At 30.2% G+C, this 57,671-nt stretch carries 67 protein-coding genes (2 of these 67 cut by a window edge); 47 read left to right on the top strand and 20 right to left on the bottom strand.

What is annotated here, in order from left to right; translation table 11 throughout:
- The 4 genes from JHL18_RS15615 to JHL18_RS15600 all read left to right on the top strand — a co-directional run.
- Positions 1 to 652, top strand: partial view of an Rpn family recombination-promoting nuclease/putative transposase gene (locus JHL18_RS15615; protein WP_200270838.1) — the 3' portion only. It extends 176 nt beyond the left edge of the window; 652 of the gene's 828 nt are visible here — the last part of the coding sequence; its start codon lies beyond the left edge, outside the window; it ends in the stop codon at positions 650 to 652.
- Positions 653 to 1,098: 446 nt separating this feature from the next.
- Complete coding sequence (locus tag JHL18_RS15610) at positions 1,099 to 1,863, top strand: EFR1 family ferrodoxin (protein ID WP_200270836.1); 765 nt, start codon at positions 1,099 to 1,101, stop codon at positions 1,861 to 1,863.
- Between the two features lie 202 nt (positions 1,864 to 2,065).
- Positions 2,066 to 2,419 carry a nuclear transport factor 2 family protein gene (locus JHL18_RS15605; protein WP_200270834.1) on the top strand — a complete coding sequence of 118 codons (354 nt, stop codon included), beginning with the start codon at positions 2,066 to 2,068 and terminating at the stop codon, positions 2,417 to 2,419.
- Between the two features lie 33 nt (positions 2,420 to 2,452).
- Positions 2,453 to 3,283 (top strand): nitroreductase family protein, encoded by an 831-nt coding sequence (locus JHL18_RS15600; RefSeq protein ID WP_200270832.1) that lies wholly within the window; start codon positions 2,453 to 2,455, stop codon positions 3,281 to 3,283.
- Positions 3,284 to 3,416: 133 nt separating this feature from the next.
- On the opposite strand, the gene JHL18_RS15595 is transcribed toward JHL18_RS15600, so the two are convergent.
- Entirely contained in the window at positions 3,417 to 3,641 is a 225-nt protein-coding gene (locus tag JHL18_RS15595; protein WP_200270830.1) for a PF20097 family protein, read from the bottom strand.
- Between the two features lie 214 nt (positions 3,642 to 3,855).
- On the opposite strand from JHL18_RS15595, the gene JHL18_RS15590 reads away from it, so the two are divergent.
- Complete coding sequence (locus JHL18_RS15590) at positions 3,856 to 4,200, top strand: MGMT family protein (RefSeq protein WP_200270828.1); 345 nt, start codon at positions 3,856 to 3,858, stop codon at positions 4,198 to 4,200.
- A gap of 93 nt (positions 4,201 to 4,293) precedes the next feature.
- On the opposite strand, the gene JHL18_RS15585 is transcribed toward JHL18_RS15590, so the two are convergent.
- Both JHL18_RS15585 and JHL18_RS26615 read right to left on the bottom strand, forming a co-directional pair.
- Complete coding sequence (locus JHL18_RS15585) at positions 4,294 to 4,518, bottom strand: hypothetical protein (RefSeq protein WP_200270826.1); 225 nt, start codon at positions 4,516 to 4,518, stop codon at positions 4,294 to 4,296.
- A 345-nt stretch (positions 4,519 to 4,863) separates the two neighbouring features.
- Positions 4,864 to 4,941 carry a hypothetical protein gene (locus JHL18_RS26615; protein ID WP_420839229.1) on the bottom strand — a complete coding sequence of 26 codons (78 nt, stop codon included), beginning with the start codon at positions 4,939 to 4,941 and terminating at the stop codon, positions 4,864 to 4,866.
- Positions 4,942 to 5,542: 601 nt separating this feature from the next.
- Here JHL18_RS26615 and JHL18_RS15575 point away from each other — a divergent pair.
- From JHL18_RS15575 to ltrA, 3 genes are all read left to right on the top strand, one after another.
- Complete coding sequence (locus JHL18_RS15575) at positions 5,543 to 6,496, top strand: MBL fold metallo-hydrolase (RefSeq protein ID WP_200270822.1); 954 nt, start codon at positions 5,543 to 5,545, stop codon at positions 6,494 to 6,496.
- A gap of 1 nt (position 6,497) precedes the next feature.
- Complete coding sequence (locus JHL18_RS15570) at positions 6,498 to 9,902, top strand: hypothetical protein (protein WP_200270820.1); 3,405 nt, start codon at positions 6,498 to 6,500, stop codon at positions 9,900 to 9,902.
- 590 nt (positions 9,903 to 10,492) lie between these two features.
- Positions 10,493 to 11,794, top strand: a complete 1,302-nt coding sequence (ltrA, locus tag JHL18_RS15565; protein WP_200270818.1) for a group II intron reverse transcriptase/maturase — start codon at positions 10,493 to 10,495, stop codon at positions 11,792 to 11,794.
- A gap of 265 nt (positions 11,795 to 12,059) precedes the next feature.
- Here ltrA and JHL18_RS15560 read toward each other — a convergent pair whose 3' ends face one another.
- Positions 12,060 to 13,046: a phosphotransferase enzyme family protein gene (locus tag JHL18_RS15560; RefSeq protein ID WP_200270816.1), complete on the bottom strand. Its 987-nt coding sequence runs from the start codon at positions 13,044 to 13,046 to the stop codon at positions 12,060 to 12,062.
- Between the two features lie 625 nt (positions 13,047 to 13,671).
- On the opposite strand from JHL18_RS15560, the gene JHL18_RS15555 reads away from it, so the two are divergent.
- From JHL18_RS15555 to JHL18_RS15540, 4 genes are all read left to right on the top strand, one after another.
- On the top strand, positions 13,672 to 14,616 hold the full coding sequence (locus tag JHL18_RS15555; RefSeq protein WP_200270814.1) for an ABC transporter ATP-binding protein: 945 nt from the start codon (positions 13,672 to 13,674) through the stop codon (positions 14,614 to 14,616).
- On the top strand, positions 14,591 to 15,289 hold the full coding sequence (locus JHL18_RS15550; protein WP_200270812.1) for an ABC transporter permease: 699 nt from the start codon (positions 14,591 to 14,593) through the stop codon (positions 15,287 to 15,289). Before JHL18_RS15555 ends, JHL18_RS15550 begins: the two co-directional genes overlap by 26 nt.
- A gap of 12 nt (positions 15,290 to 15,301) precedes the next feature.
- Positions 15,302 to 15,889: a TetR family transcriptional regulator gene (locus JHL18_RS15545; protein ID WP_200270810.1), complete on the top strand. Its 588-nt coding sequence runs from the start codon at positions 15,302 to 15,304 to the stop codon at positions 15,887 to 15,889.
- 211 nt (positions 15,890 to 16,100) lie between these two features.
- Positions 16,101 to 16,670, top strand: a complete 570-nt coding sequence (locus JHL18_RS15540) for a dihydrofolate reductase family protein (protein WP_200270808.1) — start codon at positions 16,101 to 16,103, stop codon at positions 16,668 to 16,670.
- Between the two features lie 300 nt (positions 16,671 to 16,970).
- On the opposite strand, the gene JHL18_RS15535 is transcribed toward JHL18_RS15540, so the two are convergent.
- Positions 16,971 to 17,435 (bottom strand): hypothetical protein, encoded by a 465-nt coding sequence (locus tag JHL18_RS15535; protein ID WP_200270806.1) that lies wholly within the window; start codon positions 17,433 to 17,435, stop codon positions 16,971 to 16,973.
- 347 nt (positions 17,436 to 17,782) lie between these two features.
- Here JHL18_RS15535 and JHL18_RS15530 point away from each other — a divergent pair, with 347 nt between their 5' ends.
- The 5 genes from JHL18_RS15530 to JHL18_RS15510 all read left to right on the top strand — a co-directional run bounded on the left by JHL18_RS15530 (position 17,783) and on the right by JHL18_RS15510 (position 21,756).
- Positions 17,783 to 18,478, top strand: a complete 696-nt coding sequence (locus JHL18_RS15530; protein WP_200270804.1) for an aspartate/glutamate racemase family protein — start codon at positions 17,783 to 17,785, stop codon at positions 18,476 to 18,478.
- A gap of 113 nt (positions 18,479 to 18,591) precedes the next feature.
- A complete protein-coding gene (locus tag JHL18_RS15525; protein WP_200270802.1) occupies positions 18,592 to 19,452 on the top strand; it encodes an AraC family transcriptional regulator in 861 nt (286 codons plus the stop codon).
- A gap of 27 nt (positions 19,453 to 19,479) precedes the next feature.
- Positions 19,480 to 19,701: a hypothetical protein gene (locus tag JHL18_RS15520; RefSeq protein WP_200270800.1), complete on the top strand. Its 222-nt coding sequence runs from the start codon at positions 19,480 to 19,482 to the stop codon at positions 19,699 to 19,701.
- A gap of 138 nt (positions 19,702 to 19,839) precedes the next feature.
- Positions 19,840 to 20,724 carry a hypothetical protein gene (locus JHL18_RS15515; protein WP_200270798.1) on the top strand — a complete coding sequence of 295 codons (885 nt, stop codon included), beginning with the start codon at positions 19,840 to 19,842 and terminating at the stop codon, positions 20,722 to 20,724.
- A gap of 294 nt (positions 20,725 to 21,018) precedes the next feature.
- Complete coding sequence (locus tag JHL18_RS15510) at positions 21,019 to 21,756, top strand: GNAT family N-acetyltransferase (RefSeq protein WP_200270796.1); 738 nt, start codon at positions 21,019 to 21,021, stop codon at positions 21,754 to 21,756.
- Positions 21,757 to 21,991: 235 nt separating this feature from the next.
- On the opposite strand, the gene JHL18_RS15505 is transcribed toward JHL18_RS15510, so the two are convergent.
- The 7 genes from JHL18_RS15505 to JHL18_RS15475 form a co-directional block, all read right to left on the bottom strand.
- Positions 21,992 to 22,162: a hypothetical protein gene (locus tag JHL18_RS15505; RefSeq protein ID WP_200270794.1), complete on the bottom strand. Its 171-nt coding sequence runs from the start codon at positions 22,160 to 22,162 to the stop codon at positions 21,992 to 21,994.
- 74 nt (positions 22,163 to 22,236) lie between these two features.
- On the bottom strand, positions 22,237 to 22,431 hold the full coding sequence (locus JHL18_RS15500; RefSeq protein ID WP_200270792.1) for a helix-turn-helix domain-containing protein: 195 nt from the start codon (positions 22,429 to 22,431) through the stop codon (positions 22,237 to 22,239).
- A gap of 184 nt (positions 22,432 to 22,615) precedes the next feature.
- Positions 22,616 to 22,816 carry a hypothetical protein gene (locus tag JHL18_RS15495; protein WP_200270790.1) on the bottom strand — a complete coding sequence of 67 codons (201 nt, stop codon included), beginning with the start codon at positions 22,814 to 22,816 and terminating at the stop codon, positions 22,616 to 22,618.
- Positions 22,817 to 23,132: 316 nt separating this feature from the next.
- Positions 23,133 to 23,348 carry a DUF2922 domain-containing protein gene (locus tag JHL18_RS15490; RefSeq protein ID WP_200270788.1) on the bottom strand — a complete coding sequence of 72 codons (216 nt, stop codon included), beginning with the start codon at positions 23,346 to 23,348 and terminating at the stop codon, positions 23,133 to 23,135.
- A 46-nt stretch (positions 23,349 to 23,394) separates the two neighbouring features.
- Positions 23,395 to 23,619 (bottom strand): DUF1659 domain-containing protein, encoded by a 225-nt coding sequence (locus JHL18_RS15485; RefSeq protein WP_200267219.1) that lies wholly within the window; start codon positions 23,617 to 23,619, stop codon positions 23,395 to 23,397.
- Between the two features lie 149 nt (positions 23,620 to 23,768).
- Positions 23,769 to 23,957: a YvrJ family protein gene (locus tag JHL18_RS15480; RefSeq protein WP_200270786.1), complete on the bottom strand. Its 189-nt coding sequence runs from the start codon at positions 23,955 to 23,957 to the stop codon at positions 23,769 to 23,771.
- Between the two features lie 47 nt (positions 23,958 to 24,004).
- The gene (locus JHL18_RS15475) at positions 24,005 to 24,505 is read right to left on the bottom strand and encodes a hypothetical protein (protein ID WP_200270784.1); all 501 of its coding nucleotides are present in this window, start codon (positions 24,503 to 24,505) and stop codon (positions 24,005 to 24,007) included.
- Between the two features lie 378 nt (positions 24,506 to 24,883).
- On the opposite strand from JHL18_RS15475, the gene JHL18_RS15470 reads away from it, so the two are divergent.
- Both JHL18_RS15470 and JHL18_RS15465 read left to right on the top strand, forming a co-directional pair.
- On the top strand, positions 24,884 to 25,147 hold the full coding sequence (locus JHL18_RS15470; RefSeq protein WP_200270782.1) for a hypothetical protein: 264 nt from the start codon (positions 24,884 to 24,886) through the stop codon (positions 25,145 to 25,147).
- Positions 25,148 to 25,507: 360 nt separating this feature from the next.
- Positions 25,508 to 25,669 (top strand): DUF2922 domain-containing protein, encoded by a 162-nt coding sequence (locus JHL18_RS15465; RefSeq protein WP_338025473.1) that lies wholly within the window; start codon positions 25,508 to 25,510, stop codon positions 25,667 to 25,669.
- Between the two features lie 417 nt (positions 25,670 to 26,086).
- Here JHL18_RS15465 and JHL18_RS15460 read toward each other — a convergent pair whose 3' ends face one another.
- Positions 26,087 to 26,506 (bottom strand): hypothetical protein, encoded by a 420-nt coding sequence (locus JHL18_RS15460; protein WP_200270778.1) that lies wholly within the window; start codon positions 26,504 to 26,506, stop codon positions 26,087 to 26,089.
- A 237-nt stretch (positions 26,507 to 26,743) separates the two neighbouring features.
- Positions 26,744 to 27,466 carry a class I SAM-dependent methyltransferase gene (locus tag JHL18_RS15455; RefSeq protein WP_200270776.1) on the bottom strand — a complete coding sequence of 241 codons (723 nt, stop codon included), beginning with the start codon at positions 27,464 to 27,466 and terminating at the stop codon, positions 26,744 to 26,746.
- 625 nt (positions 27,467 to 28,091) lie between these two features.
- Between JHL18_RS15455 and JHL18_RS15450 the strand changes: the two genes are divergently transcribed.
- Complete coding sequence (locus tag JHL18_RS15450) at positions 28,092 to 28,505, top strand: hypothetical protein (protein ID WP_200270774.1); 414 nt, start codon at positions 28,092 to 28,094, stop codon at positions 28,503 to 28,505.
- A gap of 285 nt (positions 28,506 to 28,790) precedes the next feature.
- Here the strand turns inward: JHL18_RS15450 and JHL18_RS15445 are convergent, their stop codons facing one another.
- Positions 28,791 to 29,411 (bottom strand): hypothetical protein, encoded by a 621-nt coding sequence (locus JHL18_RS15445; protein ID WP_200270772.1) that lies wholly within the window; start codon positions 29,409 to 29,411, stop codon positions 28,791 to 28,793.
- A gap of 155 nt (positions 29,412 to 29,566) precedes the next feature.
- Positions 29,567 to 30,331: a MerR family transcriptional regulator gene (locus tag JHL18_RS15440; protein ID WP_200270770.1), complete on the bottom strand. Its 765-nt coding sequence runs from the start codon at positions 30,329 to 30,331 to the stop codon at positions 29,567 to 29,569.
- A gap of 309 nt (positions 30,332 to 30,640) precedes the next feature.
- Here JHL18_RS15440 and JHL18_RS15435 point away from each other — a divergent pair, with 309 nt between their 5' ends.
- Positions 30,641 to 31,111 (top strand): flavodoxin, encoded by a 471-nt coding sequence (locus JHL18_RS15435; RefSeq protein WP_200270768.1) that lies wholly within the window; start codon positions 30,641 to 30,643, stop codon positions 31,109 to 31,111.
- Positions 31,112 to 31,377: 266 nt separating this feature from the next.
- On the opposite strand, the gene JHL18_RS15430 is transcribed toward JHL18_RS15435, so the two are convergent.
- Complete coding sequence (locus JHL18_RS15430; protein WP_200270766.1) at positions 31,378 to 31,779, bottom strand: DUF6608 family protein; 402 nt, start codon at positions 31,777 to 31,779, stop codon at positions 31,378 to 31,380.
- A 233-nt stretch (positions 31,780 to 32,012) separates the two neighbouring features.
- On the opposite strand from JHL18_RS15430, the gene JHL18_RS15425 reads away from it, so the two are divergent.
- The 17 genes from JHL18_RS15425 to JHL18_RS15365 all read left to right on the top strand — a co-directional run bounded on the left by JHL18_RS15425 (position 32,013) and on the right by JHL18_RS15365 (position 45,746).
- A complete protein-coding gene (locus JHL18_RS15425; protein ID WP_200270764.1) occupies positions 32,013 to 33,821 on the top strand; it encodes an FtsX-like permease family protein in 1,809 nt (602 codons plus the stop codon).
- A 2-nt stretch (positions 33,822 to 33,823) separates the two neighbouring features.
- A complete protein-coding gene (locus JHL18_RS15420) occupies positions 33,824 to 34,468 on the top strand; it encodes an ABC transporter ATP-binding protein (RefSeq protein ID WP_200270762.1) in 645 nt (214 codons plus the stop codon).
- Positions 34,469 to 34,489: 21 nt separating this feature from the next.
- Entirely contained in the window at positions 34,490 to 35,827 is a 1,338-nt protein-coding gene (locus JHL18_RS15415) for a radical SAM/SPASM domain-containing protein (RefSeq protein WP_200270760.1), read from the top strand.
- A gap of 9 nt (positions 35,828 to 35,836) precedes the next feature.
- Positions 35,837 to 36,973, top strand: coding sequence for a zinc metalloprotease (locus JHL18_RS15410; protein WP_200270758.1), 1,137 nt, complete (start codon positions 35,837 to 35,839; stop codon positions 36,971 to 36,973).
- Between the two features lie 2 nt (positions 36,974 to 36,975).
- Positions 36,976 to 38,076, top strand: coding sequence for a hypothetical protein (locus JHL18_RS15405; protein ID WP_200270756.1), 1,101 nt, complete (start codon positions 36,976 to 36,978; stop codon positions 38,074 to 38,076).
- Positions 38,077 to 38,147: 71 nt separating this feature from the next.
- Positions 38,148 to 38,273, top strand: a complete 126-nt coding sequence (locus JHL18_RS26280) for a hypothetical protein (RefSeq protein WP_274600965.1) — start codon at positions 38,148 to 38,150, stop codon at positions 38,271 to 38,273.
- 68 nt (positions 38,274 to 38,341) lie between these two features.
- Positions 38,342 to 38,467 (top strand): hypothetical protein, encoded by a 126-nt coding sequence (locus tag JHL18_RS26275; RefSeq protein WP_274600964.1) that lies wholly within the window; start codon positions 38,342 to 38,344, stop codon positions 38,465 to 38,467.
- 59 nt (positions 38,468 to 38,526) lie between these two features.
- A complete protein-coding gene (locus JHL18_RS26270) occupies positions 38,527 to 38,652 on the top strand; it encodes a hypothetical protein (RefSeq protein WP_274600963.1) in 126 nt (41 codons plus the stop codon).
- A gap of 59 nt (positions 38,653 to 38,711) precedes the next feature.
- Positions 38,712 to 38,837, top strand: coding sequence for a hypothetical protein (locus JHL18_RS26265; protein ID WP_274600963.1), 126 nt, complete (start codon positions 38,712 to 38,714; stop codon positions 38,835 to 38,837).
- Between the two features lie 212 nt (positions 38,838 to 39,049).
- Positions 39,050 to 39,943, top strand: a complete 894-nt coding sequence (locus JHL18_RS15400) for a hypothetical protein (protein WP_200270754.1) — start codon at positions 39,050 to 39,052, stop codon at positions 39,941 to 39,943.
- A 48-nt stretch (positions 39,944 to 39,991) separates the two neighbouring features.
- Positions 39,992 to 40,267: an acyl carrier protein gene (locus JHL18_RS15395; RefSeq protein ID WP_200270752.1), complete on the top strand. Its 276-nt coding sequence runs from the start codon at positions 39,992 to 39,994 to the stop codon at positions 40,265 to 40,267.
- A gap of 8 nt (positions 40,268 to 40,275) precedes the next feature.
- A complete protein-coding gene (locus JHL18_RS15390; RefSeq protein WP_200270750.1) occupies positions 40,276 to 41,499 on the top strand; it encodes a beta-ketoacyl-[acyl-carrier-protein] synthase family protein in 1,224 nt (407 codons plus the stop codon).
- A gap of 2 nt (positions 41,500 to 41,501) precedes the next feature.
- Positions 41,502 to 41,930, top strand: coding sequence for an acyl-CoA thioesterase (locus JHL18_RS15385; protein WP_200270748.1), 429 nt, complete (start codon positions 41,502 to 41,504; stop codon positions 41,928 to 41,930).
- A gap of 5 nt (positions 41,931 to 41,935) precedes the next feature.
- Complete coding sequence (fabZ, locus tag JHL18_RS15380) at positions 41,936 to 42,364, top strand: 3-hydroxyacyl-ACP dehydratase FabZ (RefSeq protein WP_200270746.1); 429 nt, start codon at positions 41,936 to 41,938, stop codon at positions 42,362 to 42,364.
- A 12-nt stretch (positions 42,365 to 42,376) separates the two neighbouring features.
- Positions 42,377 to 43,510, top strand: coding sequence for a beta-ketoacyl-[acyl-carrier-protein] synthase family protein (locus tag JHL18_RS15375; RefSeq protein WP_200270744.1), 1,134 nt, complete (start codon positions 42,377 to 42,379; stop codon positions 43,508 to 43,510).
- Positions 43,503 to 44,255, top strand: a complete 753-nt coding sequence (fabG, locus tag JHL18_RS15370) for a 3-oxoacyl-[acyl-carrier-protein] reductase (RefSeq protein ID WP_200270742.1) — start codon at positions 43,503 to 43,505, stop codon at positions 44,253 to 44,255. The genes JHL18_RS15375 and fabG overlap by 8 nt, the downstream gene beginning before the upstream one ends.
- A gap of 36 nt (positions 44,256 to 44,291) precedes the next feature.
- Positions 44,292 to 45,746: a phytoene desaturase family protein gene (locus tag JHL18_RS15365; protein WP_200270740.1), complete on the top strand. Its 1,455-nt coding sequence runs from the start codon at positions 44,292 to 44,294 to the stop codon at positions 45,744 to 45,746.
- On the opposite strand, the gene JHL18_RS15360 is transcribed toward JHL18_RS15365, so the two are convergent.
- A complete protein-coding gene (locus JHL18_RS15360; protein ID WP_200270738.1) occupies positions 45,706 to 46,440 on the bottom strand; it encodes a 4'-phosphopantetheinyl transferase family protein in 735 nt (244 codons plus the stop codon). The two genes, JHL18_RS15365 and JHL18_RS15360, sit on opposite strands and share 41 nt — an antisense overlap.
- 150 nt (positions 46,441 to 46,590) lie before the next feature.
- On the opposite strand from JHL18_RS15360, the gene JHL18_RS15355 reads away from it, so the two are divergent.
- Complete coding sequence (locus tag JHL18_RS15355) at positions 46,591 to 48,633, top strand: acetyl-CoA carboxylase carboxyltransferase subunit alpha (RefSeq protein ID WP_200270736.1); 2,043 nt, start codon at positions 46,591 to 46,593, stop codon at positions 48,631 to 48,633.
- Positions 48,634 to 48,857: 224 nt separating this feature from the next.
- Here the strand turns inward: JHL18_RS15355 and JHL18_RS15350 are convergent, their stop codons facing one another.
- Together JHL18_RS15350 and JHL18_RS26610 are read right to left on the bottom strand one after the other, a co-directional pair.
- Positions 48,858 to 49,019: a hypothetical protein gene (locus tag JHL18_RS15350; protein ID WP_200270734.1), complete on the bottom strand. Its 162-nt coding sequence runs from the start codon at positions 49,017 to 49,019 to the stop codon at positions 48,858 to 48,860.
- On the bottom strand, positions 49,000 to 49,602 hold the full coding sequence (locus JHL18_RS26610; RefSeq protein ID WP_200270732.1) for an accessory gene regulator B family protein: 603 nt from the start codon (positions 49,600 to 49,602) through the stop codon (positions 49,000 to 49,002). The genes JHL18_RS15350 and JHL18_RS26610 overlap by 20 nt, the downstream gene beginning before the upstream one ends.
- 376 nt (positions 49,603 to 49,978) lie before the next feature.
- Here JHL18_RS26610 and JHL18_RS15340 point away from each other — a divergent pair, with 376 nt between their 5' ends.
- The 8 genes from JHL18_RS15340 to JHL18_RS15305 all read left to right on the top strand — a co-directional run.
- Positions 49,979 to 51,073: a sensor histidine kinase gene (locus JHL18_RS15340; RefSeq protein WP_207753034.1), complete on the top strand. Its 1,095-nt coding sequence runs from the start codon at positions 49,979 to 49,981 to the stop codon at positions 51,071 to 51,073.
- Positions 51,074 to 51,085: 12 nt separating this feature from the next.
- Positions 51,086 to 51,817 carry a LytR/AlgR family response regulator transcription factor gene (locus JHL18_RS15335; RefSeq protein WP_200270728.1) on the top strand — a complete coding sequence of 244 codons (732 nt, stop codon included), beginning with the start codon at positions 51,086 to 51,088 and terminating at the stop codon, positions 51,815 to 51,817.
- Positions 51,818 to 52,187: 370 nt separating this feature from the next.
- Positions 52,188 to 52,550 (top strand): C-GCAxxG-C-C family (seleno)protein, encoded by a 363-nt coding sequence (locus JHL18_RS15330; RefSeq protein ID WP_200270726.1) that lies wholly within the window; start codon positions 52,188 to 52,190, stop codon positions 52,548 to 52,550.
- A gap of 200 nt (positions 52,551 to 52,750) precedes the next feature.
- Positions 52,751 to 53,923 carry an ROK family protein gene (locus JHL18_RS15325; protein WP_200270724.1) on the top strand — a complete coding sequence of 391 codons (1,173 nt, stop codon included), beginning with the start codon at positions 52,751 to 52,753 and terminating at the stop codon, positions 53,921 to 53,923.
- Positions 53,924 to 54,058: 135 nt separating this feature from the next.
- Positions 54,059 to 54,892, top strand: coding sequence for a sulfite exporter TauE/SafE family protein (locus tag JHL18_RS15320; RefSeq protein WP_200270722.1), 834 nt, complete (start codon positions 54,059 to 54,061; stop codon positions 54,890 to 54,892).
- 26 nt (positions 54,893 to 54,918) lie between these two features.
- Complete coding sequence (locus tag JHL18_RS15315; RefSeq protein ID WP_200270720.1) at positions 54,919 to 55,281, top strand: DUF1634 domain-containing protein; 363 nt, start codon at positions 54,919 to 54,921, stop codon at positions 55,279 to 55,281.
- Between the two features lie 505 nt (positions 55,282 to 55,786).
- Positions 55,787 to 57,385: a hypothetical protein gene (locus tag JHL18_RS15310; RefSeq protein ID WP_200270718.1), complete on the top strand. Its 1,599-nt coding sequence runs from the start codon at positions 55,787 to 55,789 to the stop codon at positions 57,383 to 57,385.
- A gap of 14 nt (positions 57,386 to 57,399) precedes the next feature.
- Positions 57,400 to 57,671: the beginning of an ABC transporter ATP-binding protein gene (locus JHL18_RS15305; protein WP_200270716.1), read on the top strand. It continues 604 nt past the right edge of the window; only the first 272 of its 876 coding nucleotides appear in the window; its start codon is at positions 57,400 to 57,402; its stop codon lies beyond the right edge, outside the window.

Below are 57,671 nucleotides of genomic sequence, written 5' to 3'. Positions count from 1 at the left end.
TAAAACTGGAATAATTGACGTAAGAGCAAAGACTCTAAAGGGTGAGCATGTAGACATAGAGGTTCAGCTAACAAATCAAGGTAATATGGATAAAAGAACATTATTTTATTGGGGGAAGATGTATCTTGAGAATATAAAACAAGGTGAAGATTATGCAAATCTTGAAAAGGTCATAACTATAAATATTTTAGATTTCGAGTTTTTAGGTACAAATAGTTATCAATCTTCATTCCATCTTTGGGAAGATATAGAGAAAGAATACATGCTAACAGATGTTGTAGAAATACATTTCTTAGAACTACCTAAATTTAGAAATAAGGAAATTAAAGATTATAGAGAAAATGATATAGAAAGATGGCTAATGTTTTTAGAAAAAGATATATCAGAAGCTACATTAAAGGAGTTGATGAGTTTGGATACAGCAATAAAAAAAGCTGAACAGAAAATCGAGTACTTAAGTAGTGATGAAGAGGCTATGAGAATCTATTATGAGAGAGAAAGATCTCTTCATGAAAGAGCTAATATGATTAGTTCAGCGGAAGAAAGAAAAGCAATAGAAATAGCTAAAAACTTGTTAAACATGAAAATTCCATTGAATCAAATAATTTCAGCAACAGGACTAACTGAGGAAGAGATAAATAGAATAAAGTAAATTGATTTTTATCGTAAGATAGACTTTGAGTGAGATGTTTTTTTAGAAAGCATTTAACTTGAAGCTATCTTATTTTTTTATAAAATTTTAGATTTCATAAAAGCTTGGTCAATCTGAAATGAAAGAATATTTATAACACGCTTTTCCATCACGCAGCCATCAAATGCCATATTTATTTATTTTTGAAAATAGACGATAAATTTATGCCAAGTTACATACTTGATATGTTGTAAAGTAAAATAAAATATGATAAAATCGACATTACAAGTTACAAATTATAAAAAATGAAACTAGTAACGAGGGTTTGTGCTTAATGCAAAATGAGCAACAATAATAGAGATTTAGTACAGGTTTATTAAAAAAATGTAATAGGTGTGGCATTTGTCCACTGAGAGCCTGTACAAATCAATGTTTGAAAAAATATAGATACTCAAGGGGGATTTAAAATGGCAAAGAATATCATGTTCTATTTTTCTGGTACAGGAAACAGTCTCAAAGTGGCAAAAGATATCGCTGAGGCAATAGAAGACTGCGAGCTAATTTCAATGGGGAAATCGTACAAGTTAAGTGATACATATCAGCGAATTGGCTTTGTGTATCCTATTTACGCCGGCGGTATGCCGGGAGTGGTTGAGAGGTTTATAAAAGCACTTGATCTTTCTGTAAATAAAGACAGCTTTATTTTTGCTGTTTGTACAAGTGGAAGCGGGCAAGCTGGCGGTTTGACCAACATAAGTAAAATCCTTGAGGGTAAGGGTGGCAAACTGAGCTACGGTGCACCAATTAGATGTTTTTCTAATTATGTTGGGTTGTATGCCATGGGGGACAATGTTGATAGTAAAGCAAAGGCACAAAGTGAGGCAACAAAGCTGGTTGTTAAGGATATTCAAGGTTTCGCTATAAAGCCTCCTATTAAAAAAATTTCAATGTCAATACTTCATGGGCCATTTATAAAGTGGCTTTCAAAAAGGGATAAAGCCTTCAATGTAAGCGAAGCTTGCAACAGTTGCGCAACCTGCAGTAAGGTTTGTCCAGTTGAAAATATAAAAATGGAACAGGGTAAACCGGTATTTCAGCATCACTGCGAGCAGTGTATGGCTTGCATTCAATGGTGTCCTAAGAAAGCCATCAACGTTAAGAATAAAACACAAAACCGTGGCAGGTATCATCATCCAGAAGTAAAACTTACGGATATGATTAACAAAAAATAATAATGCCTATGTAAAAATGAGCTATTATGGTCCTTATCATATTGGCTCATTTTTTGTTTATGAATTAAGTAATCGGAAAAGGATTCTGTTGATTTTAATTGTTATAAGTTGACGTACTGTGGTCAAGTTATTCTTGTTATAGTAAAAATATAAATAATAAAAAATAGTCATTAAAATATGAAGATATAAAGGAGATATACAAATGAATGTAAAATTACAACAACCTATTGAAACCTATTTCGAAGCAACTAATAATCAAGATCCAAAGAAATTTATTTCGATTTTTGCTGAAGATGCCGTAGTATTGGATGATGGTGAGGAGTTAGTTGGACTAGAAAAAATTGAGGCTTGGGGGGAAAAGAGTCATTTTGATGCTAAACTAAAAGCAGAAGTTATAAAGGCTTTTAATGAAGATTCTACAACTGTTGTTACGGCAAAAGTGGATGGTGACTTTGATAAGACTGGACTTCCTGATCCTTTATTTTTTGATTTTCATTTCACTGTAGTAAATGGATTAGTGAGTAAATTAGAAATTTTACTTGTTCAAAGTTTATAATTTAAAAACAATTTGTATTAAGAGGATAATTAGATGAATAATGTTGATTTTATCAAAGTTGATTCTGAAAAGTGTACTAAATGTGGGCTGTGCGTAAAGATCTGTAGAGGAACCTTAGCTATGAGTGATGCAGGACCAATATTTGATAAGGATCTTTGTATTGAATGTGGTCATTGTGTGGCTGTTTGTCCAAATGGTGCTTTAGATAACATAAGGACTCCTTTAGAAAATCAGGTACAAATAAAAGAAGAGAAGCTAATTGATTCAGATACTGCCGAGACTTTTCTAAGGGCAAGAAGATCAATTCGTTCTTTTCAGAAAAAAGTTGTATCTCGTGATAAAGTTCATAAGCTTTTAGATATAGCAAGGTTCGCACCTACAGCCTGGAATTCTCAAGGAATAGCATATCATGTTATTGATGATAAGAGTACTTTGCATGAGATTTCTTCAGTTATAGCCGACTGGACAGAACAGTCTTTAGAAAATGGTCAGCTAAAGAAATCACCTTGGGTGCAGAATACAATCTCAACTATATCTCAATATCGTAAAGATAACAAAGATACTATATTAAGAGATGCGCCATGTTTAGTTATAGCAACTGCAAAAAGAGATCAAAAGGAGCTTGGTCGTGACAATACACACTTTTCATTAGCATATGTGCAATTATATGCTCAAACATTAGGTTTAGGAAGCTGCTGGTCAGGGCTATTTGAATATTGTGCTATGGAAGAATATGAACCTCTTTTGAGCATGCTAAATATCCCTAAGGATAGAGTAGTAACCGGTGCATTATTGATAGGATATCCACTATATAGCTTTAAAAGACTGGTAGATAGAAATCCTTTAGAGCTTACATGGCAGTAAAAATAATGCTTAGTGTTCAGGTTAACAATATAGAAAAGTTATAAATATATTATGTAGTTTAAAATGGATTCTTATTAGTTGATTAATAATAGGAATCCATTATTTTAAGTTTGATTTAAATAGTAGATATTGTTTAATAGTCCATTATTATCTTTCTACACTTTGCACAAACATGTGCTGGATGACTTACTTTAATTTCGTTAGAATCAACTATTACAATTCCACTATGTTTTTCAATTATATTATTGCTAACAGTATATTTTACTTCTTCATAATTAGGCAACCAAAACAACCCTCCACCTGCTCTTGCACGTATCTTTCCCAATTTCATTTCGTTACTACATATTGGACAATTCATGATTATTCCTCCTGTATTTTTTATATTTAATTTTAATAATCTCAGTTGGGTATTATAAATAATACTATATCAATTTTCAGGAAAAAATTACCTTAATGCTAAAAGATAAAGAGAATGAATTTATATTTATACCACAACAGGAGATTAAGTATTATAATGTGGTGTAAAGATATAACAATAATTCCAAGTTAGAAAGCACAGCACAGGTGAATATATGGAAAAGATTATGAATGAACGATTAATTTATGAAATACTTTCCGTTGTGGAAGAAATACCGGAAGGGAAAGTAGCCACCTATGGACAAATTGCAAGACTTATTGGCAGAGATAAAAATGCACGACTGGTGGGAAAGGTTCTTAGCTATGCTGAATATTATGGGAGATATCCATGTCATCGTGTGGTAAATCATGCTGGAAGGCTAGCACCAGGGTGGAAGGAACAACGATTTCTCTTATTAGAAGAAGGTGTATCCTTTAAGGATGAGAGTCATGTTAATATGAAGGAAAATCAGTGGGACTATTATAAGATCAATGAAAGGAATTATTTAAACTGGGTTTAGGATTAATTACGGTGAAACGAACCCTAAATAGCGGCGTCACTTGTAAGAAATTAACAGTGACATAGAGGAAAGGCCTTAATGATTCTATAGTCTTCATATTGCAACTGAAAACTGGATATAGTTATAAGGTTTTGAACTGGACAAAAATAATTGAGGATCGCCTACGTCAAAAGGCAAATCTCCTTGCTCTGTAATGTATTTGATGATTTGATCATCAAACTTAAGGTTCAATGATTTGATGTTCTTATCGCTGGTTATCGTAATTTCCTTTATGACAAGCTGTAAGAGCATCTTTTGTTGTTCAGGTGCCTTGCTCATCAGAATGGTTCTATAACTCTTCAGAACGTCTTTGATGAAGGCAAAGGTTAGTGGTGAATCATCATTGGATGACAACGTTGATTCGAGACTATGCTTACGTTCTTCGTGTGCTTCTATTTCAGCCGCAATTTCATTGAGCTTGTTGGTGAGGAGCTTCTTGAGGATGCGCGTAAGCTCCTCGCTTAACTGCCTGCTCTTATTGCGTCTGCTGGAATCGATTTTTTCGACTAAATCTTTTAAAACAGTGTCGTTACAGATTACTTTATTCAGCTTGCTAAAGATAATTTCCTCTACTTTATCAGCTCTTACTCCATTGGAATAGAAAATACTGCTGCCTTTATTTTGCTATGTTCCACAGTAGTAGTAACGAACAACATACTTGGTTCCATCCTTTCGAGTTCTGGATACACGTTCGGCAACCATGCATTGTCCACATTCTGGGCATCGCAACAGCCCAGTGAGTGGATAGCTACCAGCGAAGGAACGTTTAGGTTTACCTTCCTTAACACTATACATGTTCTGCACAGTGTTCCAAAGATCTCGAGAAATGGTGTCCTTATTGCATGGTAGAATAATATTGCAAAGATAAAATATTGAACTTAAAAGATTATCACTAAAGAATTCGTTGAAATTACATTTTTTGTAACTACATTACAATTATGTAGCTTATCAATATGAAATAGTAAGGAACGAATACTCAAAATAATGGAAATAAAAGTGTTACGGTTTGTAGAAAAATGTAATAATGAAGTGTATAATTTATTGAAGGAATTCAAGCAAAAACTAATCATAAAAAGGGTAGTTTTATGATGAATATAGATTATATGAAAAGGAGATTAATACCATGAAAGATATTGACGTAAAAATTCAAAATTGGAAGAAGCTTCTCTTAGATCTTGAGAAAAGAAACAGATTGATAATGATATAAAAAATGCTATTGGTATTATAAGAGGGTCTTTACTTTAAGTTTGTCTTTCTAATTTGTAGTAATCATCATAGTACGAAGGTAAATAAGGAGAATGATATGTTACAATTTAAAATTAAAAATTTAAGTGTAGAACAAGCGGATTGCTTTTTAATTTTGCTCGAAAATAGTGATGGTAATAGTTGTAACATTTTGGTAGATGGCAATAGAGAAGGGAAAAGTAGTACTAGTTTTCTAAGTATGAAAAAAGAGATAGAAAAATTGAGTAAGCTTGATTATATAATAGTTACACATGTAGACAATGATCATATTGGAGGAATATTAAGTTTGTTTCAAGAATATTCAACACATAAACTTAATAAGTTATTAGATACTACACTCATATATAATTATATTACCAGAGATAGAATAAGTTATAGCCAAGCAAAAAAATTTGAAGATTTAATTGAAGGCAGGCTTGTTATTCAAAGTTATAAGGAAACATATGAAAAAAAACATTGTCTGCTTAAAATATTAAATATTAGTGAGAGGTGTATAGCAACAACTATATTGACTAATAGGGACAAAAATGCTTATTTGACATTTATTTCACCAGATAAAGCAGGTATAGAAGCAGTTATAAAAGATTATAAAGATATAAAAAATAAAATTAAGACATCACCAAACAAAAGTTTGGTTAATAAGAATTCAATCTCATTTTTGTTAGAATTTGGTGGTTCGAGTGTTTTGTTTCTAGGGGATACATATTGGAAAGAGGTTCAGCCTATTGTAGGGAACATAAAGAATTTAGAAAATATAAATTTGATTAAGATACCACACCATGGAGCAAGTAAAAATAATGAAAACATAATTGAATGGTCGTTTAAAATGCATTGTAAAAAATTTATTATAACTGGTAAAGAAAATTGGGATAAAGAGCACCCAGATGAAATGATTATAGAAGAATTGAATAAAGTTTATGGCAATAATGTTAAAATATATTCAAAAATCAATTTGAAAATTGATGGCAATGTTATAAACAGCGAAGAAATTGATATGTTAGGTGGTGAATAGATTGAAAGCAAATATAGTATATATAAAAACGGAGGAAGATTCTGGAACAGGAGTGCTATATCCTTGTAGATATAATAATGACAATTTATACTATACAGAAAATTATCAAAGCTATATTATATTTACAAATTCACATGTTTTATCTAAATTTGAAGGTATAAATTATAAAAACTATAACATAAAATCAGAGATTTTACTGAAAATATATGATGCTAATGGAAGTAGAATAATTGATCAGGATATAAAGAAAGTTTTAGTTCACAACATACAGTTTGATAATAAAAATTATAATGATGTTGCTGCTTTATTGGTTTTTATTAATAATAGGGTGCATATATCAATAGAAAATCAAATACTAGACGAAGAACTAAAAAATAGAGATATACTTTATATGGAAGGATATCCTGGTGTAATGATTGAAGATAGTATAAACCAAAAGGTACAATTAGAAGGGATTGCAAAAGAAATTTTTCCTGAAAATAATAAAATGGGAATATATCAAATTACTGATGATTATCATTGGTATAATAATAAAAAGGATTTAAAACTTATGGAAGGTTTCTCAGGGAGTCCAGTATATGTTGAAAGAGGTGAAAAGTTTTATTTAGTCGGAATGAATCAATCGGTTTCTAATATAGATTGTGGTGAAAATCCATTTAAATTGGTTTACTACATAAAAATTAAACATATTATTGAGCGATTAAGAGAAACAAGCTGTATATTATATAAAAAAGAGAGTGACAGTTCATATACTATAGAATGGATATATGGAACAGAAGATAAAATAAAAAAATATCAGAATAATCCCTCATTACTTTTAGTAGGGAGCAGTGGTGCGGGTAAATCATCGTTTGCAAAAGATTTTGCGTATAGTAGTGATAAACTACAGGTGACTAATGACGGTCAAACGACAAGGACCAATATAATATACGAGTATAGTATTTTTTGCGATAATCCCACAATAACGGTAAGATTTTTATCAAGAAAAGAATATCTAAATAGTATAAAAACTTTAAATTATGATAAGGTAATGTTATATGTTTATATGAAAATTTTTAATTTAACAGAAAAAGATTACATTATAGATACATCAAATTACATAAAAGATTTTTATTATTTTTTAAAAGCTTGTCCGTTGCAGTCGTCCGGAGATATATTGAAAAGTATAGAGAACATTTTTTTACCGCAAGGTGAGGATATTAATATTAAAGTCAAAATGGCAGATATATATCTGGCAACAATTAAATATTTCTTAAAAAATGTAGGAATTGATAATGTTAAATATTTTTGCGATAGAACTAAAATTGAAAGTTTAAAAAGCTCTTATAAAGAAGATATTATTAACTCCAAACAAAAAATAGATGATGAAGGTTTATTTGATTTATTTAAAAAAAGATTAGTTGTTGCATGGGATTCATATGAAAGAGATATAAATAAGGAGGTAATAGAAGTATTATTTAAATATTGCAATGATAAATATTCATTTGATAACTTCCAAGTGGAAGTTTTTGATATTTTACAGAAGGATAGCTATGATAGATTTCCGAATTTTGATTTTTTAGATAAAAACTTTTTAGACATATTATTTAGAGCTGAAGGATTTTTTGATATATCAGAAGTAAGTTATCTGTTTTCGGACAATATAAATGAAAATGTTATATTTGATAGAGTTATAGAAAATTTCACAGGTATTAAAATCAATACACTAGAAGTTTTAGAGAGAACTATTGAAGACATATATAATTTTGTATATGAGATGGTTTTTGAAAAAATAAAAAATAATTATATTATTACTGAAAAAAATATTAATGGTAGACGAATAATTTATTGTGATATAAGTCTAGAGGATATTGAAAGTGAAGGATTACAAAAACTCACTTATTTTTTGCAAGTTAGCAATGGTAGATCGTTAACTGGTTTTGTTAATTCAATAAAAATAAAAGATAGAATATCTAATGAATATGCATTATTATTAAGTGAACTTAAAATAGGCAAAATTACACTTTTAGACACATGTGGACTTGATCATGTTGAACGAAGTAGTAATATTAAAGAAGTTTTACAGAATAACATAGCAAGTTATGAACGTGCTGAGAATATAAGATTTGAAGATTTCAATATCTTGTATTTAAAAAAATTAGATTCTGGAAAACCTGATGAGCTTAGAAATATTCTTCCTATTGTGTTTGAAGTAATACCACAATCGCCTTTTTATTGTATTTTTACAGGAATTGATATTTATTATAAAAGTGATACCAGTAAGATACAACAACTTGATTGGAATAAATCAAATATAAATGATTGTCCTAAAGCTATTCAGTATATTTTATCTGATAAGGGAGAAGCAGAATTAATCAGTAATATAAAAGGTAGTAACTCAAGAAAAAATAACTTATACTTAGTATTAAAAAATAATTTTGTACCATATTGTGGGATTAAAGAGTTGGTTGAGTCAAATTTTGGTTACTATGACAATAATTATTCTTATATTCGCAAGATGTTAGTATCAATAATTCGAAAGGAATATAGTAGTTTAGGAATTGTTGATGCTAATGATACCGAAGACATTTTAAATAAAAATAGGCTTAAAATTGAAAGGATGATACTAAGAATATTTCAAAAAGCATCTGTATATTATTGGGATTATAACAATGTTCATAATGCAACTGCTACTGCAAACTTTATAAGAATTAGAGATCAAGAACAACTTGGTTTTTCTAGGACGTTTAACCATATATGGAGTCATTTGTTCTATAGTGCATATAATGATGTCGTTACAAAAGATAATGAAGATTTTCTAGAATTATTCCCGAAAAATAAAGAAGTAATTGAATCTACGTTAATAAATATGATCACTAGTTTTTTAGGAAAGACAGTGTATCTTTATTATTTTGAAATAATTGATGATACAGAAGGAACAAATATTGGTTTAGATGAGAATAAAAAAGAAGAAACTGAAGAAGTTTCAAAAATAAAGAAAAATTCAAAGAGTCGAATGTTCAGAGATATTATAGAAGAAATGTATGATGAACTAGATGATGACGGAAATAGAATATATGAATATAATATCTTTAAAAAAGATTTAACAAGTAATGAATATAACGAGTACAAAGTAAGGAAAAAAGTGTTAGAAGATGTTTATAATTTTACAAAAGGATATTCCTTAAGTGGAAAAATAAAAAATAAAGTTATAGATTTATTTATTGAAGCTTTTATGAGTCAATTAAATAAGGATAATCATGCAAAAGCAAATAGTCTAGTAGAAGTTGATTTGAATTTTTCAAAAGCATTAAATGACTTGGAAAAAGGATTTATTGAGAAGTATAGTGTAAGTAATTATGAATCAGGTAAAGAAATGTTTAATTATATTATGAGCTATCGCTTTAAAAATAACTTAATTACCTAAATAATAAAATTATGCACATAAAGAGTAAACGATATTAAGGGACTAAGCTTAGTACCTAATTCTTTTGTTATGACGCCGTTATAATGGCTACAGTGAACCGGTGCGGCTGAGCAAGGTTGTGTAATTTAAGTGGTGAAAACCCACTCTGAAAAGATATAGTCAAATCATTCAGTAGCGAGTCATGGAGATAAATAGGTAACTATTTATTTTAAGCGTTGACAGTTAGGTAGTAGGCTTGAATGTGAATGAGCCTCGTAATAAGTATTAATTTGGGAAGGCTGACGGTGTCGGTTCTCTGGAAAGCAATATTATAGTAAGCGATAAAGACGAGTTTACTACAACTTCCTCGGGGTCAAAGAGCCAAGCATGCTATACAATGATTACACAGCAACTCAGGAGACCCTATCAACTTTCAAAAAAAAGAGAGTATAATAAATAACCGATAAAAAGGGAGGATATTAAAAGGTTGATAGGGAGTCGGATAATCTCATAGTACCAATGATAGTGGGTAACGCCAAAGGAGGGAAGGAGATTACATATTATTGTCTTAACTAAGGAAACATTAACTACGCGCAGGAGTAGATGAATTAATGGAAACAAAATTACTTAAGATAGCAGAAATTGCTAGACTAAATCCAAAAGAAAAATTTACATCATTATACCACTATATCAATAAAGAAATGCTTTTGAAATGTCATAAGCAATTGTTAGGAAATAAAGCTACAGGTATAGATGATGTAACAAAACAAGAATATTCTAAAGAACTAGATAATAACATAGAAAATTTAGTTGCAATATTGAAAAATCAAAGTTATAAACCGCAAGCTGTAAAGCGAGTTTTTATACCCAAAGAAGAAGGGAAAACTAGACCTTTAGGCATTCCTTCTTATGAGGATAAGCTAGTACAAATGGCTTTAAATAAAATATTACAATCTATATATGAAGCTGACTTTAAGGATTTCTCGTATGGATTTAGACCTAAAAGAAATTGCCATAGTGCCATAAAAGCACTGAATAAGGTAATTGAAAATGGGAGAATAAATTATGTAGTTGATGCTGATATTAAGGGATTTTTCAACAATGTAAATCATGATTGGATGATTAAATTATTAGAAGTAAGAATAGGTGACTCCAATATAATAAGACTTGTTAAAAAGTTCCTTAAAGCTGGATTGATGGATAATGGTGTTCTAATGGAAACAGAAATTGGAACACCTCAAGGGTCAATAGTGTCTCCAACACTAGCTAACATATATTTGTATTACTCTTTAGATTTATGGTTTGAGAAAATAATCAAAAGAGATTTTAAAGGTCAAGCTGAAATAACGAGATATGCAGATGATTTTGTTTGCTGCTTTCAGTACGAAAGCGAAGCGAGACAATTCTGCAGATTATTAGTGGACAGGTTAAATAAGTTTAATCTTGAGGTTGAAAAGACTAAATCAAAACTAATATTATTTGGTAGATTTGCAGTAGAAACAAGGAAACGGATGGGTTTTAATAATGCCGAAACATTTGATTTTCTTGGTTTTACACATTATTGTGCAAAGAGTAAAAGAGGATACTTTAGAGTAAAGAGGAAAACAAGCAAAAAGAAATTTAGAGTAAAAGTTAAAGAGTTTAAGCAATGGATTAAGTCCGTAAGGAATAAATTTGGTATAGGAGAGATATTTAATTTAACAAAACAAAAGCTTATGGGACATTATCACTACTATGGAATTACAGACAACTCATATATGATAGGTCAGTTCTGCCTAGAAATAAAGAAAGCACTTTTTAAGTGGCTGAACCGTAGAAGCCAAAGGCGAAGTTTTGATTTAGAAAAATTCAAAATGTATTTGAAATACAATTCCTTACCAAAACCTAAAATCTATGTAAATGTATATAGATAGCAAGTTCTGTAAAATGATATGAAGAGCCGTATGCCTTAATTGGGCACGTACGGATGTCCGTGAGGGCTTTCTCTACTCGACTATCATAAGTAACGGAGGCTTTTACCAAAATTAGATGTTGCTTGTTATTAATTGATATTGTTAAACTTACAAATGATGTAGGTTTATAAAAAATAAAAATTAACCCCATGCTAATATAAAAATATTGCCGTGGGGTTTTGTTAGACTTTAATTAAGTTAAGTGTGAAGGTGTAAACTTTTGTTATTAGAGTGAATAGAATACTTCCGTGCCTTCTAAGAAATCTCTGCAAAGAGTATCACATATTTTTAATGCACTAGTTTTAATCCAGGAATTCCTCTCATTATCTCTCATAAATAAAACATAACTTATGAAAGTATCCATAAATATTTGTCCTTCTATATATTTTAGGTCCTCAAAAGAAAAAGAAGCTTTAGATGAATACCCTTGTAAAAAGGTTTGTCTTAATTCACTAGGGAAAATAGTTGCAGCACTGCCTAAATCGAATAAATAGTATCCAAATCCACAAAATCCTAAATCTATTAAACATGGGTTATCATTGTTAACTACGATATTTCCCAGCTGTAAGTCTGCATGAATGATACCGAATGTATCTTCTCTTAAATTGAGCTCATTAATTTGATTCTTAACTAAAATCAACACTCTTTTAATAATGTCATAATGCTCCATACTAAATAGATTAACTTCAACACAATATTTTAGTTCCTCAATAGCAGTATCAATTCTATCAACGTCATATATTGGTCTTATGAAGTCTTTTGACGGTTTAAAATCTTTTAAACATTTATGAAATAATGCAAGATTCTGTCCAAGTGTAAAAGTGATTTCCTTAATATTATCCTCCTTAAGAGTGAGAGTACAACCCTCAATCCACTCTAAAATTGTGGCATAACAAGGATGGTTAAAATTATCCAATTTGTATTCAGTTATATGCTCTCCGAGATTATTGGATATAGGCTTCTGTGCATAAAGTAAGCCTTTATGGTTAAGTTCTTGTAGAATCTTAATTTCAGATTTTATACCTTCCAATGTATGTTGTAGCCCAAATAGACCTTCAGTGCTAGGTTTATGTATACGCAGTAAATAATTCTTATTGTTTACTCCATCAGTTATTTTAAAAGTAATATTTTCATTATGTCTGATAAATTGAATTACCGGAGCGGAAATAGAGTATGATGTAAGAATTTCTTTAGCTATAATATTATAATCCATATTTTTTCTCCTTTTCTTATAAGTTAAAATACTAGATAACGACTTAATCCCTGACCACGATAATCTTGGTCTGTCATAACTGTGCCAATCTGAGCATAATGTTTCTTTGTACCATCTATATCAAAATCTATTAAGTTAGCAAAAACATTGGCTATAACCTTTTCATGATAGACTAAAGAATAAGGGATATATTCTTCTCCCCAAAAACCATTGTCATCACCATCCTAAGGTCATTCTCATTACTTATTAATAATAACATCTATATCTTTTTAAAGACAACCTCATACTTAAGTCATAAACAAAAATGCGCCACCTAAAATAAATTAGGTAGCACCTTCTATGTTATCGCATCTTCTCTTTTCTGGAATAATCCGAAGTAGATTTTTCTGTAATGATAGTGAGTATATATTACAATATAGAAGGTGCTGTTGCAAAACTAACTATTTTATTTTTGCAACAGCACCTTTTTGTGACATTCTAAAGACATGCATAAATATAAACAACATATTTCCTTAGGACATAAAATAATAAATTCATGTTGCATATTTAAAAATCCAGTGCTATACTCTTCACATAAGGTACGAGCGTACCTTATATATAGAGCATGAAAGTGGGGTAGTTACATTTGGCAATAATTCAAACTAAAGATTTAACAAAGTGTTATGGCTTAAAAAACAGTGTTTCTAATGTTAACCTGACAGCTAATGAAGGTGAAATATACGGCTTTTTAGGGTTAAACGGTGCTGGAAAGACAACAACAATGCGCATGCTGCTAAAAATGATTCGACCTACATCAGGCGAAATTTATTATTCAGGAAAATCAATTTCAAAGCTTTCTTCTGAGTTTTGGAATCAGGTGGGGTACTTGATTGAAACACCACATGCTTATCCAAACTTTACTGTTGAAGAAAATCTCATATTATATGCAAAGCAAAGACTCATCCCTAATTCGGAAATTAAGAGACGAATTGATGACATATCACAGCAGCTTTTGTTAGATACATACCTAAAGGTTAAGGTAAAAGATCTTTCCTTAGGAAACAATCAAAAAGTTGGACTTGCAAAGGCACTTATTCATAAACCAAAGATTCTTTTGCTAGACGAGCCCACAAACGGGCTAGATCCAGAGGGACTTGTGACTGTACGACAATCTTTATTAACAATGGCTAAAAACGGAACTACTATTTTTATTTCAAGCCATCTACTAGATGAGATGGAAAAACTGGTTGATCGTATCGGGATACTGGCTAGTGGACGCTTACTTAGGGAATTAAGTTTTTCTGAATTTGAAGGATGCAGGCAATCCAAATTATATATAAAAGTGGACGAGTCGGTTAAAAACCTTACTGATTACCTTACTACAAAACATTTGCAGTGTACTTCAGTAAGTGAGTCAGAAATACTTGTTTCAGGTGTACCAATTAATAAGTATTCTGATTTATTGCATCAATTAGAGCAACAGAAATTAAATCCTATGATTTTTCAGCCTGTAAAGGAAAACTTAGAAGAATTCTTTCTTAAAACAATTAAGGAGATGCATACTTATGAAACAGCTATGGTCAATGATTAAAATAGAACTTTATAAAATAATGAAAGGTCATATTCCAATCTATATTTTGACCTTCTATACTTTTTTAATATTCATTCATATGCAGGATAAAACCTGGGAAGCATTTTTAAGTGGTAGTTTTTTTATGTATTCAACTGTAATTGGGCTTATAGGCTTCAGTATTTTAAGCACTTGGGTATTTGGAAGGGAATATGAGGATCAAACTTATAAAGATCTATTAGCCTTGCCAATTCCCCGTACAAGTTTAGTTACTGCAAAGTTTTTAGCTATAGAATTGACCTTTGTAGCTATAACTGTTATAGCGCTCATGGTGACTTTTGTGTTAGGGTATTGTTTTAATTTATCAGATTTTAATGCATATTTGGTTGGAAATATTGTAAAACGATTGGTCATCGCAACCTTTTATAATATAGGTCTAAGCTTCCTATTCCCATTCATTGCGAGCATGGTACGTGGTGTACTTGCGCCTGTTAGTATTTCTTTTGTGGCTCTAATTATGGCTGTTGTTTTTGGATCAAAGTCTGTAGGCCCATATATTCCATGGGCGATTCCAGGAATATATTTAAGTAATCCTCAGCTAATTACCTTAGTCAGCAGAATGTCAATTTCTATTATAGTTTTGATTGGAGTTTATGGTACTATATTATGGTGGAATTATGTTGACCAAAAATAGGAGGAAAACAAAGTGAACGATAATGTTAGTAGACGCCGAGGCGTTACGCTGGAAAATGCTATTTTAGATGAGGCTTGGTTACTGTTTCAAGAAAAGGGATATGGTAAATTGACTATGGATGATGTAGCTAGTGCTTCAAAGACCAATAAAAATGCCATTTATAGGCGCTGGCCACAAAAATGTTATCTTATTTTTGCTGCTATAAGCAGGCATTCACCATCCATAAGTTTTGAGATAGGAGATCATGTTTCATTGAAGGAAGACTTAATAGCGCTATTTAAAAGCTTAAATCCAATTTTTCAGCTCATAAAACCTGATGACCTGCGAGACTTGATTTCAGATATGTTTTCCAATGCTGTAGCTCACGATTTATTTAACGGTATAAATAATGAAAATGCTATTCGTAAATCCATTGAGACTATTATAACCAGGGCTAGTCAGCGCAATGAGATTTCGCTTTCTATAGATACTATTTCTGAAAAAGCCTTAAATCTACCGTCGCTCCTTATTATCAACGAGATTATACAACATGGTATGATCACAGAAGAAAGTGCTAAGGATATTATAGATAATATTTTGATGCCTATATTTACAGCTTAAACGTAAGCAGTCTTCAAGTATTGTTGAAGTGGCTCTATGACTAGCTTTAATAAAATTAATAGTTTTCAGGATAATATCATAACCTAAATAAATCATAAAGATAATTACTTGATATCTTTAGATTTTATTGATACTATAAGAGTCTTGCTTGAAGAAGAGGATGATAAAAGGTAGATAAAATAAAAAACATTTTTAGTGGAGGCTGAATGTCATGTTGAATAATGGAAATAATAGAAGAATAATTTTAGATTTAGCGGTGACATTAGATGGATTCATCGAGGGACCAAATGGTGAAGTAGATTGGTGTATTATGGATCCTGACATGGGGTTTAGTGATTTCCTAAATGATATTGATACAATTTTATATGGACGCAGAAGCTATGAACTATGGGGACAATATGTTCCAGCAGATGGAATATCAGATGCTGAAAAAGAAATTTGGAAGTTAGTTCATAGTAAGAAAAAATATGTGTTTTCAAAAACATCTACTAATGAGTATCCAGGGGCGAAGCTAATAAGTTGCAACATAATGGAAGAAGTGAAAAAAATAAAGAGTGAGCCAGGTAAAGAAATTTGGCTTTATGGAGGGGCAAGTCTTATAACCACCTTTTTAAACCTAGGGCTTGTTGATGAATATAGATTGTCTATTCATCCTGTCATTTTAGGACAGGGAAAACCTCTGTTTAGTGATATAAAGCAGACATTAGATCTAAAGCTTATTAATACTAAAAGATTTTCTTCAGGTGTTGTTCGGCACTGCTATCATCCTGCAGGAAATTAATATACGAATAGCTAGTAACTATCGAGATTATGGCACTCAACATTATGAGTGCCATAATTCATTTGTTTAAATCCGTTACTTTGTATTAAATAAGTCTACGTTATACCTGTTGTGGTGAACCATACCATAAGTAAATTACATGAAATTTATTAAACAGCTCCAAGATTATTTAAGGATATGAAATAAGGAAACTCTTTATAAAGCTGAACCAGTTCCAAGTAGAATGTATCTTCTACAATCCAATTACCATTAATAATTTATAGAAGCATAACTTGGTTTTAATAGATAGAACTGGATTATCTATACATTAGACATAAATACTGTACAGACAACTAAATCTTCAATCTTCGAGCCATCATTTAGTGCGTTATTAACGGCATTAAATTCAGAACTATGAGCTAAAATGTTTAGTATACTATCTCGGTCAAGAGTTGTATAGATTGATTTTAGATAGATACTTATTTGCTTATATAATTTGTTATCAGCATATAAGAAATCCTTTTCTTCCCCATTACTATAAACTACTTTGTAAACCTCAGCATTTACATTTTTTACCTCAGGGAACATAGTATTAAATAATATTGAAGGGAAAAACCAGTAAAGTTGTTCCGCAACTTCTTGTGAGTGACCTGCTATTTTTAATAATTCTTCATCTATATCAACATCTTTTAACTGAAAGACATGCAATGCATTTGATAACATAGCAGAGTTATCTAAAACCTTCTTTTCTTTTGTACTTTTTTTTATAATATCAAATAATCCCATCGAATCTAATCTCTCCTAACAAATAAATATTTCTTTACTACTGAGACCTTATTACTTGTAATTATAGCATATTAAACTAATTTACCTGGAGAATTATATAGTTAATTGAAGGGAAATATTATCTTCTATACCCCATCATTGAATTTTTAAAGTATATCGCTAAAAATGAACACGGTCTATATTATTGTTTTGACACACTGTTTATTTTTTGTTAGCATTATATCCAAAACAGAGGATTAAATATTATAATATGGTGCAGAAATATAACAATATCTCCATCATAGGTGAGTGTATAGAGAAGATTGTGAATGGACAGAATTAATTAAATTAAAAAGGGGATGTTTTAATTGAAAACAATTGGGCTAATAGGTGGAATGAGCTGGGAGTCATCGCTTGAATATTATAAAATTATCAATGAAACCGTTAAATCAAAATTAGGAGGTCTTCACTCTTCTAAATGTATAATGTATTCTGTAGATTTTGAAGAAATAGAATTATTACAACATCAAGGAAGATGGGAAGAATTAAGTGATATTATGGTTAATATTTCTAAAGAGCTTAAGAAGGCTGGTGCTGATTTTATCTTAATATGTACGAATACAATGCATAAGATGGCAGATGATATAGAAAATAAGGCTGGAATAAAAGTTTTACATATAGCTGAGGTAACAGGTAAAAAAATAGTTGAAAAGGGTTTAAAAAAAGTTGGATTACTTGGAACTAAATTTACTATGGAACAGGATTTTTATAAAAAAGTATTAGAGGATAAGTTTAACATTGAGGTAGTTGTTCCAAATGAAGCTGATAGAGAGGTTATTCATGAAGTTATTTATAAGGAACTATGCAAAGGAATAATAAGTGAGGAGTCAAAAGAAAAATATAAAAAAGTAATTAATAGCTTATTACTGAATGGTGCAGAAGGAATAGTATTAGGTTGTACAGAAATACCTTTATTGATAAAACAGGAAGATGTTAGTGTTCCGGTTTTTGACACCACAACAATACACGCTATAGCTGCTGTTGAATTTGCATTAGATAAATAGTAACTAAAGAGATAGAGGTTATGCTTTATCATTGATACGATAAAAGTAGTACAGAAAATATCGAGTAGAAATATCTAAAAATATTTATTATAAAAGCAGAGGTGAGGAAAAGAATGTTACAGGAATTTAATAAGGTAATGGAGTATATAGAGGATAATTTGACTGAGGATATTGAAGTAGAAAAAATAGCTCAAATTGCTAGGGCATCTGAGTATCATTTTCGTAAAATGTTTTCTTATATTTCAGGCATGTCTTTAAGTGAATATATCAAAAACCGAAGACTAGCAAATGCTAATGTTGATCTGATAAATGGAGAAAAGGTAACTGATGTAGCCTTTAAATATGGATATCAGTCAGTAGATGGATTTACTAGGGCCTTTAAAGCATGGACAGGGATTCTACCTTCAGAAGTTATTAAAACCAAAGTACAAAAATCTTTTCCTAAGTTCTCATTTTATTTAAATATTAGAGGAGGAGTTTCTATGGAATTTAGAATCGAAGAGAAAAAAGCATTTAATATTATTGGAGTGAGCAAAAGAGTTCCAATACAATTTGAAGGGGTGAATAATGTTATTTTAGAACTTGCTAAGAGTATTACAGAGCAGCAAAGGGCTGAAATGCATGAGTTCAAGGATATGTACCCTCATAGAGTGGTAAATGCTTCATACGATTTTGATGATGGAGTATTGGAAGAAAAGGGCGAATTAGCCCATATGATAGGGTTTGTTTCAGAAAAAACTAATAAGTTTGAGGATTTAGAAGAAATTAATGTTCCTGCATTGACATGGGCTATATTCCCAAATGAAGGACTATTTCCAATGACCCTTCAAAGTACTTGGGCACAAATATATTCAGAGTGGCTACCTTCATCAGAATATGAGCTAGTAAAGGCTCCTTCAATATCCTTTACTGAACATGATAAAGGAACTGAAAGCAAATATAGTGAAATTTGGATTGCAGTAAGGAAGAAATAAATAACCTTCAAGTTTATATTTTAGGTTATGTTAAAGAATAGTGTTGATAATATATCATATTTAAAGGGAACTTGCAAAAAGTTCCCTTATCTCGTGAATTTAGAAAATTATGAAATTTACTGTTATTTAGACCAATCTTGTATAATTGATACTTTCTTTTCAGTAGCATTTAGTTCAATCTCACATCCTATAGGTAAGGTCAACATTGGATGGGTATTACAGCAGTCAAAATCTGCAATGAAAGGCTAAAGTATGAAGTCTCTACCTTAGTTACTTTTTGTAATACTGAATTTCCGTATTACACCCATTAAAGGTAGGAACACATCTATTTCAAGTTTTTATGAAATATACTATAGTATAAAGTTCATTAAATTAGGATGTGATTAATTGAAACAGAATATCAAAATGATTATGGGAGGGCAGTTTAATCTACAACTTATTGAAATTGATAGAAGAGGGACTAGGGATGAGCAGACAAATGTTGAAAAGTATTTCCGTCCATCAAATCGTCCTATTATCAATAATAGAAGTTTTAAATGGGACTTCTTTGATGGTACTTATGATACTTTACCAGAGGATCTTCTAAAAACTCCTGAAGATACAATTATTAATTATTTTAGTATCCTTAGGCAGGCTGCAAACCCTGAAGATGGGAAAGGTGCAGGGTGCGGCACCTTAGGTTATGCAAGGGGGCCTTATCCTGTTGCCTATAAGTTTTTATCATCTGAATATCAGAAAAGATTGAGTTACAATCAGTATCTTAAATCCTTTGAGAATATACTCCATATAAACTTAATAAAACTAAAAAGAATTCCTACAGATGAAAAACATCCAAATAGCATGAAATACTTTGTAGAAATTGAAACTATAGAAGGCTCAGAAAAGGATGTAGCCTATTTTGCCTACTATTATGGATATGTATATATTATGAAAGAAGGAAACCAATATAAAATATCGGATTTAGAGTTTTATGGTGAAAATTATTTATGTGCACCTTATCATGGATGGAGCTATGATGCAGAGTTTGTAGTAGATATTAAATATGGTGAATGGTGTAAGTTAGTTAAGGAGAGGTATAAAGCGCAGCAAGATGGATTTGTAAAAAGAATTTATTTTAAAGGCACAGATGGAAATGATTATCTAATAGAATTTTTCCAATTAACTAATGATACAGATATAGAAATAGCACAATATAAGAAAAATGTAAATGAAAAATGGGAATTGATAAAACTTGACCCTAAAAAGTGTTTGGAAAAAAATAATACAAATTAGGCCGAACTTTTCTTGTGAGACAAACTAAAAGCAATCTTCGAAGATTGCTTTTTCATTTGTCTTAAAACTTAAGTTAAAACCTCTAAAAGTTTAAATTTTGAATTTTACTATGGAATCATACACAATATGTCACTTGAAAAATATGTTATAATAGTAGAAAAATAGAGAAAAATTTTTAGTATACTAAAAATAGTAATTTGTCCTGTAAATTAATTTATTCTTTAGGAAATTATATTTTATATAGAAGTACAGATATTTTAGCAGATTTTTTATGTTAAGAAAGGGTTAATACTAATGGAAAAATCATTTATTGATATGACAATTAAGACATATTTGGCAGAACAATTTTTTTGTAAAGTGGCAGAGCTGGAAAAAGAACAGAATTTTTTTACCATAAATAGTAGGAGTGAGCTACCATATATTAAAATTATGACATATAACAAATGCGTAGTTATATGTACTTCTGAAGCTTTGCATTTAAAGGTCAAGGAAGCATTAACAGATAAAAACCGTGATGAGATATTTGAGTTTCCTTTTATTTATGGTCAGACAATCCACTTTATTCCGGATGTAAAAAAGGTTCAGAGGCTACCACTTCCTAAGGATTATTCTTATGAACTACTTAAAGGTAGCGATATTCAGAAACTTAAGTATATCAAAGGTTTTGATAATTCACTGTCATTTGATGATAATGCACATACCAGAGCAGATATTATCTTCCTTGCAAAAAAAGATAATGAAATTATTGGAGTGGCAGGTGCCAGTGCAGAAACAAACAGCTTATGGGAAGTAGGTGTGGATGTGAAGCCTGAATATCGAAGAGGTGGTATCGGAGCAGCACTAGTGGCTAATCTAACAGTGGATATAATGGAGCTAGGAGTTGTTCCTTTTTATTCAGCTTCTGTAACTAATATTGGATCACAGATAGTAGCAAGCCGCAGTGGATATATGCCAGGATGGGTAGACACCTACGGAAATACTCTTGATGGCAGTTCTGTCTATAATGATTTGATAAAAAATTTGGTGTTATAAAAATCCAAAGTTAATTAAATAAGAATCATAAATAAATAAATAAATTTAAGCGTCCGCCTAGATAGAGAAATCCTTCTAGGCGTTTTTGGTTATTTGATAATAGATTGTCTAATTTTTGAAAAGTAGGATTGACTCATATTAACAATCTTATTTAAGGTAATGAAATTGTTAATCAAAACAGGGGTGCTTTAGAAATAAGCAGATTAAGATTTTTGAAGTGTATTAACATGGTTGACTACGTATTATTTGACTTTCTAACTTCTCTATATATGTCCTCTAAAACGAATAAAGCAGGGCTTAAAACTCCTACGAGTCCAAATAAATACATAAATATTTCACCACCGATCATCCCGCCTATATTAAGACCTATATATCCTGTTATTAGTGAAGCAATTATTAAAATCATACTTTACCTCCTAGTTAATTCTTTTAGAAATAGATAACATTTCTTTAATAAAGAAAGTCAACTCAGACCAATTTTCAGGTGACAAAGTCATAGGAAACATCGTAAGCAGTGCTTATAAGCTTGAATGTTTCAGGAGTAGGCTTAACTGGAGAACCATTTCTTGGATCAACTCCTTTTTCAAGCGTACTTAAATATGAATGACTTATTCCGATAAGTTTTGCTGCGTCTCTAAGGCTAAGGTTAAGCTCACTTCTTCTAAGTCTTAGCATTCTATCTAAATTTCCCGTAAATTAAAAACCTCAATATAATTGTAAGGCCAAGTTTACACAATTTGAATATCTATTCTGCTGAAAAGATACAAAGCAAGAATACTTAAGAACATAATTTTAAGAAAAGTGAGGTGATTATTTAATGAAAAGGAATAAGATAAAGATAGATGAGCAATTTCGCCTATTATTTTATGTTTGACTTTCTTATTATCATAATAATATTAAATACTATTAATACAAAAGAAACTAATGCAAGAACTGTATAAACTACCTTTAATGGAAAAATCATTGATTTCCTAAGTAAGAAGTATATAAGTCCCATAATAAAAGTAAAAAAAATAGCCATAGCTAAAGATATATAATTCATTTTTATGTCTTTATTCATAATCAACTCTCCATTATATATAATTTGTTATATCCTTCATTCTAATGAAATTACTTGTAATTATATCATTTAGTATTAAGTAATTCTATATGATTTAAGATTATTCGAGGATTCTGATATTATTTCTTAGCAGCAATATTGAATGTTAAAGGCGTATTGTTTATTTAAATGACAGTTCAATATTCTTACAAAACTTAGTTTTACGGAGCCTTAAAATAGATTATCCCCTGTCTACTTGACAGGGGGTAATTTTTTCTTAAATATAATTGTGATTGACGTTCTCTTAAGTTAGCTAAACCTTTTATGAAACTTCTGATTAAAGATCAAACTTAGTAGTCTGTCTCTGAGTAATCTGAGCGCCATACTTTGAAACTAAAGAAGCACCTTTATTTTCAAATATATCCTTAGCTATGATGGTGTCCATAAGACTATTTACTTCATCTTTGCTTACACCAGCTTTAGCACCTGATATGGTTAGGTTTGACTTGTCCCCAGCAGCATTGACGAAGGTTAATGTTAGAGTATATTCCATGATTTTTCTCCTTTCTTTCAATTAAATTTGGTGGTTAAGATTTCTGCTATGCATTTACTATTTTTGATGCTTCATTTAAGTAGTAGTCTCTGGTGTCAGCACTTAAGACATTTTTGATTGCTTCAGCTACAGCGTATACATTTTCAGGTGTCGCTGATTTCTTAACTCCTGAGAAAGACTTCTTTCTGTAGATTTTTGCACCTAGCTTGTCTGTGCCACTTTCAACTTCTATTGCAAATGAAGTTGAGTCTAAAACTTTGTTTACTGCCATAATGTTTTCCTCCTTTTAAAGTTTAGTTGTAAAGCAAAAGCTTTAAGTTTTTTTGCTTTCACTTAAGATATATGCCGAAGTGAAAAAGTTTTGGGAAATTATAATATTTTTTTTCTGTAGAGTAGTTATAGATTTTTTGATTAATGTTTTTAAGCACTTTTGTTTTCATTTGAATAATCAATAACCACACCAAGTTTAGTTGAGATTATAGTATTGAGTTTATTGATTGAAGACGTTAACCCAACAATTTGTTTCTCAAGCCTTATAAGTAGATACGCACTTATAGCAACTGGAAATCCAGTGTTGGCAATTACATTTACTAAATCAGTAACCTCCATATTTAAATCACCACCTTTCATAAGGGATATATGCCGCTAGTGAAAAATTAAAGGAAATTACCACCTTCTTTGAAGATATATTCATGATATTTTTTTACTGCTGCATCAATTATAGTGCTGAGATAAGCATTAGGATCAGGATGTGCTGCTTTAATTTCATTTAGAAGCCTTGCCGTAGATACTCTAAACTTAAAACTACGAGTTATTGTGAAAGCCTCTCCATCAATAGGAGGGGTTATGCCGTTAGGTTGAGACTTAAGGGTTCTGTTATCAATAAGAGAATTTTTAAGATTGGACTTTTTGGCAATGTTTTTATCCTGGTTGTTATTTGTGAGATTTAACACGATTTTGTTATTAGCTTTGTCTTCACTTATAGAAGAAGGAGCTTCATTAATTAATGGAGCAGCAGAAGTTTCTTCACAAAAACTAAAGGTAGCAACTGGAGTACCTACTATCTCTGTTTCTATAAAGCCATTCATGTCCATCTCTTCTTCATAAGCCAAATCATCCTTGTCTATAGTGAAAGCTTTTGATTTTCTTCTAGCCATTTGTATGTCCTCCAAATTTTTTTCTAAATTATGTATCACTTCGTGATAATATTGCTGAATTATATTTTAGTTGGTCTGGTCTTTAAATATTTGAGACTAATCTATCTATAAATTCTTATATGCCTCAGCTGTATAAATTTAAGGGGGGAAATTAGTTTGAAATAGTGAAAAGACTGTGCAAACCCGCATGAATACTATATATTTACATAAATTTTTAATTTTTTAATTTTTTGATTTTATAATTAAATGATTTTATGACTATATGAATTTTTGATTTTATATTTATATAAATAAACCCTAAAAATCACGCTTAGAGGCATATATCTTAATTAGAAGAATGAAAATGCTTTATTAATTGTGAAAGAGAGGAATAGTTTTATGGTTAAGGATTCGTTATTAATTAATTCAGAAGAGGGCGGAAGCCTTGATAAAATGCAGATAGCATTAGCGATAAGAAACTCAACCTACGGGCAGGAGCTTGGCTGCTCACTGTTAGAAAATGAGGTGATAAAAGATTGTGAAGGCTGTTCCCTAAAGTATATCTGCCACAAGCTTGATGAACTTGCTGAAGACTATACTGCAAAGACAACAAAGGTCATAAACAGCTTTAGCTTTGAAGATGAATTTGGGCAAGCTGACTAAAGGTTTAATAAGAAGAAAAAGAATAGCTATATTTTTCACATCCTCCAATAAACAAAGAACATCAAATTTTAAGGAAAGGGGTGAAGATAATTGGTAACAAAGTACTTATAGATAAACTACTTCATATTAGAATTTATCCAAATAAAGCTTCGTAGAACCATCGAAAGCTTTATTTGGAGTTTAATGACTGAAGTAGTTTATCAGTTCAGAGGAATAGATAATCCAGTTCTATGTAATAAAACTAAATAATAATTCTGATAACTATAAATGGTAATAGGATTATCAAATATAGATTCTATTTGGAACTGGTTTATCTATAGTTCTTACCTTTAAGAATGAAAGCGGAGATAAAATCAATCTATCTCAAAAGGTATTAAGGATAAGTTAACAGCTGAAGAAATATCAAAGGCTATGGATGTCATAATAAGCAAAGATGCCTTCTATAGTTCTGGCGGCAAACTTATTCAGAAGTCTGGAGCTCAGATTATAACTAAGAATGTTGATGATTATAAGGTGGGGTAGAGAGGGAAAGCAACCTGAGAGTGAATGCACTTTATCGAGGAGATTAAGTGGTTCAGATCAGGTTGCTTTTTTATGTATGGGGCATATTTTTCTTGAATTACGAAGTGAAATTTAATTTTGAATAATGAAGTGTTTTAATTAATTACTAGTTTTTTAGTTATTTGACGTTAAATAAGAAAGTTACGACTTACTTCTTTTATTAGGATACCTACTAGCAAAAATAAATATAATTGTTCCAATTAACAAAGCAAGGCCTTTTAACTTTCTATTTTCAATAGATAAAAAAAGAGTCATAGTAATTAGAAGTATAATAGGTGATAATTTTTTTAAATCTATTTTTTTATCTAATTCTCTCACTTTTAATTTATCCTTTCTTTATAATTTTTTCATAATGTACGTACTAATTGGCAACATATCTTAATTAAAATATGTTCCATTCCATGATTTTATATCTATTGTCTCATCTTCATTAAGTAATGGCAAATCCTTATCTGTGATAATAGAGCTTCTCACCCATGAATCATTCTTCTTTACAATTACAATAGCTATTTTTTCTTCCACTATATCTCTTATATGGTCAATTGCTATTTTAAAATCCTCTTCATCTGTTTCTGAATAACCAAAATGCGTATGATACCAATCAAATCCAACTGTTATTTCTTCATCACAGGTTGATATCCACAAAACGTTGTCATTATTTGAAGGGGAGGGTATTTCTATTATTAAGTAAGCCTCATTAAGTCCAGAATATTCTCTAATCTGTTGGTATTGTTCAAATTCAGGGAATGTTGAATATAATATTTTAGAGAAAATCATTGAATATTCATCTAGTTGCATTTTTCACCTCATAGAATTAAATTATTAAAATATAAATGCTTTTATTATAAAATGTTCAATGTTTTGTTTATTTGTTGGTGTTTTTAACGATACTTGAACATTTCCTTCACATTTATTAAACGAAATACAATGGTCATACTTATCATTTCTGGTTGCCTCGAAAAAATAATCTTCCTTAAAAATACACCTAATTTTTTCTGTTTTTAAATTTTAATCTCGATAATACCAATTGGAATATTACGTTGTACGCTTAAGAATAACATGATGAAAAAATGCGATATTTCTAAATTCAGGTATTTCCTCTGTTGTACATTCAAGATTATACATGCTTGAAATCCAATCAGATTCATTTTTTAGTTCATTTCTTTGCAAACCAAAAAACATTCGCACACCGTATATTTTATATATTTTAAATGAACCTTCACAGTACTTTTCTAACTCATAATTATCGTATTCGTTTATTGTTCCAAAGTTTTCCGATACAGCATTTCCATTATTAATTAATTCTAATGCCTCGTTAATTTTATACTCAAACACTGCTTTTTGCATTATTTTACCCGCTTTATTGTGCTTAACAATGGATGCAAATCCATCGAGCTTTAACACACGGCTGAACTCACAAAGCAACTCTGCTCTGTTATCCAAATATTCAAAAACATTGTGACATATAATCACATCATAGGACTTGCTTGGTAATTTCCTAAGCTCATCTATCCCACCAACAATTTGGCTATACTCATTATTACAAAATCTATGTTTAATCATTTCCTCATTCGGTTCAATTGCAGTTACATCATTGTTCTTTGCAAAATAGTCAGCAGTAATCCCAAATCCACTTCCAAAATCAAGTATTCTCTTACCTTCGCAGTCTATGTTATGCCATACTAACTTATAAAACAATTTTCCCCACGGTGCATTTACCGTATCAAGATACCCATGAACATTTATATTTCCACTCATGTATTAATCCTCCCATAAAGCATTTTTTTACCAGAGTGATAATTTACTATTTGTGTAATAGACAAAGTTATTCTGAATTTTATTATAACATATTTTGTAAGTAAACTAATGATTATGATCCGGTATCTTGGGCTATAAAAATAGCCTTAGACAAGTGATACATCACTTAAAAAATTAAGACTAAGCTTTTCTTATTTATATTATATCAGATTAAAAAAAACAAACCTGTACGCAGTACAATAAATAGACTCAAGGTTATGAAAAAGTGGTAAAAGGTGGGTGACTTGTGAACAGAAAAGTAGAGTAGGATCACTAATATATGATTGTATTGGCTGTTACAATTATTAACAGGATGGAGTTTGACATTTCTTTGGAAATGTGGATATAATAGTAACACCTGCATAACATGTCCACATTATGGGTATAAAAATATTAAATGTGGCTTTGGTGAAGATGATGAAAATGGTATGGTGACTTATGGATTAAGTTATATAGATGTACCACTCATATTGAAATTTATTATTATTAAATTCTCTAACCAAAAGCCGTGAGAGTTTTAAAAATAGATTTCGGTTAGGAGTGGTATGTCTTTAAGACTGTACTAAGAAACAGGAGGATGATGTAAATGAAAATGAAGAAACTGGGGACAATTAGTATTTGCGTGGCTCTGCTATTAACAGTATTTACTGGGTGTAGCTCAAGCTCCAAATCTACAAGCACTAGCACTGCTAGTACTACCGCTAAAAAGGAAATACCTGATTTGAAGGGTGATTGGAAACAAGACAATAGCAAATCTGCCGACAGTTATCAAACTGCAACAATAAGCGGTGATACCATTGAAATTTACTGGGTAAGTGATAAAGGTAATACAAAATCACTTTATTGGGCTGGTTCTTTTGAAGCTCCAACAACAGCTGACGAACCATATTCTTGGACTTCAAAAAATGACCATACTAAAACTAAAAGTTCTTTGATGGCTTCCAATGATGATACTAAAAAAATTACATACCAAAATGGCGAATTAAGCTACGAAGCTTAAGCTATGGGAACAACTACAACGGTTAAAATGAAAAAGTAATAATAACGACGACAAAAGGTGAGGAGACTTTCGTATGTAACCTCACCAAATAAGTATACTGATATAGTTAAAATGCAATTTATTGAAATTAATTGCGCGTTTTATAGGAATATTAAAATTATAAGAACACTTGTTATTTTAAAATAGCAGGTGTTTTCTTTTTTATTATAATTGAGTGAAAAAGTGTGGTGAATTTATGGCCGAAATAGAGTTTATAAATGCATGAAATATTATATATTATTAACGCTATAGTTTACCGCAGGCCTTGAGAACCTTGTATATACGCTCATCTGATCTTGTATCATAGCCTTCAGCTCCTGTGTAGAATAAAGATCCTTTTTTATTATCCAAAGTTAAATATATATTAGGACCACCTTTGTAGAAACCACCTATATATATTTTCTCTCCATTAACTACTAGTACAAAAGCTCTGTTATTATATCCAAGTTTTTTTGCTTCATTTGAATAGTTCCTAATATGTTTTTTTAGTTCAAAGGTATGATTATTCCAGTCGTATGATTTTATATCATCTTCTGTGAGAAAAGGCTTGTAACTAAGTGTGGTGCCTTCTAAAGTGTTTCCTCCCATAGATTGGACCTCATATATAGCAAACTTGTAATTCTTATTTGGCAAGTAAATCATATCATAACAGAGGTATCCAACTAATAATGCACCTAGAAATAAATAGCAAACCCTCTTTTTTGCTTTGCTCATATTTCTCCAGCTAGCATATATTCTGCTAAGCTTGCCATTAAGCATATTATCGATTTTTCTTATTAATTTATAAAGAATATACAGAGTGATAATTAATGTAATAGGTCCAATAAAATATATCACTGGATATATGATTTGAAATAGTGCTTCCATGTAAACATGTCCCCTTTTTATATGTATCATTCATATTTTTCTTAATATTTCACATAAAGATACCGCATTATTAAAATGAGTATGCGGTATCTTTAAAATACTTATATTTAATTCTATAAAGAACTTTAAAAACAAAGAAAAAGCATGCCTTATCGCTAACCCCTAGCATTACAATAATACATAATTGCATTATAAACAAAGTCACTCAAATCTTCATCAGTGAATTGTGCAAAATAGTTTTTCCATCTCTTATCTGATTTATAGTTAATAGCAATACATTTCAATATTTCTGTATCACATGTCATAGTTTGTTCTAGGTAACTTTTCCATTCTGCGATTAATTTCTGAACCTCGTCAGAGGAAGGCTGGTTATGAATTTGGTTTGATAGCTTTTTGAATACTTTTTCCATATTGGATGCAAATTCATATGATAGCTTTTCTTTTTCCTCGGCAGATAGCTTTTCTAGGTTTTTCTCATATTCCTTGTATTTTTTGGTTTCACCATATACCACTTTGGCTTCATTTTTATATTGTTCTTGTAATGGTAAAATTGGCGAGTTATTAAAGATATTCAAATTGAATATGTCAGCTCCTGATACATAATCCTCTAATGCATTAATAACTGTAACTAGACGATTCTGTTTTGCTAATAAGGTTTGATGATGCAGCTTTAAGATTTGTCTTTGTTCTTCTTTTGATAGCTTCATAATATCTGCTATTTCTTTTAAAGATAAATCCATTTCTTTTAAAAATAAAATGGTTTGAAGTCTTTCTATGTCTTCTCTGCTATAAGATCTGTAGCCATTATCCTCTAAACGGGTTGGTCTTAATAAATTTATTTTATCGTAGAAGTGTAAGGTTCTTGCAGTTACACCTGTTATCCTTACGATATCTTTAACTGTGAAAAATTGTGTTTTCATTTCTAAAATCCTTTAATCCTTCAAGAATAATTTAAGATAGGTAAAATTTTATCCAAAGCTCAGTGCTTTATTTATCTATCTAGTTTCCTCATTTTTGTATTATATAATACTCTGTATGCTTATGCCACATAATTTTTACCATAATAAAATTCACTTGACTATGACCTTTGGTCATAGTGTAATATGAAATTCGTAATGTGAAGTTATAGGGTATTCATGGAAGACTTGATTATGTTATTTATAATTTAATATGTTATAAATTATTTTAAACAACGGACAAATTGAAATTTAAGAAAGGAAATAAAACATATGAACAAGACACTTATTGTATATTATTCGCTTTTTAAAAATACAGAAAATTTAGCATTAGAAATTGCAGTGCAGACTGAGGGTGACTTAAGAGAATTAATTCCTGAAAAAAATTATTCTTTTGATTATAATACAGCCGCTAAAGAGGTAAGAAATCAAATCTCTAGAGGATTTTGCCCAAAGCTCATATCTGCAAATGATTCAATAGCAGCTTATGACACGATATTTATTGGTTCACCTAACTGGTTTAAAACCATAGCTCCGCCAGTTTTGAGTTTTCTAAGAAGCCATGATTTTAAAGGGAAAAAGATAATTCCGTTTTGTACTCATGGAGGAGGTGGATTTTGCCAAATTGAAAATGATATAGCAAAAGAATGCTCAAAAGCTACTCTTTTACCTGGAATTGCTGTGAATGGTGGTGCTATGCCTGAAGAGGTTACAAATTGGCTAAAGTCTCTTGGATATAAGTAGTAGGAAGTAATACCATAGGTTAGACCTTTGGCTTTAAAGAGATTATAATCATACTCACAAAAAAAATACCCCATAAGGTAGACTTTTCAAAAAGTATCTACTCTATAGGGTATTTTTTATTTACCGCAATTAAGCTTAAGGCTATTTCTTTAGTTAAATAGTCACGCTACGAAGCTTCTTTTGCAGTATTTTATAGGACATATAAAAGTCTATATCTATTTTTAATATAAACATAATTACATCAAAGTATAAAAATATATGAGGATTTATGTTTCATTAGGACTAGATGCTCTTTTTATATGTCTTAATGTCTTAATAATAAATTGGACAATAACTACTGATAAGAAAATAAAAGTCCAGTTTAGAAAAGCATCTCTATATGCATTTTTAGACAGCTCACCGATAAAGCCGATACACCAAACTGTGAGAAAGATACATATAATCGAAGTTACGTACTGAACAAATAATTTTAGCCATGAGTTTTTTATATTTAAATATCTAAAGATTCCATAAAAACAAACCCCGATGAAAGTGAATATAGCTCTAATTAAGATGTGTCCATTTGTATCACTTGTTGCACCGTTTAATAGCTGCCAGGATGAACTAACTAGGGTTACTAAAGTAAAAATAACAGTAAATAGTAAAAAAGAATTAATTAATTTTTTCAATAATACAATACCTCCAAGTAAATATAGCTATATTATCTACACAGTTTCAAAATTTATACAATAATGCCATAAAAAATGTGTAAAATTTTGAGTTCTATTGAGTTTTTTACAATTAAATATTCATTTTTTACTAGTTCAATTAATTAGTGGGAAAGGGTTGTATCATTAAATCATGGAAGTGAGGCAAAAGAAATTAACAGAGAGGCTAATAAAGTAAATAGGAGGAGGTTTTTATGATTTCATTTGCACTAGATAGTTTAAAGTTTAATAAAAAGAAATATTCGATTGTGGCGTTGTTAAGTACCGTTGGTTTTAGCTTTATATATTTTATATTACAGGTGCTCGGTCATTTAATGAAAGAAGATGTAGCTTCAGATGACAATAGTTTTATAGTTTTGATGGTAGCTTTTGTAGCAGTATTCATTGTATGTGTGTATATGAGTATTTCTGTTGTTATTCATATTTTTTACAAGATGAGAAAAAATGAGCTGTATATCTTAAAAACTTTAGGAGCCAGCAAAAAGAAAATAAGAAGAATGTACAAAGGAGAACTCATCATTCTAGGTTTAATAATTAGCATCATCAGCTTCTTTGTTGGACTAGTTATTACAAATACATTCTTAAATTATTATAATATGAAAACATCAATGAACTTAGGGATGGTGGCAATATTCTTTGTAATAAGTAATTTTATTTTTGTTACTATCGGATCAATTCAATTTAAAAAAGTCTTTAAGGAACTTACTCCAAAAATTAAAAATAAGAAAAAAAAGAAAGCAAATTATATGCTTCAAGCAATAGTAGGGATAATCTTTATAGTTACATCACTATTTATGACACATCAAGAGATTACTGTTATAACAATGTTTATCGGTATTGGAATATTGATAAATCCGGTTTTATTCCTAATCATTAGTATATTGAGAGTATTGTTTGATCTTTTGAAGATTCCACATTTAAGTATTTCTTTAAAGCAGGTACTCTTTAACTTTAAAAAGATTATATCCCTCACTAAAAATATTGCACTATCCATAGCTTTGATTGTTATGATGTTTACTTTGTATCATTCTTTGAGAAGCAGTGGAGTACAGTATTCGTCAGAAAATATGAAGTTTGATTCATTAATACAGGTAGAAAATCCAGTTCAGGATTTTACAATAAATAAAGATAAGATTTTTAATGGTTTAACATTAAATGGAGAGCTTAATAAAAACAATAAAAAAGTTTTGATTGCAGGAATTAATGAGGATTATTTAAAGTATGAGAACTTAGATTTTGCTAATGGAAGCATTTCAGAATTAAAGAAGGATGGAACGGAGTTACCTTGTATAATTCCAGAACTTTTAAGAATAAATAACGGTTTTAAGATTGGAGATGTAATACAAGCTAAGGTCTTAGACAAAACCTTAAAGATTAAAATAGTAGGCAGCATATATACGTATAATCTTTCTGAAATTTATGTATCTAAAGACACTTTAAGTGAAGCCATGTTTAACACAGTTAATATATCAAATGTGTTTTATGTAAAGGGCGATGAAGCAGTTGTTAAAAATCAACTATCGAAGTTAGGTGCATCAAAGCCAGAGGTTATAGAAAGAGATACTCTAATTCAAGAATATAAAGCAGGAATTCTAAATGGGACAGAGATGGTCAAAACCTTTCTATATGTGTATTTAGCAATAAGTGTTTTCTTAATCATAAATATGTTTTTAATGTCTGTAGAAGAAAAGAGCAGATATAACGGTGCATTTATAACCCTAGGCCTTAGAAAATCTAAAGTGATTTTAATGAGTATTATTGAAGGCATTGTAACTGTGATACTAGGTTCATTACTTGGAATAATCATTGGAGGTATCTTAATTAAAGGGCTGCCTATGTTTACCTTAGCTTCTTATGGCGTAAGAGTAGATATATATATTCCTAATCAATTCTTGATGACAGTTATATTGGTTACTCAATTAATAACTATAGTAAGTATTTTAATTTTAAGTATATTCACAACAAATGGTAAGACTTTAAAGCTAGTTGGTAAGGAGGAATAGTAATGAGTATAGAGTTGAAAGGTATTAGTCATTCATATGATGCAAAAAATTATATATTAAAAGACTTTAATTTGACTATAGATAAGGGTGAAATTGTAGCTATAATAGGATCCTCTGGAAGTGGTAAAAGTACTCTTCTAAATATAGTTGGAGGAATAAATGTTCCAAGCAGCGGAGAGATCTTACTTGATGGAGTTAATATAAACAATTTAAAAGCCAAAGATGTGGAAAGCTTTAAATTATCGAAGATAGGATATATATTTCAAAATTATAACTTGATTCCATTTTTAAATGTTATGGATAATATCCTATTACCAGTAAATCTACTAAAAAAGAAGTTAGATAGTTATAAGGAAGAAGCAATTAATCTTTTGAAGGAATTGAATCTGGAAAGTAAAGCAAATGCAAATATATTAGAGCTTTCCGGTGGAGAACAACAAAGGGTAGCTATCGCAAGAGCATTAATCTTGAATCCGTCTATAATTTTAGCTGATGAGCCAACAGGAAGTTTAGATAGAGATAATACAACAAATTTTATGAAATTACTTAAAGAAATATCTATAAAAAGATCTATAAGTGTTATGCTGGTAACCCATGACTTAAAGGTTACAGAATATGCTACTAGGGTAATTGATATTTCAAAATAAGAAGAGAGAGAGGTACTAAAAATGAGAGATTTCTTTATTGTAGAAGAAAAAGAATATGATGTCTTATATCATGTAAATTCAAATAAAGTTTTTAGGATCAATAAATCGAATTCGCAGTATACAGACGAGGATTTGTACAAGGTTATAGATGTATCCAGAGAAAATAACATTAAGGAAATGAAGGGCGCAGCTGGTAAAAAGAAGATTTCACTTAACCTTATGTCTTCAAGAACTTGTAATCTTGGTTGCAAATATTGTTTTGCAGGTGAAGGGGAGTACGGCTGTAATAATATAAAACCTAAAACCATATCAAGAGGGATATATGAGGATCTAACAAATTACTTGTTAGAAAATTATAAAGAAGGCATTGATACAATAAGTTTCTTTGGTGGAGAACCTTTAATAGATTATAAAAACATTAAGGAAGTAATTCCATATATGGAGAAAGCTTTTAATGAGAACAATATTCCAATACCTAGAATCTGTCTTAGTACTAATTCGGTGTTACTAACAGATGAAGTAATGGACTTTTGTGTGGAGCACAATATTGAATTAGGCTTAAGTCTCGATGGACCAAAAGCATTAAATGATCTTGGTAGAACCACTAAAGCAAAATCTAATTATAGTGCTTATGATAGGGTTTATGAGACAACTCTAAAGTTAATAGAAAGAGGAATTCCGTATAAAATGCAAATGACCCTTAATAAAAATCACTTAGATAACTATAAAAAAGGTTGCATTAAGGAATGGATGGATTCACTAAACGAAATAACCAATACAGATATTACAGTTTGTCCCGTGACAACAGATATTGAAGGGTTTGCTATATCTAGTGAAGAGGATTATGAAAAGTTAGATAGTATGGCAAGAGAATTTGTTCACTATTATTTTGATGAATATTATAAGGGAAATACTTCGAAGTCAGCTGCCATATTTATAACTCCTATGCTATTTATAGTAAATAAACAAATAGCTAGAGGTTGTGCAGCAGGAGAAAAGATGGTTTTAGTTGATACTGATGGAAGTGTTTATCCTTGTCAGATGTATTGTAATGATGAAAAGTATAAGCTCGGTGATGTTGTAAATGGTTTTTCTAGATATGAAGCAAACAACAATACCTGTAATAGGGTTAATAATGAAGAATGCCAAAATTGTATTGGTAGAAATCTGTGTACTATATGGTGCAAGGGTTTACAGTTATTGACCAACGGAAAGGAAAACTCAGTACTAAAAGAAAGATGCGTCTTCCAAAGAGCAATCATAGAAGAAAACTTAAAGATTTTATCTAGGCTTAGTGAGGGAGATAAAAAAGAACTTAAGGAAGTATGTAAAACTATATACTACTCCTTCCAGTCTTAGGTAGTTATCATGGAGAAATATTCTGTTATAGAGGATTTAACCTTTACTTCAAATACAAACGGCAATCACTATATTGTAAGTGATATACTGGGAGTCTATCTTAAGGTATCAAGTGAAATCTTAGAGATCTCAGAGAAAATAACTAAATTTATTAAATCTGAAAATTTAAACGGTGAAGTAGATGTTAAAAAGATATTTAAGGGAAATAGTTATGAAAAAACTATAGATTTTCTAAAGAAATATAGCTTGGTTTATGAAAAAGGAAATACTCCTGTAAGAAAAAGTACTTTAGAAACAGAGCTTATAGGGCATAAGGTTAAGGAAATTCAATTTGAAAAATATAATAGAAGCAAGATTTTGGTAGCTTTATTACTAGTTATGCTTTTAGCTAATATTCCAATATTTCTTAAGAATGCTGAATCCATGATATATTCCAATATAATAAAAGATTTTATGGGGGAATATAGTAAGTTCAATATGTTAAACCCTATAAGTATAGCTTCAATAATTATAGTTATGTTACTTAGTATATTAATTCATGAATCAGCTCATATATTATTTGCTAATTTATTTGGAGTTTTAGTAAGGTCTGTAAGCTTGTATCTTTTATTAGGATTTCAACCTGTAGTTTTTGTAAAATATAAAAATATTATTGCACTTGAGAAACAAAAAAAGATATTGATTTATTTAGGTGGGTTTATAGCTAATTTGATGATGATAAATGTATCATTTGCATTAGTTTCAATATATAAGCATTGGATATTCGGAGTGTTTATAATAGTTAATTTATTTATGATTACTGATAATTTATCAATAATTAATAATACAGATTTCTATTATGTTCTTACTGAAATTTCTAATACGACTACATTTAAAGTTAAGATTTTAAGAAAATTAGGTGCATTATTTAATCGGCAAATATCGTTAAGAGACTTCTTATTTAATAAGGAAAATCTTCTAGGAAATCTATATTTGCTTGTAGGTACATTTTTCAGGATAAGTAGTATTTATCTATTTGTATGGTTCATTATAAGTAGCTTGATTTCCATGAAAATAGCTCTAATAATTGCAGGTATAGTGGTTATTACTTATATGGGTATAAGTATGAAAAAGTTCAGAAATAACATAAAAATGGCTGCAATATAGAAATGAAGCTCAATCTAAGAATAGAGGTGATTACAATTTTATATAGAGAATGTAGATTTAGAACAGCACTTACAATGTTTAAAGAAGTAAAACCAGATATAAAAAATAGTGAGGTGTTTAACATCTTAGGGGGAATATCAAATTCACTCTATGCCTATGATGTTGGTAACTTACAGTTTTATATCTTATCTGGTGGCTGTGAAAGGTTAAGAACTGAGAATTATTTTGATTATTTTAATATCATTCATGAAAAGGTACAGATCAGTGATTTTCTTCAAGGGGATAAAGATTTTGATAGGTATTTTTATATCTTGCCATTAATGGCAACCATGCTAAATACTTATGAGTTTGCAAATGCAGATAAGAGTTTTCTAGGGTGCTCCTTTGAAATGATTTATAGCTACTCAAAAGAAGAAAATAAACTGTTTTTTGAACCTATGGATAAGGAAAATGGAAAATTTGAATGGATTTATACTACAGAGCTTTTGAAGCTTAATGAATATAAAAATGATCTTATAGGAGACTATGTTGTTTATAAGGTGTTAAAGGAAGATTTTATAAGCAATAGATCTATAAATCACTATATCAATATGCCACTAAAAAATTTAGTTATAGATAATTTAAGTAACATTCTATACGATTACAAGGATTATGAAAAGTTTCCAGGTGTGAGGGGAGATATCGCTTACACAAACCTGATAAAGCATTTTTCAAAGTTAAAAGAAGTTGTTCAAAGCAAGGGCAATTATAAAAATTATAATGCACTTCTCAAATATTATAAGGTTCAAATCATATATTTGAGAAATCTGATTTTATCTGGCACAGATACTTTCTATAGAGGAGAGTTTATCGATACCTTAAAAGATCTTAATGCTACTTTAGTTGACTTTGATGGCGACAAGTATATTAAAGATTTTGAGCAGTCAGGTAAGATATGGAGAAATATTGGTAGACTTCTTATGCAACTTTATATAGATATTACAGAAGAAAAAGTGGATAAGTTATTAGCCTACTTAAAAGCATTGCAGAAAATAGAAATCAAAAGCTTTGAAAACATATTAGATGATTTGGGCTACTTTAGCCAAAAAGTATCAAATATTTAAACATAAGTCTTTATATGTAAACTATTAAATTCATATATAGTTTTTAAATTTTAGTAAAGGGGGGGAGCAAAATGGAAAAGGATTTAAACAAGAAAGTTGCTGAATTAGAAGTTGAGGAATTAGACTTCACAGAGGTTGAAGAAATCGAAGAAGTTGCTACACCAGTATTTGTAGGTACATCTGGCTGCTGTTCATAAGGAAATTTTATAAAAACTTACCAAAACTTATCAAATTAAAATAAAAAAATTAAAGGGGGATTATTAAAATGGAAAAGGATTTAAACAAGAAGGTTGTTGAATTAGAAGTTGAGGAATTAGACTTCACAGAAGTTGAAGAAATCGAAGAAGTTGCTACACCAGTATTTGTAGGAACAGCTGGATGTTGTGCATAATAGAAATTTATTAAAAAACTTATCAAATTAAAATAAAAATTAAAAGGAGGATTATTAAAATGGAAAAGGATTTAAACAAGAAGGTTGCTGAATTAGAGGTTGAGGAATTAGACTTCACAGAAGTTGAAGAAATAGAAGAAGTTGCTACACCAGTATTTGTAGGAACAGCTGGATGTTGTGCATAATAGAAATTTATTAAAAAACTTATCAAATTAAAATAAAAATTAAAAGGAGGATTATTAAAATGGAAAAAGATTTAAACAAGAAGGTTGCTGAATTAGAGGTTGAGGAATTAGATTTCACAGAAGTTGAAGAAATAGAAGAAGTTGCTACACCAGTATTCGTAGGAACAGCAGGATGTTGTGCTTAGTAAAACTTTGAAAGACAATAGATTTTGGTTTTACTGTGTATCAATAAAGGTATTGTAAAATAATTGAAACTATAGGTTTAGCTGACGTAAAAGTTTTAAGCTTTCCTATGCAGTAAAAAAGGCTGTGGTTAAGCCGCAGCCTTTAATAAATTAAGATGATCAGTATATAAACATAAGGTTTTATCATACTTTCTTGAAAGGAGTTAGGATATATGTCACAGATAAGAAAACTATATAACACTATAGAAAAAGTACAGAAAATAATAAATCCTAATTATTTGAAGGAAGAAGAACGATTGATTTTAAAGCTTTACACTAAACGAAAAAAGGTTGAAAACCCTTTAATATTAGATAAAGCAGATTATTATGTAATTGGTCAGCTACTTATTATAGTATATTTTTTCAATTTGAATTATGTTTCTCTTGGAACAGTTAATGGAGTAAAGAATGAAATTATTATGGTAAACAACTCTTCCAATGATGATTGTATAGCTTTAGATTTTTATTATACAAAATCTAAGGATATAGCAAATGAAATTATAAGAAATTCTGTGTTTAATACATCTATATTAAAATCATTAAAAAATTTGGATAACAAAAGTATTTTAAGACTTAAAGAAGGGTTTATATATTCGTACGAAGCTATTATTAATGAGAAGTATAATATCCTTAAGCTCTTTAAGCCATATAGTAATTCTGAAGACCTAAAGTGGATTTGTAATGTTATTTGGAAGCTTAGAAATGGAAGCTATGAAGACTTAAAGAGGCAGCTTAATTTTATTGATATATTTTTTGAAATAGCTCTAAAGGAAGAAGAATTTATAGAAATGTTAACTAAAAGCTTAGAGGATGATACTTTGACACAAGAGTATTTTATAAATCAGGCTGATAAGCTTATTAAGGAAGGTATAGTTGGATATCATGAAGGAAATGTTGAACTTACTTGGATTATTGAAGAGAATAACAATTTAATACCTGCTAATTTATCTAAGCTTGGAGGATTAAAGGTAAGATCAGATTTCTTGAATTATGTAGGAAAACGTATTGGTGATAAGTATTATTGTAAAGTTGCAGAGCAAGTATTATTTTCCATGGATCAACAGTGAAATTATAAATTTTATTAATTATAAAATATTTGATAGGGGGATTTTAAAATGAGTGAATTGAATTTAGAAGCAAAGGTAAGGGATATGATTATATCAAGATTATCGTTAGATGAAATTGAGGTTGAAACTGTAGATTTTGATGCACCGATATTTGCATCATATGATAATGAAGATGAAGGATTAGGACTAGATTCTGTAGATGCATTAGAATTAGTTGTTGGATTAAATGAAGAGTTCGGTGTAAAGGTTAGTGATGATGATATGGAAATTTTTAAAAGTATAAGGACTATAGCTGACTTTATTAGATCAAACAATTTAGGGTAGGTAATATCATGAACAGGGTGGTAATAACAGGCTACGGAGTTGTGACATCTAATGGAGATAGCAGAGAAGAATTTGCAGAAGCATTATATGAAGGCATCTCCGGATTAAAAGAAGTATCTATATTTGATATGAGCAAAATGAGAACTCAATTGGGTGGTCAAGTTAATTTTGAATTAAAAAAAGTGGAAAAGATTGATGATGAAGAAAGAACTGTTCAAATAGCAAAAAAGGCATTAAGGGAAGCTCTTACTCATGCAGGAATAGATAGTGAATATATTATGAGGCTCGATGGTAGGTGTGGTTTATCTGTTTCAACATCTCTTGCAGGAAACGAAAGGATGATGAAATATCTTAATGAAAAGTCGTGTGGATATAAAGGTAACCCCGAATGGTTAGTTAAGATCCCAACCTTTTTATATTCAATATTGCAAGAAACTAAAGTTAAGGGACCTTGCTATACAACAATGTCTGCTTGTGCTGCAGGTACTGCAGGTGTTGGTGTTGCATATGATTTGATTTCAAAAGGTAAAGTAGATGTAATGGTTACTGGAGGCGCAGATCCTTTAACTGAGTTTGCCTGTACTGGGTTTCATGCATTAAAATCTTTAAGCCCAACAGGATGTAAACCATTTGATAAAAATCATGATGGAATAGTAATTGGTGAGGGAAGCGCCTTTTTTATACTTGAAAGTTTAGATAACGCTATTAAAAGAGGTGCAAAGATATATGCTGAGATATTAGGATACAGTATAAATAATGAAGCTTATCATATAACAAGTCCAAACCCTACAGGAGTTGGGGCATATACTTCAATGAGTGAAGCTTTAAAGAGAGCAAAAGTATCTCCAAAAGATGTAGACTATATCAATGCCCATGGAACCGCAACTAAGGCAAACGATGAAATGGAATTAAAGGCAATAGAATTATTACTTGGGGACAAGGCGAAAAAAGTTCCAATATCCTCAATTAAGTCTATGGTAGGACATTGTCTTGGAGCAGCTGGAAGTATTGAACTTGCATCTTGCTTAATTGCATTAGAGAAGGGCTTTATACCTGCAACTGAAACGCTAAGGGATCATCAAGAAGGATACGAAGATTTCAATTTAATTAAAAGAGCTACAAAATGTGAAGATTTAAATATTATTCTATCAAACTCTTTTGCTTTCGCAGGAAATACGTCTAGCATAGTTATTGGAAGATATCAAAATAATGTAAGTTTGGAAAATGGATAGTTATGCTGATTTTAGAATATGAGTATGTTATTAAACCGAGGTTTAGTGATACTGACTCATATGGGGTGATGCACCATAGTAGTTATTTTAAATGGTTTGAAGAGGCTAGATTTGAATTTTCCAAAGAAGTATTAAAGTTTGATGAAGATTTACTAAATGGGAAGAAGTTAAAATTTCCTATAGTGGAATGTAATTGTAGGTTTAAGGAATCAGTAATTTACGATGATGTAGTTAAAATAGACTTAAAGTTTTTATTGGGCAAAAGCGCAAAGATAACTTTTGAGTATAAAGCAATAAATCTTAGAATTAACAGAATCTGTGCAGTAGGAAAAACCGTTCATATGTTTTTGGACGAAAATAACAGGATTTGTTTAAATATACCCAAAATATTATCTGAAAGACTAAATGATATTGTGGAATTTGAGGAGTGAAATTAATGGATAGAGAAGTAATTTTAAATGTTTTACCTCATAGATATCCATTCTTATTTGTAGATGACATTTTTGAAGTTGAATATCAAAAAAGAGTTGTTGGCATTAAAAACGTATCTTTTAATGAGCCATGGATCTTAGGACATTTTCCAGATGAGCCTGTTTTTCCAGGGGTACTATTAATTGAAGCCATGGCACAAATATGTGGATTTATATTTTATGATGAGCAAAAGGGAGAAAAGTTTATATCTTATTTAAGCAAAATAAATAATGCTAAATTTATAGAAAAAGTTGTTCCTGGTGACACAGTGGTTGTTGAAGGATACTTAGAAAATCTATTTGGAAACTTTGCAAAGGTCAAAGCAGTTGCAAGGGTAAATAAGAAAAAGGTTGCCGAAGCTGAGATAACTTATTTTTTTCAAAGAAATAATTAGGAGGTTAGGAAGTTGAAAAAAATATTTATAACTGGTATGGGCATTATATCAAATGTTGGGGTTACTTTAGAGGAGTTATGGAGCAATCTAAATAAGAGTTCAATAGATGATATAAGTGAGTATACATTGCCCATAAAAATTCCATTAATTATTAGCAAACCGGAGGTTCGAAGGATGAGTAGATATGCGTATATGGCAGTTTACTCTACTAAGATAATTGCAGATAAAAGAGATGATAGAAAAAGTAAGCTTGATAGAGACAAAACTGGCACAATATTTAATACTGGATATGGCCCTTTATCAACAAACATAAAATTTGGAGAAAGTGTAATAAAGGGTAATGCAGATTTTGCCAGTCCAACAGTTTTTTCAAGTACAGTATCTAACGCCTGTGTTGGAAATGTATGTATGATCAATCAATTAAAGGGACCAAGTACAATTTTGCTAGGCAGTAATAATATTGGTTATTCATATGAGCTTATTAGAGATGGTTTGGCTGACGGGATATTTACAGGTGGTATTGAAGAGTACTGCAGAGAACTTTTTCAATCCTTTGAGGAGATCTCCAGTACAAATACTTATATAAATGAAGGCTTTAGAATATCTGAAGGTGCAGCCACAATATTAATGGAATCATTGGATGAAAAGAGTGAAGAATATCAGGAATTAAAGGAAGAAATCTTTTGTGAAATAATAGGGTATTCGGATAAAAATATGGGGGCGCATCCTGCAGTGTTAGGAAACATAGAATTTGATAGTGATGTCTTTGCATCTAACATGGAAAGTTTGCTGAAAGCTGAAAATATAAAAGCTGAGGATGTAGAACTTATTGTAAATGCTAAAAGCGGAATAAGGAAAAGCGATGAGGCAGAAGCTATTGCAATTAAAAAGATATTTTCTAAAGAAGTGCTTCAAATTTCACCTAAACGAGTAGTAGGAGAAACTTTAGGTGCGTCCCTAACCATTAATACGGTAATTGCTGCGTTATGTTTAAAGCAGCAAGCAGTGCCAAGCTTGCTAAGTAAAGATAATTCCCAAATTAATAAAACTATTAGATATGCAATTGTAAATGGATATGATGTTAGTGGCAACACAACAAGCATTTTATTAAAAGCTGTAGACAAGGGGGATATCAATAATGAATGATGAGGTATTAAATAATAAGATCGCTGTCGTAACTGGTGGTGCTAAAGGTATAGGAAGAGAGATTGTTAGAAGTCTTTCATATCTAGGGTACGATGTTGCATTTACTTATAATTCTTCTAAGGATTTAGCTTTAGAGTTAGTTAATGAATTAGAGGAGAATGGAAATAGGGTAAAGGCATATAAGGTTGATAACACAGATAGAAGCTCAATTAAAGCTACCTTTAATGAAATTTTTAATGATTTTCCTTCAATTGATGTATTAGTTAATAACGCTGGGGTAACAGCAGATGCTTACTTGATGCTAATGCCTGAAGAAAAGTGGGATAAGGTTATTAATACAAATCTTAGCAGTATTTATTTGATTTGCAAAATAGTACTTCCTAGCATGATTAGATCGAAAAAAGGTTCAATAATTAATATAACTTCTGTTGCTGGAGTTACTGGTATTGCAGGACAAACTAATTATTGTGCAACTAAATCTGCAATAATAGGTTTTACTAAATCGCTTTCAAAGGAAGTTGCAGCAAAGGGAATAAGAGTTAATGCTGTTGCTCCAGGATATATTAAAACAGATATGTTAGCTAAGGTTAATGAAAAGATGAGGGATGAATTTACAAAGCAAGTTCCATTAAAAAGGTTAGGTGAGCCTAAGGAAATAGCAAATGTAGTTTCTTTTTTAGCATCAAATGATTCAAGTTATATAACAGGACAAACGTTAGTTGTTGATGGTGGACTGGTAAGTTAAAAATATATAGGAATATACTTTGTTTTAGGAGGAAATATGATTAGAGAAATAAACTGTCAAGTCGCTATTATAGGTGGTGGTATTGCAGGATTAGTGTCTGCAGCTCTTTTGTCAAAATACGGATACGAAGTGTGTCTTATTGAAAAGGAAAATCATCTTGGAGGATGTATTTATAATAAAATTGAAAATGGTCATATTCTTCAAGGTGGTGCCCACCACTTGGGAGGACTTGGTGAAGGCGAAATTGTTTCTAATATTTTAAAGGAATTATCCTTGTACTCTGAGGAATTATTTATTGAGAATAATCCACTAATAGGCAAAGTAGAAGCTGAAGAAATATTAGTTCCTTTTAGATTAAACAAACTTAAAGATGAATTAATTTCTAATTTTCCACTAGAGAAAAATAATATTCTAAGGTTTTTTAGTGAAATAGAATATTTTAAAGAAGCATTAACAGTAAACAACTCCATAAAAGTATTAAAATATTTTCAAGCTTGGAGCAGGATAAGCTTCTATGATTTATTAGCTAGATATTTTGAAGATATGAAGATCGCTGCATATCTGTGTGCACTTGGACCAGGTTATGGTGGAATCACCTCAAGTGGATCTGCTTTTACAATGGTAAGCTTGCTTGCAACCTATGGAAGTGGTGCATACAATGTTAAAGGTTCTATGAATACACTTGTCCATATATTAGAAGATTACGTTAAAAAGAATCCTAAGGCTACAATCCTAAAAGGAGCATTAGTTAATAAGATCGATATAGAAAATGGTATAGTTCAGTCTGTAGAATGCCTATCTGAAGATTGTACAAATGTAGTAAGGCTGCAAAATCTAATCGTAACAAGTGATATAGGTAATATATATAAACTTGTTTGTACAAAGGTTAAAAATAATAGATTTCATGATAAAATAAATTCCTTAGAAATCGGATACTCACCAATAAGACTTTTTCTATCCTTTGAAAAGAAAAGGTCATTAAATGATTATATAATGCTTCCTAGCTTTGATGTTAGAAAATGGGATGAAAGTTTGCTTTATAGTAGCACAAAATATAACAACACCATATCAATGTTCTCATTTCCAACAGTAGTAGATAGAAGTTTATGTCCTAAAAATCAAGATCATATGCTTATGACAATTCTTACAAATAGTGAACTTATTAAGGCTTCAAGGGAAGATCTGCAAAGCAAGCTATATAATATGGTTGATAGATATTTTCCTAGTATAACAGTAGACCAAGTGGTTACTACTGTAGCTACAAATGAGGATATTGAAGCAAAAACCTTCAATAGAAACGGATCCGTCTTTGGATGGAAAAGAGGAATAAATGAAGTTATAAATTCTAATATAATTGGACCTAAATGTATGTTTAAAAACTTTTATGTTGCTGGAAACTGGGGGCCGACTTTTGGAGTATATGGGGCTTTCTATTCCTCAAAAAATGCTGTTACTGAGATTCTAAACAATTATGAAGCTCGAGCTCTTTAAGGGTTAAGTTTGATGGATATGCAATAGTTATAATGTGATCTATAAACTTAAAAGAGTGGCATTTAAATTGATGCATATAAAAAAACGTACTCTCTATGCTATCTCCTATATAGGTATGGGATTTAGGTTTATAAAATGAAAAAGGTAAACCAATTCCAACTCCTAAGGCTTTTCCTATTGATTCCATGGAAGTCCATTTAATGAAGGCTTCAGTGGTTTCATCTATATCAATATCTGTGTTTTTAGGGAAATTTAATACTGTGTTAATATTTAAAGCTCTAGTTTCATTAATCTTTTCTGCATCTATTCCAAGGAGACCTTCACTTCCTGAGGCTAATGCAATAAAGAGCTTCGAAGTATGAGCAAGTGATATCCTAACATTACTATAGGGAGAATCCACCAATGGATTATTAAATATTCCTTTAGAAACAGAAATCATATCAAAATCATCTTTAGATAGAAAGTCTGAGATGGCTATCTTACTTAAATAGCGACCTAAAATAAAGTTTCTTACTTTATTGTATCCTTTTATAGTACTTAAAATATCTTGCTCGGTTTTTGAAAGAGTTGATTTAAAATAATCAATATCTATATCCTCTGGTACAACCCAGAGACATAATGAAGCATTTATCAGTGTTTTTTTATTAAAAAATGAAAAATATCTAATAGAGGGTTTTTCGAAAGAGAAACTCATAATAATGCACCTTTACTTTATAATAGGGTTAATTTGGTATTATTACCATATATGTAAGTATATAAAACAAAATAGAAATGTTCAATGTATAAGAAAATAAAATATGAAAATAATTTGAATTTAATATATAGATGGAATAGGTGATTTGGTATGAGTAAGAGAGTATTGATCGCTAACATTAATGAAGAAGTAACTGAAGTAATTAATGCTTTTAAAAAATTTAATATAGAAACAGTAGTAGTATACTCAATTAAAGATAAATCAAAGAAATATGTTGAGTTATCGGATTTCTCAGTATGCGTTTCATTAGAAAGTACAAACGAAGATATAATTAATAATCCAAATATGCTTACTGCTGCACAATTATATAATGTAGATTATATATATTATTATAATGAACATACTGAACTCATTGAAAAGTTGAAGAAAACATGTAAAAAAATGAATATACCGATGATACAATGTCCGATGGAGGACATTAACAGTGAAATTGAACGGCTAAACCTTAGAATTAGTTCCAAGAGAAAGCCTTCCAGTAAGTCTATTAAGTGCAGTAGCTGTAATGAAGAAATTGATAAAGCTACTTTAGAAGAGGATTTATCTATTTGTCCTAAGTGTAATGCACATTTACGTATGAATAGTGCTGACAGGTTAAAATTGATTTTTGATGAGGATTATACCTTGTTCGATGAAAATTTAGTAAGCGAAGATATATTGGATTTTCCAGGATACAGTGAAAAATTAATAAGTCTTTCCCAGCAACTTGAGGTAAAAGAAGCTGTTATTACTGGTAAAGGGTGTATCAGTGGTATAGAGACTTGTTTTGGTATTATGGATTATAGATTTATGATGGGATCTATGGGAACTGTGGTCGGTGAAAAGTTAGTTAGGATGATTGAGGAAGCCACAGAAGAAAAACTGCCAATAGTTATCTTTACTGCCTCTGGTGGTGCTAGAATGCAAGAAGGTATGCTATCTCTTTATCAAATGGCAAGAGTTGTTTCAGCAATTGAACTTCATCATAAAAGTGGGTTGCTATATATAACAGTTTTGACAGACCCGACAATGGGAGGAGTCAGCGCAAGCTTTGCAAGTATTGGGGATATCATAATAGCAGAGAAAGACGCCAATATAGGTTTTGCAGGAAAAAGAGTAATAAAGAAGACTACAAATACAGTTTTACCTGAAAATTTTCAAAAGGCTGAGTTTCTTTTTGAAAAGGGATTGGTTGATATCTTAAGTGATAGACGAGAGATGAAAGATATTCTACATAAGATTCTTACAATACATGAAAGAAAAGCTTTAGATAGTAATCTAACTGAGGTGGCCATTGACATATATAAAAATTATTTCAAGAGAAAGAGTTTGCTTTCTGCCTGGGATGTGGTGAAGCTTGCAAGAAATAATAAAAGGCCAAACTTCAAGGATTATATAGATGGGATGATAACAGATTTTATTGAACTTCATGGGGATAGACAGTTTGGTGATGACAAAGCAATTGTATGCGGAATAGGATTTTTGAATAATATCCCTGTAACAATTATCTGTAATGCTAAAGGGAAAAATATATCTGAAAATGTATTAAGGAACTTTGGAATGGCAAAACCAGAGGGATATAGAAAAGTTCAGAGACTTGTCAAAGAGGCTGAAAAGTTTAATAGACCTATTATATGTTTAATAGATACTCCGGGAGCAGATTGTGGGATTGATGCAGAAGAAAGAGGACAAAGTGAGGCTATTGCCAATTGTATTAAAACCTACAGCTCAATTAAAGCGCCTATCATCTCAGTAGTTATTGGAGAAGGAGGTAGTGGTGGAGCGTTAGCAACAGGGGTAGGAGATTATATTTTTATGTTAGAAAATGCAATATATTCAGTTATATCACCAGAGGGATGTGCATCAATACTTTTTAAAGATGCCAGTAAGGCTAAAGAAGCTAGCGAGCATTTAAATTTAACTTCAGATAAACTTCTGGATATAGGCATAATTGATGATATAATTTTTGAACCAATAAATGGAGCTCATACCGCTCCAGACGAAACGGTGAATAATGTTAAGAATAGAATTTATAATAAATTATTGGAATTACTAAAAGAAAGCAACGATGAGCTTGTAAGAAAAAGATATCTAAAATTCAGAAGGCAAGGATCACTTAAACTAGACACATATAAACTTAAAATAGTTAACCAATAATAATAGCTACTGGGAAAGTCCAGTAGCTATTATTATTTTAGTAGATTTGGAAAGTATAAAATTCTTAAGACAATATGATTTAAATATTTAATTTATATATATAAATTGTAAAAGGCAGATACACAAAAAGTAGCAAAAGAAAATCACTCTTTTGCTACTTTTTTATAGCATAATTAGAAATAAATATACTAAAAATCAGTGGAACTTTTGTAAGATTTAAGATTCTAGTTATTAGCTTTTGAATACTCTAAAAGCAATGCTTCAGGTATTTCAGGTTCATCAAATATTATTGCTAAACAAGTATCTGCATTGGTATTTGAAATTTTTATTAGATAAGATTTTAAAACCTCCACAATAGACCTTTTTCTAGATATTGTAATTTGCATAATTATTGTACCTCCTATTTAATAATTTATATGTCAAGGGCAAAATTAAAATCAATTGACTGAGTGTTGCTAGTATAATTAGGCTTCTAAAATAAAAACTATTTGTTATTAATCCAATAATAAGTAAAATCAGTAGAATAAAAATCGTCTTCAGTTTTAATTTTTTTCTTAATTTAGCGTTTAATAGTGGATGTTTTTCTGTATCTGCAGGAGCGTATTTATAGAAGAAAATAGCCATAAATATTAATAGTAAAAGATAGCTGAATCTGGTAAATATAAAAAGATTTGCAATATAAACCTCTCCTATATAAATAAACGCTGTGACGAAGAAACATTTGATACTACTATTAGCATGTGTTCCAAAAGAAGTAGAACGTAATACTCCAAAAACAATAGAAATTATAATAGTATATTGAAGCATTCCAAGATAAGCAGATATTATATATAATATTAAGATTTTTGGAATGTTTAAAAGTAGTATATCAATTCCTAGTTTTACTTTTAATCTTTCGATTTCGTTACAAGTGGTATTTTTTAAGATAACTGAGAGTATATAAGAACTTATAGTATTTATTTTTATCACCACCTTATATATCAAGTATATTATGTTCTTTGAGTGTTTAGCTTTACAGTGAAAAAAGAAACTATAAATTAGAAGAAATGTATGTATTATTAATATGTAAAATAAAAAATGCTACAAATTTAATAAAAATTGACTTACATGTAATTAACTGCTAGAATTATAATGGGGTGATAGTGTGGAATATGTTTTGATGTTAGAAGACATAATGATGATAACAATTATTCTATATACAGTAAATTACTATAAGATTCCTATAAAAAACTATGTTTATATGTATATCTGTAGCTATTTATTAAGTTGCCTACTAGTTACTAAGTTTCAAAGCATCATTATAATTGGTGTAAGCGTTATTATATTTATTTTTTTAAGTCAAAACATGAAAAAGATACATGCGCTATTCATAACACTGAGCACTCTATTAACTTGTTTTTTTGCTAATATCATTCAATTGATAATTTGTTATGAAATTTTGAATATTGATGTAAACAATGCTAGAAGTTCATTTCTAACCTACAGTCTTTTACTATTTCTTGGTACTATTATCAGTTTAATTATCGCAATAATACTTAGAAAAGTTTTAAAAAATAATATGGACAAACTAGATCTATCTAAAACGAATAAAGAGTATATATTTATGGCGTTGGCTCTTTTGCTAACCATAGTTATTTTTTATGTTAATTACATTGTGTTTAATAGAGGTAATGGGTCATCAAATGAACAGATGGCACTTAATCTATTATTATATTTTTTATATTTTGGAATGTTAATATTTATATATAAGACAATGAAGGAAAGTATTACAAGAAAATTAGAAATCGAAAGTAGAGAAAATGAATTTAAAAATTTAAAAGAGTATACCGAAAATATAGAATCTTTATATTCAGAGATGAGAAAATTTAGGCATGATTATACAAATATTTTAGCATCTTTAACAGGATATATAGATAATAACAATATAGATGGACTTAGGGAATACTTTGAAAAAGATATACTTGGACTCAATGAAGCTTTTGAAAAAAGAAATGATAATATAGGTATTTTAAAAAATGTAAAAATTATTGAGATGAAGGGGTTAATTGCATCAAAGTTAATTAAAGCCCAAAAGTTAAATATAAAAACTAGAGTGGAAGTATTGGAACCTATTAATAAAATAAATATTAATATAATTTCTATGTGTAGAATTCTTGGGATTTTATTGGACAATGCAATAGATGCTGCACAGGAGAGCGTTGAGAAACAGATAGCAATTGCATTAATAAATAGTGGAGATTATGTGGTACTTATAGTTTCTAACTCTGTATCGGAGAATGTAGCACCAATTCATAAAATCTTCAAAAAAGGGTTTAGTACTAAAGGTGAAAATAGAGGAATAGGTCTGTCAAACCTAAAGGAAATATTAAGTAACTACAGTAAATCAACTATCGAGACAAAAATAGTTGAAGGTGTATTTACTCAAACTTTAAAGATATAGGAGATGATTTAGATGTTAAAGGTTTTTATATGTGAAGATAATAAGGAACAATTAATGAATTATAAAAAAATAGTTAGTAATGTACTTCTAATTGAAAACTTTGATATGGAACTAGCACTTGCAACTTCATCTCCAAATGAATTGATTGAATATATAAGTGGAGGAACTATATCAGGAATTTATTTCTTAGATATCGATCTTCATTCAGATATAAATGGTATAGAACTTGCAGAAAAGATAAGGAAAATTGACCCTAGAGGATTTATAATATTTGTAACTACTCATGCTGAGATGAGCTTTTTAACCTTTGTATATAAAGTTGAAGCAATGGACTTTATTATCAAAGATAATTATAAAAATATCAAGGAAAGAATTCATGAGTGTATAAAAAATGCTCATGAAAAATACTCACATAAGGCTGGTATTAATAAAGTGTTTAGTATTAAGTCTGATGATATGATTATAAATATAGATTATAATAATATTCTTTTCTTTGAGACATCCCCTTCTATTCATAAGGTAATCGTTCATTGTGTGGACAGGCAGATTGAGTTTTATGGGAAAATGAAGGAATTGGAAGATAAATTAAAAGATGATAACTTTTATAGATGCCATACTTCTTTTATAGTTAATAAAGCAAAGATTGAGAAGATAGACAAAAAGAATAGGGAAGTTCATATGGTCAGTGGAGAAGTATGTTTAATATCAACCAGAGGATTAAAGGGACTATTATCTGGTGTTTAAATAAAGAAGGGCTGTTGCAGCAATTATTTGGTGCAACAACCCTTCTTTATTTTTAAAACTCACACGGGTTTTGGTGAGAGAATTTAAAAATAATAAGTATTATTACGAAAACTTAAGTTATACTTGTTCGAAAATCGCGGCTTCTGGGGATTTTCAGGCATGCATGACTTAATAGATGAAGTTGGAAGCCTATTTATATGTCAAATCAATATTGACAGGTTATAAAAATAAATATAACATAAGTACATAAGAATATCCTAATATATAAGTGAGTTTATTAAGTTTCTTGAAGATGAAAAAGTTGGAATCTAACTTTAGCTAAAAATATATTAAGTTTAAAATTAGAATATTATAATTAGGAGGAATTAATATGAATAAAGCATCAGAATATCATAAACAAGGATTTACATGTGGAGAAGCTGTTATAAAGGCTTACAATGAGAAAAATAATACTAATATTCCTGTTGGTCTTGGAAGTGGTATGGGAACAGGTTTTACAATAGGAAGTGTTTGTGGAGCTGTTGGAGCAGCTGCTGTTATTATAGGATCTTTAAAAGGCAGAGAAAGTAATACAGAGCAAAATGAGGCGAGAGCTCTTACAAATCAATTAATGAAAGAAGTAAGAGAAAAATATGGAGTAGAGACCTGTAAAGAATTAAAGAAGAATGGTGTTAGCTGCGCTGAAATAATTGAGCATACATTTGAAAGCTTAAATGAAATAGTGAATAAATAGGTTTTTAGATTCCCTGATTTATAGCATAATACTAGTGCTATGAATTGGGGAATTTATCTTTTATTGTAAAAGTAGGCGTAAAGGTCAACTTTCAGAAAACTATATTCATAGATAAATCTAACTATAATAGGAAATTGTTTAAAAACTTATTTCCAAAATGAAAAAAAGTATTATAATATAGTAAAGGGGGCGAGTAAATAATGAGTGGTTATAATGCCTTAAATAATTTAGATATTAGAAGTGTTGAACTACTAAAAATCATACAAAGAAATGGACCTATAACTAAAAGTAAGTTAGAAGATGTGACCAAATTGAAAAAAAGTACCTTGAATCGTGAATTGGAATTTCTATGTGAAAGTATGCTTATAACTGAGATTTTGGCTGAGGAATCAACTGGTGGTAGAAAGCCTTCATTGTTTGAGGTTAATGATAATAGGCATTATGTTATAGGGGTGGACATTTCAAGAACTTATATACAAATAATTGTTACAAATTTGAAGATGGTTATATTAGAGGAAGCAACAATCTTCGGAGATTATTCTGCCGAGGAACAAGAAAAAATAGTAATAGAAAATATTAAAAACTTACTTTCAAAAGCAAATATTTCTGTTTCTAATGTAATTGGAATAGGGATGGGTGTGGTAGTTCAAATCCATGAAAAAGAAGAAGCTAATAAAAATAATGAATTAAAAAAAGCAATAGCAGAAGATTTAGGCTTACCTGTTTTTATAGATAATGGAGCAAATACTGCTTTAATTGGGGAGTATAACTTTGGAGTTGGCAAGGGAAAACACAGTTTATTATATATTCATTGTGGTGTAGGGGTAAGATCTGCGGTAATTTCAAATGTAAATATTGTAAGAACCATAAACAATAGTGAGGATGCATTTGGACATATGACAGTGGAGATTGGTGGTGAACTCTGCACCTGCGGAAATTATGGCTGTGTTGAGAGTTATACTTCTATATCAAGAATCACAGAAAAATTTATAAATGAAGTTAAAAAGGGTAAGATGACCAAGCTTGAAAAGACTATTGAAGAAGTTGATTATATTGATATCTGTAATCTTGCAGACATTGGAGATGAGACGGCAAAGAATATTATAGCTGATGCAGCTATATATTTTGGCACAGGGCTTGCAAATTTTATTAAGATATTGGCTCCTCAAATGATAATACTTAGTGGACCTCTAGTGGAGCATTCAAAACTTTTTTATGAGAGTAGTAAAAGTGTGGCATTGAAAAAGTGCTATTCAGCTAACAGTAATTCTATTGAATTTTGTAGAGGTGGATTTTTTGAAAACAAATCTATAGCTATAGGCGCTGCTTATCTAGCATTTGATGAAACCTTAAAAAATAGTTTGAGGAAGTGAAGTGATGAAATCTAAAGAGCTTCAGCTTTTTCATTTTAGCGGTGGTGGAGCCTTACAATCGTCGTATTGCTCATATTTATGTATTTAATTACGGGTATATAATGCAGTAAATAATTTTAACATGGAGGTATTAGTATGTTGTTAATAGTAATTAAAATACTTCTTATCTCTATATTAGCAGGGATATTTGGTTCGATCCTAGGACTTGGTGGGGGAATTATAATAACCCCAGTACTAACGTTGATGTTTGGAATAGATATAAAGTATGCAATTGGAGCAAGCATTGTTTCAGTAATAGCAACTTCAAGTGGAGCAGCTGTCGCATATGTAAGAGATAAAATTACTAATATAAGGATAGGTATGTTTTTAGAGATAGCTACTACTATAGGTGCAATAACTGGTGCTTTTATTAGCGGATTTGTTGAACCTAAGTATCTATATGTAGTTTTTGGAGTACTTTTGCTTTATTCTACTTTAGCTATGCTCAAAAAGAAAGGACAAGAGTTGCCTGAAGATGTAATTACTCATCCAATGGCTGTAAAATTAAGGCTTAATGGGGAGTATCATGATAAGGCATTAAACAAGGACATAAGCTATAAGGTAGCAGGGGTGTATGGTGGTTTTGGTATGATGTATGTAGCTGGTGTAATTTCAGGACTGCTTGGAATTGGCAGCGGTATATTTAAAGTAATGGCTATGGATTTATTCATGAAGTTACCCTTGAAGGTGTCAAGTGCAACAAGCAATTTTATGATTGGAGTAACTGCAGCCGCAAGTGCTGGGGTATATCTGATTAGAGGAGATATTGATCCTAAGATAGCTGCACCAGTAGCTTTAGGGGTATTGGTTGGAGCTACAATAGGTACAAAAATAATGCAAAACCTAAAAAGTAAGACAATAAGGCTGATATTTATACCTGTCCTTGGGTATGTTTCTATACAAATGATAGTAAAAGGTTTTGGAATGTAGAAGACAAGGAGGTTAATGCTTATAATATGGAAAAGAATTCGAAAGTAGATGAGATGGAAGTTATAATTAGTGGATTTTTAAGATTTGGTGTAGTGCTAAGTGCAATTGTGATATTTGCTGGATTAATGATGTTTTTAATTACTGGTGTAAGCGGATATGCAGAGGGATATTTTCCAACTACCTTAACCGAAATATTTAGTGGGTTACTAGAACTTAAACCATACGCAGTTATTATGGCAGGGATGATAATACTGATTTTAACCCCAGTATTCCGCGTTGCTGTGTCTATCCTTGTTTTTATAAAGGAAAAGGATTATCTATACACAAAGATTACTCTAGTAGTTTTCATTATACTTATAGTGAGTTTCGTGTTTGGTAAAGTTGAATAAGGTCGCTTCAGCGGCTTTTTTTATTTCTATTAATATATTTTTTATTGGTTACGCCATTTGTGTTGATATTATTTAATGATTTAACCGTTTAATAGGTACGGAGAATATAAATTTATTACATTTAGTAAAAAAGAGGATTTGTTACTTTTACTAATTAAATTGCTATATAATTTCATATAATGAACGATGAGTATACTGAAATGTATAAAATTTGATGTATAAATAAAATTCAGCATGAATCAAATTACAAAATGGTTAATTTTTGCATAGTCATTGTAAAAAATGGTATTAAAATGTTTTTTTGGATAAGAAATATGTTATATTTATAGTACAAGCTCGAAGACAAAATAAGTTACTTATGGTTTATGGTACCAAAGTGAAAATAATTATAGTAAAAGAATGATAGTAATGAATAAGAAAAAGTTATTAATATTAACTAATTTGTTTAAACTCAAGGAAACCAACTGTAATGGTTTCCTTAAACTTGGAAAGACAGGTGGAAAAATTGAGGAAAATTAAGGCACTTGCAAAATATGAAATTATCAATTTAAGACGTGGAAAACTTATTTGGGTTATTGGTGCATTATATCTATTTGGTATTCAACAAATAATAGATAGTATGAAGTTATCAGGCAATACATTTTTATCTGTAGTAGGATTAATTAAAGTTTCTTGGTTACCATTAAATTTCATAATGATTCCGTTGTTATTACTTATTATCACCATTGGACAAAGTTCAAACGAAGTTTTTGAAAGTGTTGATATTTCCCGTAAGGAAATTATAATTAGTAAGATTATAACAGTTGGTATAATTGATGCAGTTTTGCTTTTATGTAATATTGCAGTATTGACTTTTTTTTGTATTATTAGTAGGGCGTCATTAGGTTACATATTATATGAGAGTTTAGGTTATATCGTAAACACAGTTATCTTTTTAATAGTTTGCAGTTCTATTGGGTTATTTATAGGACAAGTTATAAGTAAATATGTTAACAATATAATTGGATATATAGTAGTAATTTTGACCTTTGGATTTTTATGTAATTTTTATAAATTAGAAAATGCAATTTTTCCATTGGTTGATATAAGAACATTTCCAGGTATATTTGATGTAATTAGCTATGACAAAAGTTATCTTTATCATAATGTTTTCTGGTTAGGAATAAGTTTGATTTTAATATTAGTTTCATATATGTGTATTTGCAATAGAAAGAATGAACGTGGACATATAAGATTACAAATTGGAAGTGTAATTATAGTTAGTATACTTTGTGCCTATTTAGGGGTTAGCATAAACGCTATGAAGCCTAATATGTACGATATAACAAATAGACAAGATTCTGAATATGTAGAGGCTAATAACAATAGTAGAGAAGTAACGTACTTTAGTAAAAATGACTGTGGTTATTACATTGATAAATATAATATGAATATTGATATAAATAATAATATAAAAAATAGTTGTGAAATGGAAATTAAGGTTAGAAATAAGAGTATAAGTTCCGTAGAAATAGGGTTATATAAATCATTAAAAATATCTAAGTTGGAGTTGGATGGTAAAAGTTTAGAGTTTGAAAGAACTAATAATAGTTTTATCGTTAAACTATCAAAGGAATATAGAAGTGGTGAAACTTTGAATATGAAGATATCATATGAAGGAGAGATAAATACACATTGGCTCAATGGAGAAAACTTGTTTTTTGCAAGGAATAATTCATTATTTTTAGCAGATGTTCTAGAATGGTATCCAAAATTAAATGACGATGAAACAAAAGATTATAAAGTTAATATAAAATATGCAAGTAAAAACAAAATTTATACAAATTTAGACCAAGAAAGTAATCAAGATGGAGTTGCTTTTACTGGAAAAGATAGGGACATATTTTTAATAAGTGGCAATATAAAAGATAGAAAATATAAAGATTACTTAGTTATTGGCAATGAAGAGTATATTAAAAGTGATAAAAAGTGTGATGAATTAATCAATTATTTAAATAGAACAAAGGATCCTACAAGAAAAATCGTTTTATCTCCGTTTATTCCTGGATTAACAAAAATGGACAAACCGTATGAAGGCGCATTTGTACATGCGTCACGCTATTAAAAGAGGTGATAAGGATGATACGCCTAACAGTAAGTAATTTAAGTCATAAATATGGTAATGTAGAAGCTTTAAAGAATATTTCGTTTGAAGTTGGAGAAGGGTTAGTTGGAGTATTAGGACCTAATGGAGCAGGAAAAAGTACCGCAATGAAACTTATAACAACACTCTTTGAAATTCAGGAAGGTAATATCTTTTTGAATGATTTAGATTATAAAAAAGATCTAAAAGACGTAAGAAAATCTATGGGATATCTTCCGCAAGATTTTTCTGCTTATGGAAATTTGAC

Origin of the sequence: Clostridium yunnanense (genome assembly GCF_016595795.1) — a bacterium.
GTDB lineage: Bacteria > Bacillota > Clostridia > Clostridiales > Clostridiaceae > Clostridium_AR > Clostridium_AR yunnanense.
The sequence above is the reverse complement of the archived record's forward strand: the minus strand, read 5'-3'. Positions and strand labels throughout refer to the sequence as shown.

Coding starts and splice junctions, on each gene's coding strand:
- JHL18_RS15610 (WP_200270836.1), top strand. CDS start 1,099: ATGGCAAAGAATATCATGTTCTATTTTTCTGGTACAGGAAACAGTCTC.
- JHL18_RS15605 (WP_200270834.1), top strand. CDS start 2,066: ATGAATGTAAAATTACAACAACCTATTGAAACCTATTTCGAAGCAACT.
- JHL18_RS15600 (WP_200270832.1), top strand. CDS start 2,453: ATGAATAATGTTGATTTTATCAAAGTTGATTCTGAAAAGTGTACTAAA.
- JHL18_RS15595 (WP_200270830.1), bottom strand. CDS start 3,641: ATGAATTGTCCAATATGTAGTAACGAAATGAAATTGGGAAAGATACGT.
- JHL18_RS15590 (WP_200270828.1), top strand. CDS start 3,856: ATGGAAAAGATTATGAATGAACGATTAATTTATGAAATACTTTCCGTT.
- JHL18_RS15585 (WP_200270826.1), bottom strand. CDS start 4,518: ATGAGCAAGGCACCTGAACAACAAAAGATGCTCTTACAGCTTGTCATA.
- JHL18_RS26615 (WP_420839229.1), bottom strand. CDS start 4,941: ATGGTTGCCGAACGTGTATCCAGAACTCGAAAGGATGGAACCAAGTAT.
- JHL18_RS15575 (WP_200270822.1), top strand. CDS start 5,543: ATGTTACAATTTAAAATTAAAAATTTAAGTGTAGAACAAGCGGATTGC.
- ltrA (WP_200270818.1), top strand. CDS start 10,493: ATGGAAACAAAATTACTTAAGATAGCAGAAATTGCTAGACTAAATCCA.
- JHL18_RS15560 (WP_200270816.1), bottom strand. CDS start 13,046: ATGGATTATAATATTATAGCTAAAGAAATTCTTACATCATACTCTATT.
- JHL18_RS15550 (WP_200270812.1), top strand. CDS start 14,591: ATGAAACAGCTATGGTCAATGATTAAAATAGAACTTTATAAAATAATG.
- JHL18_RS15540 (WP_200270808.1), top strand. CDS start 16,101: ATGTTGAATAATGGAAATAATAGAAGAATAATTTTAGATTTAGCGGTG.
- JHL18_RS15535 (WP_200270806.1), bottom strand. CDS start 17,435: ATGGGATTATTTGATATTATAAAAAAAAGTACAAAAGAAAAGAAGGTT.
- JHL18_RS15525 (WP_200270802.1), top strand. CDS start 18,592: ATGTTACAGGAATTTAATAAGGTAATGGAGTATATAGAGGATAATTTG.
- JHL18_RS15520 (WP_200270800.1), top strand. CDS start 19,480: ATGTTAAAGAATAGTGTTGATAATATATCATATTTAAAGGGAACTTGC.
- JHL18_RS15510 (WP_200270796.1), top strand. CDS start 21,019: ATGGAAAAATCATTTATTGATATGACAATTAAGACATATTTGGCAGAA.
- JHL18_RS15505 (WP_200270794.1), bottom strand. CDS start 22,162: ATGATTTTAATAATTGCTTCACTAATAACAGGATATATAGGTCTTAAT.
- JHL18_RS15500 (WP_200270792.1), bottom strand. CDS start 22,431: ATGCTAAGACTTAGAAGAAGTGAGCTTAACCTTAGCCTTAGAGACGCA.
- JHL18_RS15495 (WP_200270790.1), bottom strand. CDS start 22,816: ATGAATAAAGACATAAAAATGAATTATATATCTTTAGCTATGGCTATT.
- JHL18_RS15490 (WP_200270788.1), bottom strand. CDS start 23,348: ATGGAATATACTCTAACATTAACCTTCGTCAATGCTGCTGGGGACAAG.
- JHL18_RS15485 (WP_200267219.1), bottom strand. CDS start 23,619: ATGGCAGTAAACAAAGTTTTAGACTCAACTTCATTTGCAATAGAAGTT.
- JHL18_RS15480 (WP_200270786.1), bottom strand. CDS start 23,957: ATGGAGGTTACTGATTTAGTAAATGTAATTGCCAACACTGGATTTCCA.
- JHL18_RS15475 (WP_200270784.1), bottom strand. CDS start 24,505: ATGGCTAGAAGAAAATCAAAAGCTTTCACTATAGACAAGGATGATTTG.
- JHL18_RS15470 (WP_200270782.1), top strand. CDS start 24,884: ATGGTTAAGGATTCGTTATTAATTAATTCAGAAGAGGGCGGAAGCCTT.
- JHL18_RS15460 (WP_200270778.1), bottom strand. CDS start 26,506: ATGCAACTAGATGAATATTCAATGATTTTCTCTAAAATATTATATTCA.
- JHL18_RS15455 (WP_200270776.1), bottom strand. CDS start 27,466: ATGAGTGGAAATATAAATGTTCATGGGTATCTTGATACGGTAAATGCA.
- JHL18_RS15450 (WP_200270774.1), top strand. CDS start 28,092: ATGAAAATGAAGAAACTGGGGACAATTAGTATTTGCGTGGCTCTGCTA.
- JHL18_RS15445 (WP_200270772.1), bottom strand. CDS start 29,411: ATGGAAGCACTATTTCAAATCATATATCCAGTGATATATTTTATTGGA.
- JHL18_RS15440 (WP_200270770.1), bottom strand. CDS start 30,331: ATGAAAACACAATTTTTCACAGTTAAAGATATCGTAAGGATAACAGGT.
- JHL18_RS15435 (WP_200270768.1), top strand. CDS start 30,641: ATGAACAAGACACTTATTGTATATTATTCGCTTTTTAAAAATACAGAA.
- JHL18_RS15425 (WP_200270764.1), top strand. CDS start 32,013: ATGATTTCATTTGCACTAGATAGTTTAAAGTTTAATAAAAAGAAATAT.
- JHL18_RS15420 (WP_200270762.1), top strand. CDS start 33,824: ATGAGTATAGAGTTGAAAGGTATTAGTCATTCATATGATGCAAAAAAT.
- JHL18_RS15415 (WP_200270760.1), top strand. CDS start 34,490: ATGAGAGATTTCTTTATTGTAGAAGAAAAAGAATATGATGTCTTATAT.
- JHL18_RS15410 (WP_200270758.1), top strand. CDS start 35,837: ATGGAGAAATATTCTGTTATAGAGGATTTAACCTTTACTTCAAATACA.
- JHL18_RS15405 (WP_200270756.1), top strand. CDS start 36,976: ATGAAGCTCAATCTAAGAATAGAGGTGATTACAATTTTATATAGAGAA.
- JHL18_RS26280 (WP_274600965.1), top strand. CDS start 38,148: ATGGAAAAGGATTTAAACAAGAAAGTTGCTGAATTAGAAGTTGAGGAA.
- JHL18_RS26275 (WP_274600964.1), top strand. CDS start 38,342: ATGGAAAAGGATTTAAACAAGAAGGTTGTTGAATTAGAAGTTGAGGAA.
- JHL18_RS26270 (WP_274600963.1), top strand. CDS start 38,527: ATGGAAAAGGATTTAAACAAGAAGGTTGCTGAATTAGAGGTTGAGGAA.
- JHL18_RS26265 (WP_274600963.1), top strand. CDS start 38,712: ATGGAAAAAGATTTAAACAAGAAGGTTGCTGAATTAGAGGTTGAGGAA.
- JHL18_RS15400 (WP_200270754.1), top strand. CDS start 39,050: ATGTCACAGATAAGAAAACTATATAACACTATAGAAAAAGTACAGAAA.
- JHL18_RS15395 (WP_200270752.1), top strand. CDS start 39,992: ATGAGTGAATTGAATTTAGAAGCAAAGGTAAGGGATATGATTATATCA.
- JHL18_RS15390 (WP_200270750.1), top strand. CDS start 40,276: ATGAACAGGGTGGTAATAACAGGCTACGGAGTTGTGACATCTAATGGA.
- JHL18_RS15385 (WP_200270748.1), top strand. CDS start 41,502: ATGCTGATTTTAGAATATGAGTATGTTATTAAACCGAGGTTTAGTGAT.
- fabZ (WP_200270746.1), top strand. CDS start 41,936: ATGGATAGAGAAGTAATTTTAAATGTTTTACCTCATAGATATCCATTC.
- fabG (WP_200270742.1), top strand. CDS start 43,503: ATGAATGATGAGGTATTAAATAATAAGATCGCTGTCGTAACTGGTGGT.
- JHL18_RS15365 (WP_200270740.1), top strand. CDS start 44,292: ATGATTAGAGAAATAAACTGTCAAGTCGCTATTATAGGTGGTGGTATT.
- JHL18_RS15360 (WP_200270738.1), bottom strand. CDS start 46,440: ATGAGTTTCTCTTTCGAAAAACCCTCTATTAGATATTTTTCATTTTTT.
- JHL18_RS15355 (WP_200270736.1), top strand. CDS start 46,591: ATGAGTAAGAGAGTATTGATCGCTAACATTAATGAAGAAGTAACTGAA.
- JHL18_RS15350 (WP_200270734.1), bottom strand. CDS start 49,019: ATGCAAATTACAATATCTAGAAAAAGGTCTATTGTGGAGGTTTTAAAA.
- JHL18_RS15340 (WP_207753034.1), top strand. CDS start 49,979: ATGAAAAAGATACATGCGCTATTCATAACACTGAGCACTCTATTAACT.
- JHL18_RS15335 (WP_200270728.1), top strand. CDS start 51,086: ATGTTAAAGGTTTTTATATGTGAAGATAATAAGGAACAATTAATGAAT.
- JHL18_RS15330 (WP_200270726.1), top strand. CDS start 52,188: ATGAATAAAGCATCAGAATATCATAAACAAGGATTTACATGTGGAGAA.
- JHL18_RS15325 (WP_200270724.1), top strand. CDS start 52,751: ATGAGTGGTTATAATGCCTTAAATAATTTAGATATTAGAAGTGTTGAA.
- JHL18_RS15320 (WP_200270722.1), top strand. CDS start 54,059: ATGTTGTTAATAGTAATTAAAATACTTCTTATCTCTATATTAGCAGGG.
- JHL18_RS15315 (WP_200270720.1), top strand. CDS start 54,919: ATGGAAAAGAATTCGAAAGTAGATGAGATGGAAGTTATAATTAGTGGA.